The 56495-nt window shown below is 65.1% G+C and carries 48 protein-coding genes (2 of these 48 cut by a window edge); 24 read left to right on the top strand and 24 right to left on the bottom strand.

What is annotated here, in order from left to right:
• Positions 1 to 247, top strand: the end of a protein-coding gene (locus tag FDY95_RS19160) for an FAD/NAD(P)-binding protein (RefSeq protein ID WP_138080132.1). Its footprint begins 1187 nt before the window's first position; 247 of the gene's 1434 nt are visible here — the last part of the coding sequence; its start codon lies off the left edge, out of view; it ends in the stop codon at positions 245 to 247.
• A gap of 85 nt (positions 248 to 332) precedes the next feature.
• Here the strand turns inward: FDY95_RS19160 and FDY95_RS19155 are convergent, their stop codons facing one another.
• Positions 333 to 593: a hypothetical protein gene (locus FDY95_RS19155; protein ID WP_138080131.1), complete on the bottom strand. Its 261-nt coding sequence runs from the start codon at positions 591 to 593 to the stop codon at positions 333 to 335.
• A gap of 116 nt (positions 594 to 709) precedes the next feature.
• The gene (locus FDY95_RS19150) at positions 710 to 1711 is read right to left on the bottom strand and encodes a zinc-binding dehydrogenase (RefSeq protein WP_138080130.1); all 1002 of its coding nucleotides are present in this window, start codon (positions 1709 to 1711) and stop codon (positions 710 to 712) included.
• A 148-nt stretch (positions 1712 to 1859) separates the two neighbouring features.
• Between FDY95_RS19150 and FDY95_RS19145 the strand changes: the two genes are divergently transcribed.
• Positions 1860 to 2345 (top strand): MarR family winged helix-turn-helix transcriptional regulator, encoded by a 486-nt coding sequence (locus tag FDY95_RS19145; RefSeq protein WP_138080129.1) that lies wholly within the window; start codon positions 1860 to 1862, stop codon positions 2343 to 2345.
• Between the two features lie 88 nt (positions 2346 to 2433).
• Here the strand turns inward: FDY95_RS19145 and FDY95_RS19140 are convergent, their stop codons facing one another.
• A complete protein-coding gene (locus tag FDY95_RS19140) occupies positions 2434 to 2838 on the bottom strand; it encodes a thiol-disulfide oxidoreductase DCC family protein (RefSeq protein WP_138080128.1) in 405 nt (134 codons plus the stop codon).
• 245 nt (positions 2839 to 3083) lie between these two features.
• Between FDY95_RS19140 and FDY95_RS26410 the strand changes: the two genes are divergently transcribed.
• The 3 genes from FDY95_RS26410 (at position 3084) to FDY95_RS19125 (ending at position 5713) form a co-directional block, all read left to right on the top strand.
• Positions 3084 to 3383, top strand: coding sequence for a hypothetical protein (locus FDY95_RS26410; protein ID WP_171025751.1), 300 nt, complete (start codon positions 3084 to 3086; stop codon positions 3381 to 3383).
• A 246-nt stretch (positions 3384 to 3629) separates the two neighbouring features.
• Positions 3630 to 4079: a hypothetical protein gene (locus FDY95_RS26405; protein WP_171025750.1), complete on the top strand. Its 450-nt coding sequence runs from the start codon at positions 3630 to 3632 to the stop codon at positions 4077 to 4079.
• A gap of 161 nt (positions 4080 to 4240) precedes the next feature.
• A complete protein-coding gene (locus FDY95_RS19125) occupies positions 4241 to 5713 on the top strand; it encodes an HTTM domain-containing protein (protein WP_246074082.1) in 1473 nt (490 codons plus the stop codon).
• Here the strand turns inward: FDY95_RS19125 and FDY95_RS27150 are convergent.
• The gene (locus FDY95_RS27150) at positions 5679 to 6035 is read right to left on the bottom strand and encodes a hypothetical protein (RefSeq protein ID WP_394348398.1); all 357 of its coding nucleotides are present in this window, start codon (positions 6033 to 6035) and stop codon (positions 5679 to 5681) included. The two genes, FDY95_RS19125 and FDY95_RS27150, sit on opposite strands and share 35 nt — an antisense overlap.
• Between FDY95_RS27150 and FDY95_RS19120 the strand changes: the two genes are divergently transcribed.
• On the top strand, positions 5919 to 6953 hold the full coding sequence (locus FDY95_RS19120; protein ID WP_394348397.1) for an MBL fold metallo-hydrolase: 1035 nt from the start codon (positions 5919 to 5921) through the stop codon (positions 6951 to 6953). The genes FDY95_RS27150 and FDY95_RS19120 overlap by 117 nt on opposite strands.
• A gap of 448 nt (positions 6954 to 7401) precedes the next feature.
• Here the strand turns inward: FDY95_RS19120 and FDY95_RS19115 are convergent, their stop codons facing one another.
• Positions 7402 to 8178 carry a Dph6-related ATP pyrophosphatase gene (locus FDY95_RS19115; protein WP_212744926.1) on the bottom strand — a complete coding sequence of 259 codons (777 nt, stop codon included), beginning with the start codon at positions 8176 to 8178 and terminating at the stop codon, positions 7402 to 7404.
• Positions 8179 to 8356: 178 nt separating this feature from the next.
• Between FDY95_RS19115 and FDY95_RS19110 the strand changes: the two genes are divergently transcribed.
• Positions 8357 to 8788 carry a hypothetical protein gene (locus FDY95_RS19110; RefSeq protein WP_138080125.1) on the top strand — a complete coding sequence of 144 codons (432 nt, stop codon included), beginning with the start codon at positions 8357 to 8359 and terminating at the stop codon, positions 8786 to 8788.
• Positions 8789 to 8870: 82 nt separating this feature from the next.
• Here FDY95_RS19110 and FDY95_RS19105 read toward each other — a convergent pair whose 3' ends face one another.
• Positions 8871 to 10676 (bottom strand): DUF885 domain-containing protein, encoded by a 1806-nt coding sequence (locus FDY95_RS19105; RefSeq protein ID WP_138080124.1) that lies wholly within the window; start codon positions 10674 to 10676, stop codon positions 8871 to 8873.
• 208 nt (positions 10677 to 10884) lie between these two features.
• Positions 10885 to 12171 carry a fibronectin type III domain-containing protein gene (locus tag FDY95_RS19100; RefSeq protein WP_138080123.1) on the bottom strand — a complete coding sequence of 429 codons (1287 nt, stop codon included), beginning with the start codon at positions 12169 to 12171 and terminating at the stop codon, positions 10885 to 10887.
• A 363-nt stretch (positions 12172 to 12534) separates the two neighbouring features.
• On the opposite strand from FDY95_RS19100, the gene FDY95_RS19095 reads away from it, so the two are divergent.
• Complete coding sequence (locus tag FDY95_RS19095) at positions 12535 to 12957, top strand: hypothetical protein (RefSeq protein ID WP_138080122.1); 423 nt, start codon at positions 12535 to 12537, stop codon at positions 12955 to 12957.
• A 3-nt stretch (positions 12958 to 12960) separates the two neighbouring features.
• Here FDY95_RS19095 and FDY95_RS19090 read toward each other — a convergent pair whose 3' ends face one another.
• A complete protein-coding gene (locus FDY95_RS19090) occupies positions 12961 to 14223 on the bottom strand; it encodes a tol-pal system protein YbgF (RefSeq protein ID WP_246074081.1) in 1263 nt (420 codons plus the stop codon).
• A 199-nt stretch (positions 14224 to 14422) separates the two neighbouring features.
• Here FDY95_RS19090 and FDY95_RS19085 point away from each other — a divergent pair, with 199 nt between their 5' ends.
• Positions 14423 to 15139, top strand: a complete 717-nt coding sequence (locus FDY95_RS19085) for a 3-ketoacyl-ACP reductase (protein WP_138080121.1) — start codon at positions 14423 to 14425, stop codon at positions 15137 to 15139.
• A gap of 80 nt (positions 15140 to 15219) precedes the next feature.
• Here FDY95_RS19085 and FDY95_RS19080 read toward each other — a convergent pair whose 3' ends face one another.
• Positions 15220 to 15621 carry a DoxX family membrane protein gene (locus FDY95_RS19080; protein WP_138080120.1) on the bottom strand — a complete coding sequence of 134 codons (402 nt, stop codon included), beginning with the start codon at positions 15619 to 15621 and terminating at the stop codon, positions 15220 to 15222.
• 26 nt (positions 15622 to 15647) lie between these two features.
• Positions 15648 to 16286: a flavin reductase family protein gene (locus FDY95_RS19075; RefSeq protein WP_138080119.1), complete on the bottom strand. Its 639-nt coding sequence runs from the start codon at positions 16284 to 16286 to the stop codon at positions 15648 to 15650.
• Between the two features lie 307 nt (positions 16287 to 16593).
• Between FDY95_RS19075 and FDY95_RS26400 the strand changes: the two genes are divergently transcribed.
• The 4 genes from FDY95_RS26400 to FDY95_RS19060 all read left to right on the top strand — a co-directional run bounded on the left by FDY95_RS26400 (position 16594) and on the right by FDY95_RS19060 (position 20656).
• A complete protein-coding gene (locus FDY95_RS26400; protein ID WP_171025749.1) occupies positions 16594 to 16764 on the top strand; it encodes a hypothetical protein in 171 nt (56 codons plus the stop codon).
• Between the two features lie 421 nt (positions 16765 to 17185).
• Positions 17186 to 18025, top strand: a complete 840-nt coding sequence (locus FDY95_RS19070; protein WP_138080118.1) for an alpha/beta hydrolase — start codon at positions 17186 to 17188, stop codon at positions 18023 to 18025.
• A 205-nt stretch (positions 18026 to 18230) separates the two neighbouring features.
• Complete coding sequence (locus tag FDY95_RS19065) at positions 18231 to 18674, top strand: BLUF domain-containing protein (RefSeq protein WP_171025748.1); 444 nt, start codon at positions 18231 to 18233, stop codon at positions 18672 to 18674.
• Positions 18675 to 18853: 179 nt separating this feature from the next.
• Positions 18854 to 20656, top strand: coding sequence for a glycoside hydrolase family 10 protein (locus tag FDY95_RS19060; protein ID WP_246074080.1), 1803 nt, complete (start codon positions 18854 to 18856; stop codon positions 20654 to 20656).
• Here the strand turns inward: FDY95_RS19060 and FDY95_RS19055 are convergent.
• From FDY95_RS19055 to FDY95_RS19040, 4 genes are all read right to left on the bottom strand, one after another.
• Positions 20642 to 21364 (bottom strand): hypothetical protein, encoded by a 723-nt coding sequence (locus FDY95_RS19055; protein ID WP_138080115.1) that lies wholly within the window; start codon positions 21362 to 21364, stop codon positions 20642 to 20644. The two genes, FDY95_RS19060 and FDY95_RS19055, sit on opposite strands and share 15 nt — an antisense overlap.
• Before the next feature lie 210 nt (positions 21365 to 21574).
• Entirely contained in the window at positions 21575 to 22834 is a 1260-nt protein-coding gene (locus tag FDY95_RS19050) for a hypothetical protein (protein WP_138080114.1), read from the bottom strand.
• Between the two features lie 36 nt (positions 22835 to 22870).
• Entirely contained in the window at positions 22871 to 24430 is a 1560-nt protein-coding gene (locus FDY95_RS19045) for a SusD/RagB family nutrient-binding outer membrane lipoprotein (RefSeq protein ID WP_138080113.1), read from the bottom strand.
• A 120-nt stretch (positions 24431 to 24550) separates the two neighbouring features.
• A complete protein-coding gene (locus tag FDY95_RS19040; protein WP_138080112.1) occupies positions 24551 to 27721 on the bottom strand; it encodes a SusC/RagA family TonB-linked outer membrane protein in 3171 nt (1056 codons plus the stop codon).
• A gap of 354 nt (positions 27722 to 28075) precedes the next feature.
• Between FDY95_RS19040 and nagB the strand changes: the two genes are divergently transcribed.
• The 5 genes from nagB to FDY95_RS19015 all read left to right on the top strand — a co-directional run bounded on the left by nagB (position 28076) and on the right by FDY95_RS19015 (position 37732).
• Complete coding sequence (gene nagB / locus FDY95_RS19035; protein ID WP_138080111.1) at positions 28076 to 29998, top strand: glucosamine-6-phosphate deaminase; 1923 nt, start codon at positions 28076 to 28078, stop codon at positions 29996 to 29998.
• 410 nt (positions 29999 to 30408) lie between these two features.
• Complete coding sequence (locus FDY95_RS19030) at positions 30409 to 33615, top strand: SusC/RagA family TonB-linked outer membrane protein (RefSeq protein WP_138080110.1); 3207 nt, start codon at positions 30409 to 30411, stop codon at positions 33613 to 33615.
• A 30-nt stretch (positions 33616 to 33645) separates the two neighbouring features.
• Positions 33646 to 34965: a RagB/SusD family nutrient uptake outer membrane protein gene (locus tag FDY95_RS19025; RefSeq protein WP_138080109.1), complete on the top strand. Its 1320-nt coding sequence runs from the start codon at positions 33646 to 33648 to the stop codon at positions 34963 to 34965.
• 243 nt (positions 34966 to 35208) lie between these two features.
• Positions 35209 to 36396, top strand: a complete 1188-nt coding sequence (locus tag FDY95_RS19020; RefSeq protein WP_138080108.1) for an acyltransferase family protein — start codon at positions 35209 to 35211, stop codon at positions 36394 to 36396.
• A 157-nt stretch (positions 36397 to 36553) separates the two neighbouring features.
• A complete protein-coding gene (locus FDY95_RS19015; RefSeq protein ID WP_138080107.1) occupies positions 36554 to 37732 on the top strand; it encodes an acyltransferase family protein in 1179 nt (392 codons plus the stop codon).
• Between the two features lie 291 nt (positions 37733 to 38023).
• Here the strand turns inward: FDY95_RS19015 and FDY95_RS19010 are convergent, their stop codons facing one another.
• The 4 genes from FDY95_RS19010 to FDY95_RS18995 form a co-directional block, all read right to left on the bottom strand.
• Positions 38024 to 39649 carry a 3-(methylthio)propionyl-CoA ligase gene (locus tag FDY95_RS19010; protein WP_212744925.1) on the bottom strand — a complete coding sequence of 542 codons (1626 nt, stop codon included), beginning with the start codon at positions 39647 to 39649 and terminating at the stop codon, positions 38024 to 38026.
• Between the two features lie 96 nt (positions 39650 to 39745).
• Positions 39746 to 39964 (bottom strand): hypothetical protein, encoded by a 219-nt coding sequence (locus tag FDY95_RS19005; RefSeq protein WP_138080106.1) that lies wholly within the window; start codon positions 39962 to 39964, stop codon positions 39746 to 39748.
• A gap of 70 nt (positions 39965 to 40034) precedes the next feature.
• On the bottom strand, positions 40035 to 40271 hold the full coding sequence (locus tag FDY95_RS19000) for a hypothetical protein (RefSeq protein ID WP_138080105.1): 237 nt from the start codon (positions 40269 to 40271) through the stop codon (positions 40035 to 40037).
• A 154-nt stretch (positions 40272 to 40425) separates the two neighbouring features.
• A complete protein-coding gene (locus FDY95_RS18995) occupies positions 40426 to 41097 on the bottom strand; it encodes a hypothetical protein (protein WP_138080104.1) in 672 nt (223 codons plus the stop codon).
• Between the two features lie 259 nt (positions 41098 to 41356).
• Between FDY95_RS18995 and FDY95_RS18990 the strand changes: the two genes are divergently transcribed.
• Positions 41357 to 41851 (top strand): DUF2059 domain-containing protein, encoded by a 495-nt coding sequence (locus FDY95_RS18990; protein ID WP_138080103.1) that lies wholly within the window; start codon positions 41357 to 41359, stop codon positions 41849 to 41851.
• A gap of 251 nt (positions 41852 to 42102) precedes the next feature.
• On the opposite strand, the gene FDY95_RS18985 is transcribed toward FDY95_RS18990, so the two are convergent.
• Complete coding sequence (locus FDY95_RS18985) at positions 42103 to 45303, bottom strand: glycoside hydrolase family 3 N-terminal domain-containing protein (RefSeq protein ID WP_246074079.1); 3201 nt, start codon at positions 45301 to 45303, stop codon at positions 42103 to 42105.
• A 145-nt stretch (positions 45304 to 45448) separates the two neighbouring features.
• Here FDY95_RS18985 and FDY95_RS18975 point away from each other — a divergent pair, with 145 nt between their 5' ends.
• Positions 45449 to 46495 carry a hypothetical protein gene (locus FDY95_RS18975; RefSeq protein WP_138080100.1) on the top strand — a complete coding sequence of 349 codons (1047 nt, stop codon included), beginning with the start codon at positions 45449 to 45451 and terminating at the stop codon, positions 46493 to 46495.
• Between the two features lie 95 nt (positions 46496 to 46590).
• Here FDY95_RS18975 and FDY95_RS18970 read toward each other — a convergent pair whose 3' ends face one another.
• From FDY95_RS18970 to FDY95_RS18955, 4 genes are all read right to left on the bottom strand, one after another.
• Positions 46591 to 47298 carry a hypothetical protein gene (locus tag FDY95_RS18970; protein WP_138080099.1) on the bottom strand — a complete coding sequence of 236 codons (708 nt, stop codon included), beginning with the start codon at positions 47296 to 47298 and terminating at the stop codon, positions 46591 to 46593.
• Between the two features lie 287 nt (positions 47299 to 47585).
• The gene (locus FDY95_RS18965; RefSeq protein WP_138080098.1) at positions 47586 to 48242 is read right to left on the bottom strand and encodes a M15 family metallopeptidase; all 657 of its coding nucleotides are present in this window, start codon (positions 48240 to 48242) and stop codon (positions 47586 to 47588) included.
• 23 nt (positions 48243 to 48265) lie between these two features.
• Positions 48266 to 49567, bottom strand: a complete 1302-nt coding sequence (locus FDY95_RS18960; RefSeq protein WP_138080097.1) for a serine hydrolase — start codon at positions 49565 to 49567, stop codon at positions 48266 to 48268.
• 189 nt (positions 49568 to 49756) lie between these two features.
• Positions 49757 to 50116, bottom strand: coding sequence for a hypothetical protein (locus FDY95_RS18955; protein WP_138080096.1), 360 nt, complete (start codon positions 50114 to 50116; stop codon positions 49757 to 49759).
• 130 nt (positions 50117 to 50246) lie between these two features.
• On the opposite strand from FDY95_RS18955, the gene FDY95_RS18950 reads away from it, so the two are divergent.
• The 4 genes from FDY95_RS18950 (at position 50247) to FDY95_RS18935 (ending at position 54200) form a co-directional block, all read left to right on the top strand.
• Positions 50247 to 51032 (top strand): rhomboid family intramembrane serine protease, encoded by a 786-nt coding sequence (locus FDY95_RS18950; protein WP_171025747.1) that lies wholly within the window; start codon positions 50247 to 50249, stop codon positions 51030 to 51032.
• 333 nt (positions 51033 to 51365) lie between these two features.
• Positions 51366 to 52316 carry a T9SS type A sorting domain-containing protein gene (locus FDY95_RS18945; RefSeq protein WP_138080094.1) on the top strand — a complete coding sequence of 317 codons (951 nt, stop codon included), beginning with the start codon at positions 51366 to 51368 and terminating at the stop codon, positions 52314 to 52316.
• Positions 52317 to 52720: 404 nt separating this feature from the next.
• On the top strand, positions 52721 to 53815 hold the full coding sequence (locus FDY95_RS18940; protein WP_171025746.1) for an esterase/lipase family protein: 1095 nt from the start codon (positions 52721 to 52723) through the stop codon (positions 53813 to 53815).
• 37 nt (positions 53816 to 53852) lie between these two features.
• Positions 53853 to 54200, top strand: a complete 348-nt coding sequence (locus tag FDY95_RS18935) for a hypothetical protein (RefSeq protein ID WP_138080092.1) — start codon at positions 53853 to 53855, stop codon at positions 54198 to 54200.
• A gap of 50 nt (positions 54201 to 54250) precedes the next feature.
• Here the strand turns inward: FDY95_RS18935 and FDY95_RS18930 are convergent, their stop codons facing one another.
• On the bottom strand, positions 54251 to 56495 hold the 3' portion of the coding sequence (locus tag FDY95_RS18930) for a glycoside hydrolase family 31 protein (RefSeq protein WP_246074078.1). The gene runs 248 nt beyond the window's last position; only the last 2245 of its 2493 coding nucleotides appear in the window; its start codon lies beyond the right edge, outside the window — the gene reads right to left on this strand; its stop codon occupies positions 54251 to 54253.

Below are 56495 nucleotides of genomic sequence, written 5' to 3'. Positions count from 1 at the left end.
GGCCGGCCTGCTGCTGTCCGATGCCCTGCACCTGGGCCTGGCCACCTCCCCCGAAGGCGCCCTGCTCGACGCGGCGGGCGCGGCCTCGGAGTGCCTGTTCACCCTTGGCCCCAGCCTGCGGCCCCAGTGGTACGAATCGACGGCGGTGCCGGAGCTGCGGCAGCAGGCCGCGCACCTGGCCGCGGTGCTGGCGCAGCGGCACGGAGCCGCCATCGGCCACCCCGGGGCGCTGCAGCTCGCGCCGTGAGTTCATCCGCTGGGCCGGTCGGCCGCGGGGATAAACAAAAAGCGGCTCCAACTGGAGCCGCTTCGGGATAGTCGCCGGTAGCCGCTTAAGCCGCCAGATCGGTTTCGGGGTAGAGCGGGCGTACGGCGGCTTCGGGGGAAAGAACCAGGTCGGCCGCTTCGGGCTCCTGGGAGCGGCGCAGGGCGCGCATCAGCAGGTAGCGGTATTTCTCGGCGTCGGCCAGGGCGGATTCCACGGCGCGCAGGGCGTCGTCGTAGGTTACCACGGGCACCATTTCCGCGTCTTCGCCGGTGGGGTAAGTCAGGTGAAACGTGGGGACGTTGAGGTATTGATCAGGCGTTTTCATGGGTGCTTATCGGCTGGTTATCAGAGTCAGATTCAAAACACCAAACCCACCCGCAGCATTCCCGAAATGAAGCTAAAAGCCAATATTTTTAGCAATGATTTTCAGGTGGTTAACAACTAATTTATCCGCAGTACGATCTTCCCAAACTGTTGCCCTTCAGCCATAAGGCGCATGGCCTGCTCGCCCTCGGCTAAGTCGAAAACCTGGTCGGTGACGGGCACCAGCCGGGCCGCGTTGACCAGGTCCAGTAGGCCGGCAAAATCCTCGGCGGTGCCCATGGTGGAGCCCAGCACGTCGAGCTGCTTCCAGAAGATGTGGCGCGGCGGCACGTTGGTCATGGTGCCGGTGGTGCCGCCGTAGAACACGATCCGGCCGCCGGGCGCGGCGGCTTCCAGCAGCTCGGCCACGCCGGGCCCGGCCGCGCTGTCCACGATGAGGTCGAACTGCCCGCCGGCCTGCTGCATCAGGGCCTTGCCCCAGCCCGGCTGCCGGTAGCTGATGCCGCCGCGTGCCCCCAAAGCCTGTGCCCGCTCGATTTTGTCAGGCGAGCCGGAGGTTACCCACACCGCGGCGCCGCGGGCCACGGCCAGCTGCAGGGCCAGCAGGGCCACGCCCCCGCCGATGCCCGTGATGAGCACCCGCTCGCCCGCCCGCAGCCGGCCGCGGGTGAACAGGGCCCGGTAGGCCGTGACGCCGCCCAGGGGCAGCGCGGCGGCCTGCTCGGCCGAAAGGTGCGCGGGCCGTGGGTAAACATTGGTGGCGGGCACGGCCACGTATTCAGCGAAGGTGCCGTCCTGCGGCAGGCCGAGGATGCTGAACGAGCGAGCCTGCGCCCGCGGGTTGTCGCCCCAGTTCTGGCCGGGGTCGATGATGACGGCCTGGTCGCGCAGGCTTTCGTCGATGCCTTCGCCGAGCTCGACCACGGTGCCGGCACCGTCGGAGCCGAGGATGATGGGGAAGCGCAGGCCGGCGTACTGGCCCTGCTGAATCCACACGTCGCGGTGGTTGAGGGCCGCGGCGTCGAGGCGCACCAGCACTTCGCCGGGCTGGGGCTGGGGCGTGGGCACTTCGCGCAGCTGCAGCGGCTGGCCGACGCCGTCGAGAACAAGAGCTTTCATGGGTGGAAAATAAAAAAGCCGCTGGCAGCGGCTAAATGAGCATTTTTGCAGCAGTAAACCAACTTACAGTAAACTTGGTTACGGTGAATGCGTTTACGGGAAGGCTGCGGCCGAACCCCGTCGGCCTCCGCAACCTAGTAAAAATCCGATGGCCTCCCCAACCGATCCGCTGTTCACTTTCGAAGGCGCCGACGAAAACCCCGGCTACCTGTTGGCCCAGGCCACCGCGCACTGGCAGCGCAGCCTGGCCCAGGTGCTCGTGCCGATGAACCTCACGCCCAGCCAGTTTCTGCTACTGGCGGCGGTGCAGCGGCTCTCGGGCCAGCAAACCGAGCCGGTAACCCAGGCCCACGTGGCCCAGCACGCGCACTACGACAAAATGACCACCAGCAAGATTGTGCGGGCGCTGGAGGAAAAGGGTCTGCTGCAACGCCCCACCAGCGAGCAGGACGCCCGCGCCCGCAGCCTGCAGTTGACGCCGGCCGGACTGAAAGCCGTGGTGCGCGCGGCCTGGGCCCTGGAGGAGTTTGACCAGCAGTTTTTCGGCAGCAAGGCAGCGCCCCTGATTCAGACGCTGCAGAACCTGCTGCCGCCCCGCGACACGGCCGCAGCTGCGCCGGAACAGGCGGCGTAAACGGTTTTGTCAGAATACGCACGGCCGGCGCGGAGCAGGTGCTCCGCGCCGGCCGTGCGTTTGCTTATGCCAGGGCCCTCGTTGATGACTACAGGAAGCGCGCCTTCAGCTCGGGCGTGGGCAGCCAGCATTCCGTCTGCTTGCCGAACCAGCGGTAGCGGTTGCGGGCCACGAAGCGGTACGCGGCGTCGCGCAGGGAGCGGGGCAGCAGGCCGGCCACCGCGAGCAGGGCCCAGCCGCCGCCCAGGCGGCGCAGGATGCGCAGAATGGCGGTGGAATGCGTGTACGCCCGCCCGTCCTCGATGAGCACCACGGAGTCGGGGTTGTCGGGGTCGGGGTTGACGCCGCCGGGCATCAGGCGCTGGCCTTCGGCCGACTGCAGGGAGGCGAAGCGAAAGCGGGCGTGCGGGTCGCGCTGGATGATGAACTGCACCAGCCCGTGGCAGAGGTTGCACACGCCATCGAAGAGAATTACGGGAGAACCTGCCTGCATCGCACAAAGAAGAAATGGGTAGCAGGTACGCAACCGGCCGGCCGGGGTTTGGTTGGCCTAAGCTCGACGGGCGGAGGCCAAAGCAGCGCCCAGCCAGCGAAAAAGACTCCTTGTAGTTGCAAAAAATGTGCGCAAAAATTTCCGGCTTAAATTCAGCTTTCGGGCTTTGCCGGGCGTATAAGCCTCCTGTATCTGCCGCCGCAACTCATTCATAATCACCCACACTGCCCCATTTCACTTCCCCAATGAACCGCACACGCAAGCTTTGCATGTCGGGCGCATTTTGGGCATTGCTAGCCCTAAGCGGCTGCGGCAACGACCACAACGCCACCACCGATTCGAGTACGGAAAGCAGCTCCACCACGACCGACATGAGCACGACCACGGATTCGACTGCCGTCAACCCGGATGCCAGCTCCTCGGGCTCGACCACCTCCGCGGGCATGGAAGGCGGCACCAACACCACCTCCGGCTCGACGGGTAGCGGCGCCACCACCAACGAAGCCACCACCGCCGCTTCGACCGGCGGCTCGACTACGCAATAATTTTCAACTACTTATTTACGCTTGCACTATTTGGAAAGAGGAGGGAGAAAAAGGACGTCACGCTGTGGCTGTCCTTTTTTTCTACCCCTGGCGCTACTTATCTGACGCCCGGCAACGGCCCCAAAGCCAACCTCGGCCTTATCCATCTGGCCGCTGAACCGTACTACCCAGCACAAGCGGCGCATCGTTAGTTGCTCTTACGCTCTTTTTCACCTTTTCATTACCCAACACCCAAACACCTTTCTCATGAAAAAGCAATTTGTTGCCCCGCTGTTTGCCCTGCTGCTGAGCGCTGCCTTCTCGACTGCCAGCTTCGCCCAAACGACCGGCACAATGGGTACTACTGGCACCACCGGCACCACCGGTACAACTACCATGGGCACGACTACTATGGGCACGACCGGCACGACCACCATGGGCACCACTTCCGGTACTACGTCGGGCACCACCTCGGGCTCGACCACGATGAGCACCTCGGGTACTACTTCCGGTACGACCATGGGCTCGACCACGATGAGCACCTCGGGTACTACCTCCGGTACGACCATGGGTACCACCTCGGGCACGACGTCGGGCCGCAGCACCTCGGGCCGCCGCTCGGGTACCAAAGGCGGCCGTACCCGTTCCACCACGTCCGGCTCGACGACCTCCGGCTCCACCACGTCCCGCTCGACGTCCGGCTCTTCCACCTACTAAGCTGACCACCATTGCACACCTCGGCCGATCTGTCTGACCGGGCGCAAGGGCAACTTTCCCCCGGGGAAGTTGCCCTTTCTGCGCCTAGCCCCGCCCCCGGCAGTCATCCTCCGTCCAGCGGCCGGGGTGTTCGGGTATGGGCGGTACTGCGCCGGCCCTTCGTGCTCGATTTGCGGGCCCTGGCCCTGATGCGCATGGCCGTGGCGGCGGTGCTGCTGCTCGACCTAGGCATCCGCAGCACCGACCTGGAGGCGCACTACACCAACATGGGCGTGCTGCCGCTTTACGTGCTGTTTGAGCGCGCCTGGAACCCCTACGAATTCTCGCTGCACACCATGAGCGGGCTGTGGGTGGTGCAGGCGGCGCTGTTTGGGCTGGCCGCCGCCGTGGCCCTGGGGCTGCTGCTGGGCTGGCGCACCCGGCTGCTGACGGTCGTGTCGTGGGTGCTGCTGGTGTCGGTGCAGAACCGCAACCCGATGATTGTGCAGGGCGGCGACGATTTGCTGCGGATGCTGCTGTTCTGGGCCATTTTCCTGCCCTGGGGCCGGGTGTGGTCGATGGATGCGCAGGCCCGGCCGGCGCCCCCGCACTACAGCTACTTCAGCGCGGCCACGGCGGCCTACGTGGTGCAGATTGCCCTGGTGTACGTGTGCACGGCCCTGCTCAAAAGCGGCCCGGAATGGCGCTCCGAAGGCACGGCCATCTATTACGCCCTCAGCCTCGACCAGGTGCTGATGCCCGGCGGCCGGCTGCTCTACCCGCACTACGAGCTGCTGAAGGCCCTCACTCACCTCACGTTCTACCTTGAGCTACTGCTGCCGGTGCTGCTGTTTATTCCGGTGGCCACGCCCGTGTGGCGCACGGTGTTCGTGGTGGTTATCTGGGGATTTCACCTCGGCATCAGCCTGACGCTGTTCGTCGGGCTGTTCTTTATCATCAGCGCGGCCTCGGTGCTGGGGCTGCTGCCCACGCCGGTGCTCGGCTGGCTGGAGCGCCGCCTCGGGCCCGGGGTGCAGCGCGGCGCCGGCCACCTGGGCCGCTGGCGGCAGAGCCTGACGCGCTGGCAGTGGCCGCTGACGGTGGAGCTGCGCGCCAACTGGCAGCCGCAGGTGCGCCGGCACTTCTGCCTGCTGCCCGCCCTGCGCGACACGGTGCTGCTGGTGCTGCTGGGCTACACCATCTGGTGGAACCTCGACGGCATTGCCCGGCCCGGCTATACCATGCGCGAGCCGCTGCGCTGGTTCGGCTACGTATTTCGCACCGACCAGCACTGGGGCATGTTTGCGCCCACCGTGTTCAAGGACGACGGCTGGTACATCCTCGAAGGCCAGACCAAGGACGGCCGCCGGCTCGACCTGAACCGTGGCGGCCAGCCGGTGACGTACCGGAAGCCGTATTCAGTGGTGGCGCTGCATAAAAACGACCGGTGGCGCAAGTACTCCGAGAATTACCTCTTCGTCAGCAACGACTGGATGCGGCCCTACTACTGCCACTACCTGCTGCGCCGCTGGCACGAAAACCCGCGCAACCCGCCGCTGCGGCAGCTCGACGTGGTGTACATGAAGGAAGTGTCCTTGCCCCACTACAAAGTGCGCGGCCCTACCCGCGAAGTGCTCTGCAGCTGCCAGCCGTGATTAAGGCGTCCTGACTGGCCGCGAAACCGTTGCGGGCCGCGCGGGTTCTATTGGCAGCTGCGCTTCGTGCCGGCCGGGTTCGTATACGGGCTTCGGCGCTTCTCCCTGACTTTTCAACCTGCCTGCCATGAGCAACCAACCGGCCCACCTCCCCGCGCGCCCCAACCGCGCCACCACGCCCGAGCTGCAGTTCGTGGCGCCCGGCGTGTGGGCTCTGCGGAACGTCTTCGTCAACCTGTTTTTCGTGCGCCAGGCGCCGAGCACCGGCCCCTGGGTACTGGTAGATGCCGGCCTGCCGGGTGCGGCCGGCAAAATCCGCCAAACGGCCGAGGCCCTGTTCGGGCCCGCTGCGCGGCCCGCCGCCATTCTGATGACCCACGGCCACTTCGACCACGCCGGCGCCCTCGAAACCCTGGCCGCGCACTGGGACGTGCCCGTGTACGCGCACCCGCTGGAGCTGCCCTACCTCACCGGCCGCTCGGCCTATCCCCCGCCCGACCCCACCGTGGGCGGCGGGGCCCTGGCCTGGCTGTCGGGCCTCTACCCCAAGCACCCCTACAATGTGGGCAACCGCGCCCATGAGCTGCCCGCCGATGGCACGGTGCCCGAGCTGCCCGACTGGCGCTGGATTTTCACCCCCGGCCACACGCCCGGTCACGTGGCCTTCTTCCGCGAATCGGACGGGGTGCTGCTGGCCGGTGATGCCTTCGTGACAACCCAGCAGGAATCGTCGCTGGCGGTGTGGGAGCAGCGGCAGGAAGTGCACGGCCCGCCCAAATACTTCACCTGCGACTGGGACGCCGCCCGCCGCTCCGTGGAACGGCTGGCGCGGCTGCAGCCCCGGGTGGCCGCCACCGGCCACGGCATCCCGATGCGCGGCCAGGCGCTGCTGCAGGAGCTGACCGAGTTGGCCCAGCACTTCCAGGAGCTGGCCGTGCCCGCCCAGGGCCGTTACCTGCCCGACCCCGCCATTGCCGACGAAACCGGCGTGCGGGCCGTGCCGCCCCCGGTGCGCAACCCGCGCACGCCCTGGCTGCTCGGCGGCCTGGCCGCCACCATCGGCCTGGGCATCGGCATCTGGCTGAAGCAGCGCGACGGGGCCCGCAAACGCTACAAGCACCGCGGCCGCAACCGCCGCCACCACTTCGACCAGCCCGCCACCGGCTACGCGGCCGATATCGACCCGTTCACGCCGGTCGATGAGACAGGCGACTGGTTCCCGGGTCCGCAGCACCTGTAGCCCATACCGGCGCGCTGCTTCAGCCCAAGTCCCGGCGGCCATTTGCGGCGGGGGAAGGCTGGCAGGACAAGTCCCGGAGCCTTTTCGCACCACGTCAAAGCCCGTCGTGAGTACTCGCGACGGGCTTTGTGGATTCATGCAGCCGTTGCCGCCTAGGCGGGAGGGACTTTGTGGGTTCACGCAGCCGTCCCCGCCTAGGCGGGAGGGCCTTTTGCATCTCATGCAGCCGTCGCCGCCTAGGCGGGAGGGGCTTTTGTAGTTCATGCAGGCTTGCCCGCCTGGGCGGGAGGGGCTTTCATTCAGTACGGAAGCTCCTCCCGCCTAGGCGGAGCGAACTTTATAGCTTCGTGTAGCCCTTCCTGACTTGTCGGAGCAGGCATTCGCATCGAGTGGAAGCCCTGCCCGTCTGGGCGGCAAGGGCTTTCCGCGGCTGGTGCGCCCGCGCCGCCTACGCGGCGGGCCCTGCTGGTGGCGCCCCAGCCGGGGCGGGCAGCAGGTCGCAGTACCAGAAGGCGGCGCTGAACGGGTCGGGCTGGGCGCGGTAGCAGTCGGTGGCCTCCTCTTCGGCGGCTGGCGGGCTGGGCTGGTAGGTGCGGCGCACCCGCTCACCGCGCTGCACGGCAATGGGCTGGCGGAAGTAAGGCGCGTCGTACACGAAGCTGTGGTACTCGCCGTTTTCGCCGCAGGGGTCGACGCCCGGGGGCAGGTCGCGCAGGAAGTCGCGGTCCAGCTCGCGGCCGCAGAAGCTCGCGTCGAGGTGCTGCTCATTGATGCACACCACCACGGCGCGGAAGCCCAGGTCGAAAAACTCGGCCCACAGCTCGGCGGCGGGCTTGTGCCAGATGGGGAACCGCGCCTGCCAGCCCACGCGGGCCAGCTGCTGCTCGCGGTACTGGCGCAGGTCGGCCAGGTGCAGGTCGCCGAAGAGGCTGGTGCGCACGCCCTGAGCGGCCAGCGCGTCGAGGGCCGCGCTCATGCGCTGCTCGTACACCTCCATCGAGGGCATTTCGGGCAGCCAGACTTCGTGCAGCGGCAGGCCGATGCGCTGGGCCTGGGCCCGCAGCAGCTCGGCGCGCACGCCGTGCATGGCCACGCGCTGGTAGTGCTCGTTGAGGGTGGTGAGCAGGTGCGCGGGGCGCAGATCGGGGCTTTGCAGGGCATGGTGCAGGCACAGGGCCGAGTCCTTGCCCCCGCTCCAGCTCATGACGGCGGCGGGTGAAGTCACAGCAACAAAACGATTGGTGGCGGAGCGCAAAGATGCACGGCGGCGCGGCAGTTGCGCGGCATTCGGGGCGCCGCGCAACTGCCGCGCCGCGGGTACGTAGCCATAGGCACGGGGCGCCGCGTATACGGCAGCACTCGTTCCCCATCCGTACCTCTCCCATTCCAAACTCTTTCGCGTTATGCTGACCTCCTCCCGCGTGCTGAGCGCCGCCCTGCTTCTGCTGCCCCTGGCCGCCTGCGACAATTCCTGGAGCCCCGGCGTCGACCACACCAACAACGACTCCTTTGCCCGCGCCCCGCGCGCCACCCGCGTCGATACCGAGCGCGACAGCGTATCGGGCGGCGGCAAGGCGTACCGGCCCATCGGCACCGGCTCCATGGCCCGCTCCACGGCCGAGGCCATCAGCTCCCAGCCCGGCGGCGACCCGAACACCTCCAAATACACCGAAAGCGGCACCGGCGACGGTACGCCCGGCAGCACCCCCACGCCCAGCACCCGCAACACCGACGCCCCGCGCCAGACCAAATCCGACGCGGCCAAGCAGCCGGAGCAGGGCACCGCACCCCAGCCGACCAACCAGCCGCGCCGCGCCAACAGCGCCCAGAACTAAGGAAGCGCGCCGGCCCCAAGCCAAAACGCCCCGCAACCAACCGGTCGAGGGGCGTTTTTTTGTTGCCCGTGGTGGCAGCAGTTTACTGCTGCTTGGCCGCCCAGGCGTCCATTTTCTGCTCCAGCACGGCCAGGGGCATCACGCCGTCCTTGAGCAGTTCGTCGTGGAAGTCCTGGATCTTGAACTTCGCCCCGAGCTGGTTGGCGTACTTGTCGCGCAGCTCGCGGATTTTGAGCGCGCCGATTTTGTAGGACAGCGCCTGGCCCGGAATGGCCATGTACCGCTCGATTTCGGCCGTGGCGCCCTGCTCATCGATGGCCTCGTTGTCCATCATGTACTTGATGGCCTGCTCGCGCGTCATGCCCTTGGTGTGCATCCCCACGTCGACGACGAGGCGGATGGCGCGGTGAATTTCGTCGCCCAGGGCGCCCATGTACTGGTAGGGGTCGGTGTAAAGGCCCAGCTCCTTGCCCAGGCTTTCGGTGTAGAGGGCCCAGCCTTCGCCCATGGCCCCGTACCAGGCAAAGCGACGGAACTTGGGCAGGCTGGTATTCTCCTGCTGCAGCGAAATCTGGTAGTGGTGGCCCGGAATGGCCTCGTGCAGAAACAGCGACTCCATGCCCGAGGTGGTGCGGAAGGTCTTCGCGTCGATAATCGGCACGTAGAAAATACCGGGGCGCGAACCGTCGGGCGTGCCCTGCTGGTACTCAGCCGAAGCCGAGGCCTCGCGGAACTCCTCGGTCTGGCGGATTTCAAACGGGGTCTTGGGCGTGCGGCCGAACAGCTTGGGCAGATTCGGCGTGATGCGCGCCTGAATGGCCCGGAACGCGTTCAGCACCTCCGCGTCGGACTTGTAGGGCGTGAAGCGCTTGTCCGAGCGCATGTAGTTGAAGAAGGCGTTCAGGTCGCCCTTGAAGCCCACCTGCTGGCGCACGCGCTCCATCTCGCCGCGGATGCGCTTGACCTCGCCTAGACCCGTCTGGTAGATTTCCTCCTCCGACTTGTCGGTGGTCGTCCAGTAGCGCACGTCGTAGCGGTAGATGGCCCGCCCATCGGGCACGGCCGCAATGCCGGTGCTGGTACGGGCCTTGGGCAGGTATTCGGTCTTCAGAAACTCGCCCAGGCGGCGGTACGTCGGCACCAGCTCGTTCATGATGGCCGTGCGGTAAGCGGCCGTGATGCGCTGCTTGTCGGCGGCGGAGAAGCTGGCCGGCAATGTTTTGATGGGACCGTAGAAGTCGCTCTTGGTAGGGTCCGTCACCACCATCTGCTGCATCTGCGGAATCATTTTCTGCACCAGGGGCTTGGGTAGCACCACCCCGGCGCGCATGCCGCGGCGGAAGTTGCTGATGGCCGTATCGGCCCACACCGAGAAGCCGCGCACCCGGCCCAGCCAGTTGTCGTAGTCCTCGGGCGTCTTGAAAGGCTGCACGCTGCCGCCGGCCCCGTACTGGCCCATGCTCAGCGGCAGGCCCCAGAACTGCTGAAACGGAATCATCCAGGTGTTCAGCTTCAGCCCGTCGAGGTTCATCTGCAAGTCGTAGCGGAAGATGTCGTAGCTGATCTTATCGTTATCCGACAGCTTTTCCCGGTCGAAGTTCTGCAGCTGGTCGAGGTACTTCTGGTAGTACTGGCGCAGCTGCTCGCGGAAGGCCTGGGTCTGGTCGTTGGGCAGTTGGTCGTTGTAGCGGTTGTCGCCGTTGGTGGTGGCGTTCAGCGGGAAGAGCTTGGCGTTTTCTTCCCAGTATTGGTCGAGTACGGAGCCCAGGTCTTTCACGTCAGTAGCCGTTTGGGGAGCAGCGGAGGAGTTTTCGGTGGCCGTCTGCTGGGAGCAGCCCAGCAGCAGGGTGCCGGCCAGCAAGCTGGCGGCGAAGTAGCGGTTCTTCATGCAGGAGAGAAAGTGGGAGTGCAAATGCGCGCACTAAAACTAGCCGGTTTCGGAGGATTTGCACTACTCCATGCCCCGCTAGTCGGCAGCGCCGCAAAAACGCCCGCCCGGCCCGTTGGTTGCGCCGCGCTGGGCGGGTAGCCCACAAAAAAAAGCCCACCGGCGCGAGGCCGGCGGGCTAACCCAGGGTGGACGCTGGGGGGTGGTATTATTCCTGCACGAAAAACTTCTTGCTCAGCGTGCCGGTGCTGGTCACGGCCTGCACGATGTAGACCCCGCCGCCGCTGTTGCCGCGCAGCGGAATCTGCCGCGTCACGAGGCCGGTAGCGCCCTCGGGCAGGGTTTCGGTGTACACCAGGCGGCCCATGCTATCCATCACACGGAAGGCGCGGCACTGGGCGTCGGTGCGCATTTCCACGGTCAGGGCGCCGCCGTTGCCGTAGGCCTGCAGGCTCTGCTCGGCCGCGCCAGCTTGCACCGGCACAATCTGCGAGTAGGTGAAGGTGCCGTCGTGGTCGGTCTGCTTGAGGCGGTAGTAGTTCAGGCCAGCGCGCATGGTCGCGTCGAGGAAGCGGTAGTCGCGGCGAGTGGTGGAGTTGCCGGCGGCGCGCACCGTCGTCACGGCGTCAAAGCGTTTGCCGTCGATGGAGCGCTCCACCGTGAACGAGTCGGCGTCTTTCTCCTGGGCCGTTACCCAGTCGAGCTGCACCTGCCGGCCGATGTACTGGCCCGTGAAGCTGGTAAGCTGCACCGGCAGCGGCGTGCTGCGACAGGCATCGATGGTGATGTAGTCGGCTACCCGGGTGCTGCAGCTCAGGCCTTCGGTGGCGCAGCTGTTGGGCGTGCCCTGCACGCACACCCGCAGGTTGGCGCCAAACAGGCCGTTGAGGGAGCCGTTGTTGTTAGTCAGCACACAACCGCTGATCATCAGCGTGCCCGAGCCCGAAATGGTGGGGTTGCCCTGGCGCACCACCAGGTTGCCGTCGATATCGACCGTGGCGCCGGGGGCAATAACCAGGTCCGATTGGTTGGCCAGCGCGATGTTGCAGTTGGTGGTCAGCTCGGCGGTGGCGGCAATGTCAGCGTCGGCCTTGTAGAAGCTGACGCTGTTGAGGTCGAGGCGGCCGTCGAGGTCGAGGCGCACCATGTCGGCGCCCTGCTGCTGCCCGAAGTTGAGGGCGTTGGGGCTGGCCCCGTCGGTCAGCGCGCCGCTGGCCGTGATGATCAGCTTGGCGTGGTCGCCGCTGACGTTGTAATCCTGATCAAGAACAACGTTGGAGTTGATGACGATAACGTTGTCGCTGGTTTCGTTGCCGTTGCGGCTCGTCACGTTGGTGGGCACCTGGGGCCCGGAGCCGCCGCTGACGGTCCAGGTATTCGGGTCGCTCCAGTTACCCCCACCCGCACGGGAAGTGTAGGTGGTCTGGGCCTGCGCGGAGACAACAGCGGCCATGGTCAGGGCCGAAAAAGCAAAGCGGAGTATGGTCGGGTTCATGGAAGTACATGGTTAAAGGGAAATGAGGGTTGAGGTGTTGCATAATGGCGAGAGTGTGTTGATTCATTCTGGGCTTAGTACGCAGCCGCCGGCTAACAGGGTTTAGTTATTTTAACAGAATATTTCAATTTGAATATTTTAAAAATAAAATACATCATTACATTAAAACCCTGTTTATCAATACAGAGTATAAGAAACTTTGCTTTCACCCTTGGACCATATATCATCGCAATAGTTCAATTTTCATATCAATCCACAAACAGGATCAAACCGGGACAAGTGTAGCCGTAATGTGGCCTCGACCAGCCGGGACTTTAGCCAGCCTCGTTGCGTCGGCCCGGACCTGACGTGTATCTTTCCGCCATGCCCCCTCTCTCCGGTCCCGTTTCCCGCTACTACCACAACGCCGCGGCCGTTATCAGTCACCCGCTCAGCTCCGATTACCTGCACCTGGCCTGGAGCGCCGCCAAAACCAGTCCCGACGAACTGCGGGCCGTGTACGAGCAGACGCTGCGCGCCTTGCAGCACTTCGGCCTGCACAAGCTGCTCAGCGACCATAGCCAGCGCCCGCCGCTGCCGGCCGATATCGGTACCTGGATGGTGCAGGAGTGGATTCCGCGGGCGGTGCGCGAGGCAGGCTACTCGCACTGCGCGGTGGTGGAAAACCACGCGCCGCTGGGCCGGCTGGCGGCGCAGTCCATCGGTGCCCAGCTGCCGCCGGGGCTGATTACGTTCCGGTATTTCAGCACCGTGGCCGAGGCGGCCACCTGGCTGGGCGCGCAGTAGGCGCTACTTCTTGTGCTGCTTGAGGTATTCCTTGGCCTCGCGGGCTTCGCTTGATTTGCGGTCGGCCTTATCGGCTACCACGGCGAAGTAGCGGCGGGCCGTGGCCACGTCGCGGCGGTCGGCGGCGAGGCGGGCCAGGTGCAGGTTGGCCAGCAGGTAGAAGCCGGGGCCGGTTTCGCCGGTGCTTTCGGCAAAGACGATGCAGCGCTGGTAGTAATCCTGGGCCTTGGCCAGGTCGTCGTAGCGGTTTTCGTGCAGCCAGCCGAGGAAGAAAGTGGCGTAGCGCCCGCTCACGGCCTCGTAGCCGGGCAGGCCGCGGTTGAGCTTGTCGAGGATGTCGCGGCTGAGTTTTTCGCACTCGTCGTACTCGCCGCGGTTGTAGGTCACCAGGGCACAAAACCGCTCGAAATAGGCATTATCGGGGTAAGTCGCCACGAGGCTACGCGCCACCGGCAACGACGCGGCCGGGTCGTTTTCGTCGTTGTAGAGAATCTTCATCAGGAAGAACTTCGCCTCCGGCGCGGTGTAGAAGCCGTTGGCGGCCACGTTGCGCAGCTGCTGCAGGCCCAGCTGCTTGTTGCCGCGGGGGAAGAACAGCAGCACCGGGCGTAGCAGCTTGTAGTTTTCCGAAATCCAGGGCGCGTAGTAGTTCATCAGGGCCTGCCCGAAGAGAAATTCCGGGCTCAGGCCATTGGCTTCCTGGCTTTTGGCGAGGTAGTTCAGCGCCTCCTTGCTGTAGACGGTGGCCTTGCCCCAGTTGCTGCGCTCGGCGTGCAGGCGGGCCGCGAAGCCGTAGGCGGCGGAGAGGAAAAAGCAGGCTTCGTAGTTCTGGTTATCGGCCTTGTAGAGGGTTTCGGCGCGGGTAATGGCCGAGTCCATGTAGGCGAAGAACGGTCGGTCGTAGAGCTTGGTCTGCACGTTGCTGGGCACGATTTTCCACCACTGGCTCAGGCCCAGCAGAAAATACGGCATGGGGTGCTGGGGGTAGCGGCGACGCAGGGAGCGGAACTGCTTTTCGGCCCGGTCGAACTTGAAGTCGTAGAGGTTGTGCACGGCCCCGTCGAGCTCCAGCTGGATGTCCTTGTTGAGCAGCAGCCAGTTTTTGGAGTTGAGCGCGTCGGGCAGCACTTCCACGCCTTCGAGCTGGATGTTGCGCACCGGCTGCTGGCGGGTGGTATCCACCTGCGCCCGCGCGCCGCCGGCCAGTACTAGTAAGCCCAGAGTAAAGAACAACCAGAGCCCCGCGGGGCGCAGCATCGAGAGCATAGAGGAAGGGACAACGGCCGGCCGCGGAATAACGCAGCGGGAAAGCCAGCCGGTTCAGCGCAGCTAACATACGGGGCCGACGGGCTTCCGGCTGCATTATGGTCGGGCTTACGGCGAAAAGCGAGCCACGCTGGCTGAAACCCGCCGGGCCCGATTCAGTTATACAAGCTCCAACTTTTTTCATCTTCTCCCTTTTTACATGGAAAATCTGCGCGGTAAAACTGCCCTGGTAACGGGCGCCGGCCAGGGTATCGGCCGGGCCGTGGCCGTGGCGCTGGCCCAGGAAGGCGTCAACGTGGGCCTGCTGGCCCGTAGCGAGGCCCCGCTGCGCGAGCTGGCGCAGGAGCTGACGGCCCTGGGCGTGCAAACCGCCGTGGTGACGGCCGACGTGGCCGATCTGGCCGCCGTGGAAGCGGCCGTGGCGCAGGTGCAGCAGCAGCTCGGCCCCCTCGACATTCTCATCAACAACGCCGGCACGGCCGCGTTCGGCAAGTTTCTGGAGCTGACGCCCGAGGCCTGGGAAAACATCCTGCGGGTAAACGTGCTCGGCACCTACTTCACCACCCGCGCCGTGCTGCCGCAGATGATCGAGCGGCAGACGGGCGACATCGTCAACATCAGCAGCACGGCCGGGCAGCGCGGTGCGGCGGTTACCAGTGCCTACAGCGCCTCCAAGGCAGCCGTACTGGCCTTGTCGGAGTCGTTGATGCAGGAGGTGCGCAAGCACAACATCCGCGTGACGGCCCTCACGCCGAGCACCGTGGCCACCCCGCTGGCCGCCGAGCTGAAGCTCACCGACGGCAACCCCGATAAGGTGATGCAGCCCGAAGACCTGGCCGAGCTGATTGTGTCGCAGCTGAAGCTGAACCGGCGCGTGTTCGTGAAGGAAGCCGGCTTGTGGAGCACCAATCCGTAAGCGCAGCGAAGCTCCTCAAACAACGAATGCCCGGCTCTCAACCGGGCATTTGGTGTTTAAAGGGCTTCATTGACCTGGCATTACTGCGCTCTGCGGTCCAGACAAAGGCGGTTTTGGTCGGCGTGGAGCAGCAGCAGGTAGAAAAACAGTCCGTGCACGAGTTGGGTGCCGAGCGTGTCCCACTGCTCCTGCAGGCTGGTGCCAAACACCAAAGCCAGCAAAATGAGCAGCCCACCGACCAGGGCCCAGCGCGTGAGCAGCCCCAGCACGAGCAGCAGGCCCACGCTGAACTCCAGCACCGGCAGCGCGGTGGCAAAGGCGCCCACCAGCGGCCCCGGCAGCCAGGTATCGGCGAAGCTTTTCACCATGCCGGCCCGAAAAGCCGCCAGCTTGGGCAGGCGCACCAGTCCGTGCATCAGAAAATTGACGCCCATCAGCAGGCGGCCCAGAACGAAGGCGAGTTGCGCGTTGGTCAGGTTCATGGCAGAGACGTGAGCGTTCCAATCAGTTATGACGGCAGCGGCTGCGGCCCCTGCCCGGCGCGGGCATAGGCAAACCGGGCCAGCGGCTCGACGCGGTAGTAGCTGTCGAGGCCGGAGATGCACACGTCGCGGAGGGCGGCCAGGTCCAGGGTGCCGTCGGGGCGCAGGCCGGCGGGGGCCACGTACACGTGCTCGACGGCCCCGATCAGCAGCACCGTGCCGTTGAGCCGGATGGGCAGCTCTTCGACCAGCCGCAGACCGATGCTGAGCTGACTTTCGGCCACATAGGGAGCCGCAAATTCGTCGCGCCATACGGTCGTCAGGCCCACGGCGTCAAACTCCGATTCTTCCCGCGGAAAATTGGCGGAGGTGTAGTGAGCCGGGCCCACGAAATCGGCGTGCACGTGATTGAGAGTGTAGCAGCCGGTGGCCTGGATGTTCTCGTAGGTGTGGCGCGGCACGGTGGCGGGGCGCGTGACCAGGCCCAGCAGCGGCGGATCGGAGCCCAGGTGCAGGGCCGAGCTGAAAATGGCCAGATTGGTGGCGCCCGCCGCGTCGGCCGTGCCCACGAGGTTGGCCGGCTTGAAGCCGGTGACGGCGTTGACGAGATTAAGGCGGTAGAGCTTGTCGAAGCTGCGAATGTCGGCGGCGGTGAAGTGGTGCATGGAGGTGGGCTGGGGAGGTAACTGGCAGCACTACCGCCGGGCCCCGCGCAATGTTTCTACGCCAGCCGCTGAAGCAGCGCCATTTTGTTTATTGCCGGCGCCGGGTTGCCGCCGCTCCAGGTTCAACCCGTCTTCGCAAGCGAAGCAGCCGGCGTGGGCAGTTGGGGCGGCTCGTCGTGGGCAATGGGGGCTGCGGTCAAACTTCTATAAGTCTCTCGCCAACTTTCTGTATACCAAGCCGCAGCAGCGCCGTATAAGCTAGGCGTCGGCGCGCCGCTGGGGTGCGCTGGCCTCACCACTTACCGCTATGTTTAAGCAAACTGTGCCCATTCCGGCCGCTCATCAGGGTCTGCCCCCCACCCGGCCCTCCGACCCGCTCCGCTCGCCCCGTCCGCGCCGCTCGCAGCAGCCCGGCCAGGAGCCCGAGCCCGACCGCACCCAGCCCGCTTCGCAGCCTCGCTCCGGCCGCTGGTGCTAGTCCCCGCCGCTGATTCTCCGCTGAAATAGCAAGCCCGGCCCTCGTGCCGGGCTTTTTTGCGACCCGCCGGCGCATACTCCAACGCGTGCCGGCCGTCTGCGGCATCCGTCGGCGTGTTTAGCCCTGATTGCTTTCCGTTGATTGCCAGAAGCTTATTCTGCTAGCGAGTTGCACGTAAGGTCCTGATCCTGTATCTTGTAGTTTGTGCTTTTGCGCTGAAAGCCTGGTCGCTTCCGGCCCGTTACGCTTCTGCCCACGCCGGCCCACTGCGGCGCGTGTCGGCTGCCCTTCTTCTCCCCTGCCTTTTCCCACCCGCCTCTTCTGCCGGCTATCGGCGGACCGGGCTGCCATTGCGCTTTCGGCTATGGGCCGCTGAATCAAGACTCCGCTTCTTTTTTCACCCTTTACCCACGTACGCATTATGGAAAACCGCAGCACCCGCACCATCGTGTTCCTTACCGGGGCCTTCGTCAGCCACCACTGCTGGGATGAGTGGCAAGCTTACTTCGAGGCCCGCGGCTACACCTGCCTGGTCCCGCCCTGGCTCTACAAAGACGCCTCCGTGGAGGAGCTGCGCCGCCGTCACCCCGATCCGCAGCTGGCCTCGCTGCGCCTGCCGCAGCTCATCGACCACTTCGCGGGCATCATCCGCGAGCTGCCCGAGAAGCCCATTCTCATCGGCCACTCCTACGGCGGGCTGCTCACCCAGCTGCTGGTGCAGCGCGACCTGGCCGCCGCGGGCGTCGCCATCGACTCGGTGGCCCCGCAGGGCGTATTCACGTTCCGCTGGTCGTTTTACCGCGCCACTTGGGGGCCGCTGGGCTTTCTTACCGACGTGAACAAGCCCTTTATGATGTCGTTTCGGCAGTGGCAGTACGCCTTCGTCAACGGGATGCCGCTGGACGAGCAGCGCGCGGCCTACGAGCAGATTACCATTCCCGAATCCAAGCGCATCTCGCGCGACGGGCTGACCCGGGCCGCCCGCGTGGATTTCCGGCGGCCCCACGTGCCGCTGCTGCTGGTGGCCGGCGCGGCCGACCACATCATGCCCGCCTCGCTGAACTACTCCAACTACCGCCGCTACGCCCAGCACGCCGGCAGCGTCACCAATTTCAAGGAATTTGCGGGCCGCAACCACTTTACCCTGGGCCAGCCCGGCTGGCAGGAAGTGGCCGATTTCGTGCTGAGCTGGCTGCAACGGCAGGAACAGGCGCCAGCCGCCGCCGAGGCCGCTGTGACGGAGCTGGCCGGCGTCTATTGAACAAGCAGTGAAGAAGTTGCCGGGCGGCGCAAGCCGGCCATGCTCCACACGCCGGTCGGGTTGGCACAAGCTGACCGGCCGGCGCGGAAGCAGCGGGCTGCGCCGCCCAATGGCTTCTTCCGGCTCCGCCTTAGCGGTGGGCAGAGGGTCCGGCAATCAAACCCCGGCCGCTGGCAGCCGTATTCAGGGGCGGTTTTACCCGCTCATGCACCAAATTATTTACGTTAGCACCGCTACCCGGCCCTTCACCCTACCCGAGCTGCGGGAGCTGCTGCGGCACTCGCGGCTGCGCAATGCCCGGCACCACGTCACCGGCATTCTGCTCTACGACGGCGGGCGCATCACCCAGATTCTGGAAGGCGAAGAAGCGGCCGTACGCTACCTCTACGGCCAGATTGCCAAGGACCCGCGCCACCACGGCGTCATCACCCTGGCCGACGAAGCCATTCCGCACCGGCGCTTCGCGCAGTGGCACATGGCTTTTTGGGAGGAAGAAACCGACGAGCTGGCCTACGCGGCCGGCTACATTCCGCTGCAGCAGTGGGAGCTGCCGCCCGGCCGCTTCAGCGAGGAAGACGTGCTGCGCCTGGAAGCTCTGCGCTACTTCGTGCGCCCCTGGGACGATGAGGCCCCGGCCCAGGCCAGTTAGCCCGCTGCCGGTGGCGTGAGCACCGTATTTCGGCCGGGCGCTGCCGACCAAACGTCGGCGCCGGGTTGATGCCTCGGCCGCTAAGTCCGTACTTTGCAGCGGGGCCGCGCGCGGCCGGTCAGCTCGGGCCGGCGGTTGGGGCGGTTCGCGGAGTTTTGTTGATGCGTTGTCGTTTGCTTTTGAGTGCCGGATCGGCGCTGCTTGTTTCGGGTTCGGTGGGGGCGCAGCCTTCGGCCGTGGCGCCGCCGGTGAAGTCGCTTAAGGGGGCGGTCATAACCACGCCCATTCCCTCGCCTCCGCCCAAGCGCGAGCTGCGCGGGGTGTGGGTGGCCACCGTCGAGAACATCGACTGGCCCAGCCGGCGCGACCTGACGCCCGAGCAGCAGCGCCGCGAGTACCAAAAGATGCTCGACGGCCACCAGCGGGCCGGCATCAACGCCATTTTCCTGCAGGTGCGGCCCGCTTCGGATGCCTTTTACCGCAGCGCCCTGGAGCCGTGGAGCAAGTTTCTGAGTGGCCGCCAGGGCAAGGACCCGGGCTGGGACCCGCTGCCCTTCCTCGTCGACGAGGCCCACAAGCGCGGCATGGAGTTCCACGCGTGGTTCAATCCCTACCGCGCCAGCACCGACACCACCACGGCCCGCCTGGCGCCCAATCACCCCTACCGCCGCCACCCGGAGTGGTTTCTGCGCTACTCGGGCAAGCTGCTCTACAACCCCGGCCTGCCCGCCGTGCGCGCCTACATCACCGAGGTCATCGTGGACGTGGTGCACCGCTACGACATCGACGGGGTGCACTTCGACGACTACTTCTACCCCTACCCCGAGGCCCGGCAGGTCATTCACGACGAGGCCGCCTTCGCCCAGTACAACCCCGACGGGCTGAGCCTGCCCGACTGGCGCCGCCGCAACGTGAACCAGCTGGTGGAGCAGGTGCACGATGCCATCGAAGCCGAAAAGCGCTGGGTAAAGTTCGGCATTTCGCCCTTCGGGGTGTGGATGAACAGCAACGAGGACCCCGAGGGCTCCGACACGCGCGCCTTCCAGGGCCACACCGGCCTTTACGCCGACGCCCGCGAGTGGCTGCGCCAGGGCTGGGTCGACTACGTGCTGCCGCAGCTGTACTGGAGCACCAACTTCCGCGCCGCCTCCTACGCCACCCTGCTGGAGTGGTGGAGCCGCAACCGCTACGACCGGCACCTCTACATCGGGCAGGGCGCCTACCGGATGCTGGAAAGCACCAAGTCGGACACAACCTGGCGCAACCCGCGGGAGCTGCCGCGGCAGGTGCGCCTGAACCGCTCCTACCCGCAGGACATCAGCGGTAGTGTGTTCTTTTCGGGCAAGTCGGTGCTGAGCAACCCGCTCAAAACCACCGACTCGCTGCGCCAGAACCTGTTTCAGTACCCGGCCCTGCTGCCCACCATGCCTTGGAAAGACGCCGTGCCCCCGCGCTCGGTGCAGCAGCTCACGCTCACGCGCGGCGGCGGGCCCGTCACGCTGCTGTGGCAGCCCGGCCCGGCGGCCGCCGACGGTGACTCGGCGGCTGCCTACGTCATCTACCGCTTCGCCCGCGGCGAGCAGCCCACGCCCGACGACCCGCGCCACATCCTCGCCATCCGGCCCAGCAGCCGGCGCGGCAACGAGGCGTTCGTGGACACGGCCGCCCGCTACGGCACCGAGTACGCCTACTACGTGACGGCGCTGGACCGCCTGCACAACGAAAGTGGCCCCTTGCGCGTGACGACCATCGGCTCGGTGGCCGGCCCCGTCATTGCCCGCGCCGAACCGCCCGCTACGCCCCTGCCGACCACGCCCGACCCCAACGCCACGCCCGCCGTGACCTTGCCCGCGACGGTAACCAAGGAGCGGCCCGGCATGACCAAAACCACGACGGAAGGCAACAACATCAGCATCAAGACCAAAACCAAGCAGCCGGCGAAGAAGAAAAAGGGCTTCTTTCGGCGGCTATTTGGCCGTTGAGCCACCTACACGGCTGCTTTGGCGCAGCAGCCAGCCGGCCAGCCCGTGGGTGCGGTTGGCTTCGCGGTGGAGCCAGAAGCGGTACTGGTCCGGCGCCTGCGCTTCGAGCAGCCAAACAGCGCCATCGAAGCCGTCGTTGATATCGGCTGACACCCCGGAACGACTCGGTAACGCGCCGATCAGCAACGGGCGTAGCTGCCGCCATTCGGTATCGGTCAGTGAGAAGGTGGTGTCGCAGGCCAAGCGCGGCGGCTGCCGAATCCAAGCTCCGTAGGCGCGCTGTTCAGCCGTGGTAGAAGTGTCGCGGCGAATGACGCGCCCGTTGGCGTCGCGCATGACGGGCGGCGGAGGCGGGGCGGCGTTAGGCCCACCGATGCGGCTGTGCCGGTCGAGTTGCTGAATCCGCAACCAAACCCGGCCCGGCGGCAGTTCGCGCACGGTGAAGAGCGTGGTGTAGTCGAACCCACTGTCGCGCAACGCCCGCCAGGTACGCCCCGGCTGGGGAACATTGGCTAGCACTGGCGCGCGGAAATAGTACAGTTCACCTCCCAAATGATTCAGCGGCCAGGGCCGGGCATCCCGCCGGCCGTTGCTTTCGTCGGTGTAGTAGTAGAGCGAATCAGCCGCGGGCAGGTAGAACGTGAGCGAGTCGCGGGGCCGGCCCTGCGCATCCGACACAGCGGGGTTGCGGGGGAAAATATAAGCCACCGCAGGCGTAGTCGTACGCCACCAGGCAGGCGGCGGGACAGGTTCGGCGGCCCCGCCACAACTGGAAGCAGCGAGGTATAAGCAGGCGTAGAGCATAAAGCCGAAGAAACGAGAAGAGCAGCTTTTCCATTGCCGAGCCCGAAGCCTAAACACAAAACCGCCGCCCGGAATAGCTTCCGGGCGGCGGTTGAGACAGACAAGCGGGTGCGGCTACAGCAGCTTGTACTCGAATTTCAGGCGTGAGATGGCGCCGTTGGTGCCGGGTCGCACGCCGGTCACGCGCAGCAACATAAACTCCGCCCCGCGCACCCGAATCAGGAACACGTCGTTCACGGCTACGTCCGAGATGGAAGTGACCTGGGAAGTAGTACCCGCCTGGTAGTAGCGACGCGCCACGGCGTTTACCGTGGCGGTGTTGTAAAACTGCACGGAGTTTTCGGCGGCCGGCAGGCGGAAGATGCGCGTGGTGTTGGCCGTGCCGTTGCCCGCGTTCAGCGTCACCGAAGTACCGCTAAAGCTCAGGTACAGGTCCTTGTTGGCCGCGGCCGCAGCGGCCGTTTCGTTCAGGCCGGTGCGCAGGTTGAAGGCCAGCGAATCTGTGTTGGCACCCAGGCCGGCGCTGATGCTGCGGTTGGTGCGCGTCTGGCTGAACACCGAAGGCGCTACCACCGTCACGGTTCCCGTCACCGAAGCCGTTTGCTGAATGGCGTAGCTGACAAAGCGGAACGCGACCTGCTGGCCCGGGGTAGCCGTGTTCGGCACCGTCACGTCGACGGTGCGGGTGGCGGCGGCGCCGGTGCTCAAGCGCACCGAACCAATACGCGTCTCGGGGCCGTTGCCCACCTTCACGAAATAGGCGAGGCTGTCGAGCGTCTTGAACAGCGGGGCGCTGCTGCCGGCGGCGGGAATGACGTTAATCCCGTTCTCGTTCAGAATCAACGAGTAGGTGATAATGTCGCCGGGGGCCTGCCGGGTCGCGTCCAGGCCGTTGCGGTACGTGGCAGGCGTGGCCGAAAACTTGATAGCCGGTGCGTTAGCCACGTTGTAGGACACGCGGCGCACGCGGCGGTTGCCGTCCTTGAAGTTCACGATGACGTCCAGACGCATGGCGCGCTGGTTGGGCAGGCCCGTCGGCACGGTGTACGTGACCACCTGCGACTGCGCCCGCGTCGTTTCGTTATAGGTGAAGCTCGGCGCGATGGTCGCTACCACACCGGAATCAAGGCGGGCATTCACCTGGTATAGCTGAATGTTGTCGACCTGCTCGGGGCTCGAGGTCGATACTTCCAGGTTCACCACCTCGCCCGAGGCGTACTTCGCCACCACCGGGATGGTATTGGTGATGAAGGCCAGCCCGTTGTTGTCCACCGCCGCCTGCGGGGTGGTATCGTCTTCTTTTTCGCAGGCCGTCAGCAGGGCCAAGGCCCCCAGGCCCGGCAGCAGCAGCCTCAACATAGAGTTCTTATTCATACAGCAGAAGTCAAAAAGGGAAGAAAAGGGCGCCGCTTAGGGCTGGTCCCACCACATGGGTTTGATGATGTAGTCGGGGGCGTTGCCACCCACTTTATTGATTTCCACCGGGTTGTACTGCACTTCCGTGGCCCCCGGCAACAGGCGGCGCGGCCAGCGCAGCTTGGCGTCGGTCTGGCCGGCCAGCACTTGGTTTACCGCCGTGCCAAAGGGGTACGCCAGGTTCACGTAGATGTCGGAACGGAAATCGTAGCGGCGCATGTCCGACCACGTTTCCGGGTTCAGGAACATGGCAATGTACTTCTGCTCCATGATGCGGCGCTCCGTCAACTCGCCTTCGTTCTGAGCCACGGCGCTGCTGGCCAGGTACTGATCGATCTGCACCGGGGTGATGACGGGGAAGGTCACGGCCGGCGAGGCGTTGGAGCCACCTACCCCAATCTTGTTCATGTGCGCCCGGATGCCTTCGCGGTAGGCCGCCAGCGCCCGGCTTTTGTTGCCGGCTTTGAAGGCGGCTTCGGCCTCGATAAACTTCAGCTCGTGGTAGGTAATGACCTCGAAGTAGCCCAGGTCGCGGGCGTACCAGCTGCTGTAGAAGTCGGTCACGTTGCCGGTGAGCGTGGTGGCTGGCCCGCCGCCGCGGCCCGGGTCGATGCCGGTGCTGCTGGCCGCGCTGGTCATGATGACGTAGCGCGGGTCAATCACCCCAGGGTACGTGGTGCCGTTGAGGTACTTCACGATGTTGGCCGAGAAGGTGGCCGTCCCGAAGTTGGCGCGGGTGGTACCGAAGATGTTGGTGGTGCCGGTGAGCGGGGCCACCGCCACTTGGTACTGCAGCTGCGCGTCGTCGGCGGTGCCCGTAAAGGCCTTATCCACGTGGCTCAGCGTCACGCTGGGGTCGTAGTTGGCTTTCTTGGTGAGGTGGTTGTACTGGCGCGCCTTCAGGGCGTAGGCCAGCCGGATCCACTTCTGCACGTCGCCGCGGTAGAGAATGTCGCCGCTGGGCGTGGGCGCGGCCGAGTAGAGGGGGCGCAGGTTGGCCGAGGCCGGCTTCTGCATTTCCACCACGCCCTCGTCGATCAGCTGGAAAATGGTGGCGTAGATCTGCTCCTGCGAATCGTACTTGGGCGTGTAGTTCTCGGCCCCTTTGAAGGCCTCCGAGTACGGAATGTCGCCCAGCATGTCGGTGGCATGGCTCAGAATCAGGGCCATCATGATCTTGCCGGCGCCCACGTAGTAGGGCGAGCCTTCCTCCTGCGCCTGCCGAATCATCGGGTTGATGTTGCTCCCCGAGTAGAAGTAGGTGTAGTTGAAGGTATTGGTGCTCTGCGCATTGGTGAAGTTAAACTGGTCGTTGCCGCCCGAATTGGCGGTACGGCTCACCACGTACTGCGTGATGTAGGGCACACGCAGGGCCGTGAACATCTGCGTCTGAAAGCCCTGGGCAATGATGTTGGGCAGCAGGTAGTTCGGCGTGGCCTCGCTGGGCGTGTTCGGGTCGGTGTTCACGTCGAGAAACTTCTCACAAGACGTGAGCGTCCCGGTGAGCGTTCCGCCGCCGATGAGCAGCCCGAGAAAGAGAAGGTATTTTTTCATCAGTTGGATTGCTTGTTGGAATGAGAGGGGTAGCTGAGGAGCAAATGAGTTGACCGGCTCTAAAAGTTCAGGACATCGGGCCCCGCAGGTCCGGCTACTCAGCCATCAGCCGCTCATCAATTAAAAATTCACCCGCAGGCTCATGTCCACCCCGCGGGTAGCGGGCACGCTGCCGTAGTCGAAGCCGCCCGAACCGCCGCCGCGCACGCCGGCTCCGGCCGACGCCGTTTCCGGGTCGACGCCGGAATAGTTGGTGAACAGCAGCAGGTTGCGGCCGGTCACGCCCAGCTCCACGCCCTTCACAAAGGTGCCCTGCAGCCAGGCCGACGGCACGCTGTACGTGAGGGTCGCGTAGCGCAGGCGCGCCCAGGAGCCGTCCTCGATGAAGGCTTCGCCTACCACGCCCAGGATGTTGCGGTAGTAGTTCTGGCTTTTCTCCACCTGCCGCGAGTTGGTCGTTTCGGTGGCCACGATGCTGCCGTCGGCGTTGGTTTTGATGGAGCCGTTAGGGTTCAGGTCGGCCAGCACCCCGTCGAACACCACCAGGGCGCCCCGGTCGGAGGTGCGAGCGGCCAGGCCGCTGCGCGTGGCGAACCAGTCGTTGCCATTGACCACCTTACCGCCCTTGCGGAAGTCCCACATAAAGTTGAAGGACAGCCCTTTGTAGCTGAGCGTATTGGTAATCTGGGTGGTGAATTTCGGGGCCCGGTCACCGGCGTAGGTAAACAGCGCGTTTGGAATGGGGTAGCCCGTGTTCGGGTTGATGATGAGCTTGCCGTCGGCGTTGCGCTGCCAGGTGCTGGCCCCGATGGACTGCAGCGAGCGGCCCGGGAAGGCCCCGCCCTCGGCGTAATCAATCACAAACGCGTCGGACTGGTACACCACCGTCAGCACCGAAGGCAGTTCCACGGTGCGGCTGCGGTTGTGGAAGAAGTTGGCCAGGATATCCCAGCTGAAGCCGCCGGCATTCTTGATCGGCGAACCGGTCAGGGCCACTTCGATGCCCTTGTTCTCCACCGTGCCGCCGTTGATGTACTGCAGGATAAAGTTGGAGGCCTGGCTGACGCGCGGGGCAATCAGCTGGTCGCGGGTGCGCGAGATGTAGTAGGCCGCGTCGACGCCCAGGCGGTTCTGGAAGAACTGCAGGTCCACGCCGAACTCGGTGGAGCGGGTGCGCTCGGGCTTGAGCAGGCGGTTCGATCCAAAGAAGCCGTTGCGGTAGCCCCCGCCGATGTAGGTGGCCGTAGCCAGGGGCGAGTCCACGCGGTAGGGGCCGGTGTCCTTGCCCACCTCGGCCACCGAGGCGCGCAGCTTGCCGTAGCTCAGCACCGGGTTCTGGCCGAGCCCGAGGACCCGGGTAAACTCCCAGCCCGCGGCGGCCGAGCCGTAGCCGAAGCCCTTGCCGAAGTTCTTGTTCTTATCCGGCCGCGGCAGCGTCGACGACATGTCGTAGCGTCCCTGCAACTCCAGGCTCACCTGGTCGAGCACCATCACGTTCAGGCGGGCGAAGTTGCCCACCAGGCGGCGCGTGGTGTAGCGCTGCAGGGCGTTGCGGGTAGCCGTGTTGTTGATGCTCACGAAGTTGGGCGTCAAGAACGTGGTACCGAGCACGTCCAGGGCCTCGGCCTTGTTCTGCTCCACCGTGTTGCCGAGCACCAGCGAGCCGCTCAGGTTTTCGCCGAAGTTGTGGCGCAGCGTGGCCAGGAAGTTGGAGGTCAGCACCCGCACCGACGTCGTGGTTTCCGACACGGCTCCGTTCTGGTTGTCGCGCTGCGAGGTGCCCACGGCGCGCACCGACCGGTCGCGCTGGGTGTAGAAGTCGTTGCCGAGGTTGTAGCTGATGGTGGCCCACTTCGTCGGGTCGTAGCTCAGCTGCGCGTTGCCGATGATGCGGTTGGTGCGGCTGGTCTGCGGGTTGAACTTGGCGGCCCAGTACGGGTTGTCCGCGTCCGCGTCGGAGCCCGAGCCGTTGAAGGCGGCCAGCAGGCGGCGGCGCGAGCCGTCCGGGTTCAGGTACACCGTGGCGTCGTCGTTGAGGGGCCAGTTCAGCAGGCTGAGCAGGAAACCGCCCGAGCTGCCGCCCGAGGTGGTGAGCAGGCCCGGGCCCTGAATCGGCACGGTGCTGCCCGAGTTGATGTAGTTGGCCGAGCCGGTGGCCGTGAACTTGGGCGAGAGCTGCATGTTGCCCGAGATGCGCACCGAGCTCTTGTCGTACTTGCTTTCGGGCACCACGCCGGTGCTGCGCTGGTGTGCCGCCGACACGAAGAACGACGCCTTGTCGGACCCGCCCTGCATGGTCAGGTAGTTTTGCCAGGACTTGCCCTTCCGGAAGAAGTTGCCCAGGTTGTCGTAGACGGGCTGATCGGCCGCGAAGCGCGGCCCCCACGACATGCGCGTGGTGTTGTCGTACACGCCGTCGGTGCCCTGCTGAAACTCGCGCTGCAGCTTGGGCAGGCGGTTCACCTCGTCCACCGAAAACTGCGTGCGGTAGTTGATGCTGGTGCGCCCGGCGGTGCCTTTCTTGGTAGTGATGACCACGGCCCCGTTGGCGGCGCGCAGGCCGTAGAGGGCCGCGGCGGCCGGGCCTTTCAGCACCGAAATGGTGGCAATGTCCTCGGGGTTGATGTCGGCGGCGCGGTTGGTAGAGGCCGCCGAGCGGCCCAGCAGGCCGTTGAACTGCGAACCGCCGCCCGGGGCCGTCGACTCCACGAAGGACGAGTTGTCCATGATGATGCCGTCGATGACGAACAGCGGCTGGTTGTCGCCGTCGAGCGAGTTGCCGCCGCGGATGACGATGCTGGCGCCCTCGCCCGGGGCCCCGCCCGAGCTGTTGATCTGCACGCCGGCGACTTTGCCCTGCAGGGCATTGACGATGTTGGTCTGGCGCGAGTCGATGATGTCTTTAGCCGACACCTGCTGCACGGCGTAGTTCAGCTCGCGGCGCTCCTGCTTGATGCCGAAGGCCGTTACCACCACTTCGTCGATGCTCTTGGTATCGGCCGCCAGCGCCACGTCGAGGCTGCTGCTGCTGCCCACGGCCCGCTCCACCGAGGTGTAGCCGATAAAGCTGAAGACCAGCGTCGCACCCTCGGGCACCTGCAGCGAAAAGCGGCCGTCGGAGCCGGTTTGCGCGCCGGTGGTGCCACCTTTCACCACCACGTTCACCCCGGGCAGGGGCGAGCGGTCGGCGGCGGCCGTCACCGTGCCGGTGACGGTGCGCGTTTGCTGGGCCAGGGCCGGCTGCGCCAGCGCGAGGCCGGGCAGGGCTAAGGTCCATAGAAGTTTTGTCATTGAAATAGGGAAAAGTGTGGGAGAAAAAGGGCCAAAACAGAACGCGCGCCGCTATATAGCGGCGCGCGGATGCAAATTCAGGCTGGGAGGGAACAAAGTGCAGACCAAGAGGCAAAAGACTGACATATAGGAGAAATCAGCGGTGAAAGAAGCTGCTGTTGCCGTCTAAATTGCCCCAGATGGTGCTAAAAATAGCATCTTTTGGCTGTAAAGCGGGATTAAAGTTAACCGCAGCACCCGCACAAGTCAAGGTCCGGGCCGGGGGCAAACTTTGCAGGGTGCAAGTTGACAGCCGCTGGCAAAAGCCATTACCTTGGCGCCTCCCTCCCACGTTCTTAAAACCCCGCCCCGCCTATGCACCCCGTCGCCAGCGCCGAGCGCGTCCCCGTCCAGGTTTACCCCGATTCCGAGCTGGCCTCCGTGGCCGTGGCCCGGCAGATTGCCGACCTCATCCGCGACCGGGCCGCCGCGGGCCGCCCCGCCGTGCTCGGGCTGGCCACCGGCTCCACGCCCACCCGCGTGTACGAGGAGCTGGTGCGCCTGCACCAGCAGGAAGGCTTGAGCTTTGCCAACGTCGTCACCTTCAACCTCGACGAGTACTTTCCCATGCAGCCCGATTCGCTGCAGAGCTACGTGCGCTTCATGCACGAGTACCTCTTCGACCACATCGACATCCCGGCCCAGAATGTGCACATCCCGGACGGCACCGTGCGGCCCGAGGACGTGAACGAGTACTGCCGCCGCTACGAGGAGCAGATCGAGCAGGCCGGCGGCATCGATCTGCAGCTGCTCGGCATCGGGCGCACCGGCCACATCGGCTTCAACGAGCCCGGCTCCGGCGCCCAGTCGCGCACCCGCCTCATCACCCTCGACCACATCACCCGCACCGACGCGGCCTCCGACTTCTACGGCGAGGAAAACGTGCCGCGCCGGGCCCTCACGATGGGCGTGGGCACCATTCTCGACGCCCGCCAGATCATCATGATGGCCTGGGGCGAGGGCAAGGCCGCCGTGGTGAAGCGCACGGTGGAGGGCGAGCCGACCGACTCGGTGCCCGCCACTTACCTGCAGCGCCACCCCGCCGTGCAGGTGGTGCTCGATGAGGCCGCCGCCGCCGAGCTGACGCGCCGCAAAACGCCCTGGCTGGCCGGGTTGCCCAGCAACTGGCAGGACGCGGCCACCGTGCGCAAGGCCGTGACCTGGCTGGCCCGCACCCTGCCCAAGCCCATTCTCAAGCTCACCGACGCGGACTACAACGAAAACGGCCTCTCCGACCTGCTGGCCACCTCCGAGTCGCAGGCCTACGGGCTGAACATTCGCGTGTTCAACGAGCTGCAGCACACCATCACCGGCTGGCCCGGCGGCAAGCCCAACGCCGACGACACCTACCGCCCCGAGCGCGCCGCGCCCTTTCCCAAGCGCGTGCTCCTCTTCTCGCCCCACCCCGACGACGACGTCATTTCGATGGGCGGCACCCTGCTGCGCCTTGTCGACCAGGGCCACGAGGTGCACGTGGCCTACCAGACCTCCGGCAACATTGCCGTGTTCGACGACGAGGCCATCCGCTTCGCCGATTTTGTGGCCGACTACGACCAGGCCCTGCGCCTGCCGGGCGAGCAGCCCGCCGAGCAGATGTACCAGCGCGTGTCGGAGTTTCTGACCAACAAGGCCCCCGGGCAGGTCGATTCGGCGGAGGTGCAGCAGATCAAGGGATTGATCCGGCGCGGCGAGGCCAAAAGCGCCCTGCGCCTGGCTGGCCTCGACCCCGAAACCCGCGCCCACTTCCTCGACCTGCCCTTCTACGAAACCGGCCGGGTGCGCAAGAAGCCCCTGGGCGAGGAAGACATCCAGATTACCATCGACCTGCTGAACCGCATCCGGCCCCAGCAGATCTACGCCGCCGGCGACCTGTCGGACCCGCACGGCACGCACCGGGTGTGTTTGGCGGCCATCATGCAGGCCGTGCAGCGCCTGAAGGCCCAGGGCACCGACTGGCTGCAGGACTGCTGGGTGTGGCTGTACCGCGGCGCCTGGCAGGAGTGGGACATCGACCAGATCGAAATGGCCGTGCCCCTCTCGCCCCAGGAGCTGACACGCAAGCGCCGGGCCATTTTCAAGCACCAGTCGCAGAAGGACCGGCCGCTGTTTCCCGGGGCCGACCAGCGCGAGTTCTGGCAGCGGGCCGAGGAGCGCAACCGCACCACGGCCAAGATTTACGACCAACTGGGCCTGCCCGAATACGAGGGCATCGAGGCCTTCGTGCGCTGGCAGTACTAGGCCTTGAATGAGCGTCCTGCTGAGCCCCGCGAAGCATCTCTACCGCTTCGTTGCTCGGTAGAGATGCTTCGCGGGGCTCAGCAGGACGCTCTAGTTTTCTGACCTGACCAGGCAATTCCTGAGCTTGCCGCCACTGTTTCGCGGCCGTCAACACCTCGTTGGCGGCCGCGAAATGTTTTTGGCGAGTTTGTCGGGTGGAACATGCCAAATTCCATTTTGGCGTGGCCTTACGTGCTTTTCCGCGGCCTACGGGCCTTTTTCGGGCGGAAGCAAACGCTCATGCGTCGGGGCCGCTGCTGTGTAGTAGCACCCTGGAAAGGACCAAGGCGGCTGATTGCATTTTCATAGACGAAAAAATTGCATATTAACCTAACGTTCCCCGATTTCCCACCTTCCATTCCCTATCTACCATGCAGCACACCTACTCGCTGCCAAAGCACTGGTTGCTTTGGGGTTGTTTATTGCCCTGCGCGCTACCGATTCGGCCTGCCGTGGCCCAGGTCAGCACCCAGCAGGCCTACACCCTACAGGGGCGCGTCGTGGACGAGCGCGGGCAAGGGCTGCCCGGCACGACGGTCGTTATCGGCGGCACCTCGCAGGGCGCCAGCACCGACGCCGAGGGCAACTACTCGTTCACGGCCCAGGTGGCGCCGGGCACCTACACCCTGCGGTTTTCGACCGTGGGCTACCAGGGCCAGAGCCGCAGCGTGACGCTGGGCAGCGCTACCGCGGTAAGCACCAACGTGACGCTGAGCGAGTCGCGCCAGACGCTGAACGACGTGGTGGTGGTCGGCTCCACCATCACGGCCACCCGGCGCGAGCTGGGCAACACCATCAACACCGTCTCGGGGCGGGAGCTGGAACTGAGCGGCACTGGCGGCACGCTCAACTCGCTGCAGGGCAAGCTGCCCGGGGCGCAGGTGGTGCAAAACTCCGGCGACCCGGCCGGTTCGGTATCGGTGCGCCTGCGCGGCATTAAGTCGCTGTCGGGCCCGTCGGACCCGCTCTACGTCATCGACGGGGTCATCGTGAGCAACAACAGCACCAACGTGTCGCAGCTGGCGGCGGCCAACGACATCGGCTCGGCCAACCCGGGCCAGAACCGCCTGGCCGACATCAACCCCAACGACATCGAGAGCATCAACGTGATTCCGGGCGCGGCGGCGGCGGCGCAGTACGGCTCGCGGGCTTCCAACGGGGTGGTGCTCATCACTACCAAGCGCGGCAAATCCGGGCAGACGCGCGTATCGGCCTACACCAGCTTCTCCATCAACGAGCTGCGCAAGTCGGTGCCGGTGAACACCTACGGCAGCCAGTTCGGCTTTGAGTCTTTGCGACTCTATACCATCGGCGGATTGACGCCGGCGCAGGTGGCCGCCAATCCCGGCACTACCACCATCGGCATCGTGCGGGCGGGTAGCACCACGCAGCTGGCCTCCAACCAGGTGCCGGTGACGCGCTACAACTACTTCGACGAGATTTTCCGGCGCGGCTACGGCACCGACAACGGCGTGTCGATATCGGGCGGCTCGGAGCGCACGCAGGGGCTGGTGTCGCTGGGCTACTTCAAGAACCAGGGCATCATCAAGGGCACCGACTTCACCCGCTACAACCTGCGCGCCCGCGTCGACCACCGCCTGAGCGACTGGGCGAAGATTTCGGCCGGGGTGGCGTACAGCAACTCCGGGGCCAACGAAAAGGCCAACGGCAACGTGTTCTACAGCCCGATCAACTCGGTCAACATCACCAACAACATCTACGACATCCGGCGCCGCGACGCCAACGGCGACCTGCTGGCCGTGGAGCCCACCCGCGTCAACCCGCTCTCGACCATCGAGGACATGAAGTTCACCCAGCGCATCAACCGCGCCATCAGCGACGTGCAGGTAAACCTGACGCCGCTGAAGAACTTCTCCATCGACTACGTGTTCGGGGCCGACACCTACGGCCAGGCCGGGCAAAACTACATCCGCCCCTACCCCTACCAGGCCGTGGCCGGCCTGCCGCTGGCCCGCTACCCGCAGGGCTTCGCGGCCGACGCCAACAACAACTTCCTGCAGCTCAACTCCGACCTCAACCTGGGTTACAACCGGCAGCTTACGGAGGCGCTGAAGGTGACGCTGCTGGCGGGTTATAGCTACCAGTACCAACGGTCGGAAATATCGCGCACCCAGGGGCAGCAGTTGTCACCATTTATTTCCACCATTTCGGGCGCGCAAACCTCGATCGGGTCCCGCTACGAGCTAAGCCAGTACAACCTGAGCGGCGTGTATTTGCAGGGCAACGTGGGCTTCCAGAACCTGCTCTTCGTGACGGCGGCCATCCGCCGCGACCGGTCGTCCCTGTTTGCCCCCTCGCAAACCAACCAGTACTATCCCAAGGTCAGCGGCTCCTTGGTGTTGTCGGACCTGAGCACCTGGCAGAACGCGGCCTTCGCCAAAACCTTTAACAGCCTGAAGCTGCGGGCCAGCTACGGCGCCTCGGGCAACCTGACCGGCATCGGGCCCTACGACCGGTTTGGCCTGCTGAACCCGATACCGTACCAGGGGCGCGCCACCTTCTCGCCCAGCACCACGCTGCCCAACCGCGACGTGCGCCCCGAGCGCATGAAGGAGCTGGAAGGCGGGGTGGATCTGGGCTTCTTCGACGACCGGATTACGCTGAGCGCCACCGCCTACCGCCAGCGCATCACCGACCTGGTGCTGCGCCGGCTGATTGCTACCTCGCGCGGGGGTTCGGACATCTTCGAGAACATCGGCAGCATGCAGAACCGCGGCCTGGAGCTGCAGCTGACCACCGTGCCGGTGCGCAACAACAACTTCACGTGGAGCATCACCGCCATTTACAGCCGCAACCGTAACAAGGTGGTGAACCTGGTTGGCTCCTCGGCCATCGAAATTCTCAACGTGGCCGGGGCGCCCTCCTACCTGCTCAACGGGCAGCCGGCCAGCGTGTTCTACGGCTCGGGCTACGCCCGCAACCCCGACGGCTCCCTGCTGCTCACGCCCGTCGTGAACGGGGTGGGCGGCTTCCCGCAGGACGAGCGCACCGTGGGCACCCAGGGCACCGGCTCGCTGGCCTTCACGCCCGACCGCTCCGGGGCCGACGGCCAGCCCAACCCCAACAGCCCGGTGGCCAACCTGCTCATCGGGGACCCCAACCCCGACTGGACCGGCTCCTTGTCGACCAGTTTTTCCTACAAGAAGCTGAGTTTGCGGGTGCTGCTGGACGCGGTGCAGGGCGTGGACGTGTTCAACGCCGACTACCGCACCCGGCAGGGCGTGGGCCTGGGCGAAGTGGCCGAGCAGGAGCTGCGCGGCGAGCTGCCCCGCGGCTACATCTTCGCCGTGTACAACACCCAGGAATTCCGCATCGACAACGGCTCGTTCGTGAAGCTGCGCGAAACGGCCCTGACCTACACCCTGCCTTCGTTTAGCAAGCACGTGCAGGACGTGAACGTGTCCTTGGTGGGGCGCAACCTCTACTCCTGGGACGACTACAAGGGCTTCGACCCCGAAACCAGCGCCGGCGGGGCCTCCGACCTGCTGCGCGGCATCGATTTCGGCAACGTGCCCATTCCGCGCACTTACCAGCTGCGTTTGTCGGCTAATTTCTAAGGCCGCGGCCACCCTTCATCCGGTATTCCCATGAAAAAGATATTTCTGCTGCTCGCCGCTGCCGCGCTCACGCTGGGCAGCTGCGACAAAGAATTCACCAACCCCAGCGCCGCAACCGAAGCGCAGGTGCTGACTTCTTCCGACGGCCTCATTGCCGTGTGCAACTCGCTGGCGGCGCGCTACAGCACCGGCGGCGCGCTGAGCCTGCTCTACAACACGGTGGCGGCCGGCGGCCTGACCACCCGCGAGCAACTCGTGCTCAACGTGGGCAACATCGACGAGTTCAACGTGAGCCAGGGCGCCGGCAACGTGACCAACTCCAACGCCGTGGTGCGCAACCTCTGGAACCAGGCGCAGCTGATTCGGGCCAACGCCGACCTGGTGCTGCAAAACGCCAACAACGCCCCCGACGCCGCCACGCGCAGCGGCATTATCGGCTTTGCCTCGGTGTTCCGGGCCCTGGCCTTGGGCAACCTGGCCCAGTTCTTCGAGCAGGCCCCGCTCACCACGCAGATCAACGCGCCGTTTGTGCCCCGCCTGCAGCTGCTGCAATCGGCCGTCAGTCAGCTGGAAACCGCCGAAGCCGCGCTGCTGGCCAACCCGCCCTCGGCCGACTTCAACGGCAAGATCGTGCCCGGCGTGGATTTGCTTAACACGGTGCGGGCGCTCATTGCCCGCTACAGCCTGCTTGCCGGCGACTACGACAAGGCCCTGGCCGCCGCCGGCCGCGTAGACCTGACGCGCCGCTCGGTGCTCAACTTCGACGAGGTGACGCGCAACGCCGTGTTTGAGTGGGCCTACGGCAACCGCAACGTCATCGAGCCGACCGACGCCAACCTGGGCCTGCCCGCGGCGCTGGCGCCCGAGGCCGGCGACCGGCGCATTCCCTTCTACGTGCGCCTGACGCCTACCAGCACCCAAAACCGCGGCCTGGGCTTCTACTCGGCTTCCGCGGCGCCCGTGCCGCTGTACGTGCCCGGCGAGATGCTGCTGATTCGGGCCGAAGCCTACGCCCGCAAGAACGACCTGCCCAACGCCGTGACCGAGCTGAACCGCGTGCGCACCAGCAACGCTGCCGCTACCGTCAACTCCAGCAACCTGCCCACCGCGCCTCCCGGCGCGGGCCTGGCAGCTTACGCCGGCGCGCAAACCCAGGACGCCATCCTGCTCGACATCTACCGGCAGCGGCAAGTGGAACTGGCCTTCCAGGGCTTCCGCCTCGAAGACAGCCGCCGCTTTGGCCGCCCTGGCCCTGGTATCACCGGTGCCGAGCGCAACCGCAACTTCCTGCCCTACCCGCGGGGCGAACGGGAAAACAACTCCTCCACGCCCGCCGACCCGGCCATTTAGCGCGGTTCGCGCGGCCGTATACCAGCCCGATTAAGCTGGCGCGAGCCGCCCGACCAAGCGCCACCAGAACCACACGCGCCTGCTTACTTAAGCGCAGCTGTCGGCCGGCGCAATGGTGCCACGGCTTTTCGGTCGTGGCACCACTATTTTTAGGCCGCTGCTTCCGCAAAGCACCGTTACCGGCCGCCCCGGCGTCGCGGTGCCGCGGCCCGAAGCGGCCCCGTCCCTTTCCCGCTCCCGCCCATGCAATCCACCACCCAGGCCGCCGAAGCCACCACCCACACCCAGCCGCTGGCCGAAGCCTCGCAGCCGGGCCGCCTCGTCTCGCTCGACGTGTTCCGCGGCCTCACCGTCATGGCCATGATTCTGGTGAACAACCCCGGCGACTGGGGCCATATCTACGAGCCGCTGGAGCACGCGCCCTGGAACGGCTGCACCCCGACCGACCTGATTTTCCCCTTTTTCCTCTTCATCGTGGGCGTGTCGTTGGTCTACGCGCTGGATGGGGTGAAACAGCGCCAGGAGCCGCTGGGCCCCACGCTGCTGCGGGTGGCGCGGCGGGCGGCGCTGCTATTTGGGCTGGGCCTCATTCTCTCGCTCTACCCGAAGTTCGACTTCGCGACGGTGCGCGTTCTGGGCGTGCTGCAGCGCATCGGGCTGGTGTTTTTCGCCTGCTCGGCCTTGTTTCTGACCACCTCGCGCCGCACCCAGCTCTGGGCGCTGGCCGGCCTGCTCATCGGCTACAACGTGCTGCTGCAGCTGGTGCCCGCGCCCGGTTACGCCAGCGCCGAGCTGCTGCCCGGCCACGACCTCGGCGCCTGGCTCGACCGCACTCTGCTCACCTCAGCCCACCTCTGGAAAGTCAGCAAAACCTGGGACCCCGAAGGCCTGCTGAGCACCCTGCCCGCCGTGGGCACCGGGCTGCTGGGCGTCGTCACGGCGCAATGGCTGCGGCGCCGCGACGTGCAGCCGGCCGAGAAAGTGGTGTGGCTGTTCATCGACGGCACCCTGCTCATCGTGCTGGGCCTGATCTGGAACAGCTGGTTTCCCGTCAACAAAAGCCTCTGGACCAGCTCCTACGTGCTCTACACCGGTGGCATGGCCGTGAGCGGGCTGGCCCTGCTCTACTGGATTTGCGACGTGCAGGGCTGGCGCGGCTGGATCAAGCCCTTCCTCGTCTACGGCGTCAACGCCATTACCGTGTTTTTCCTCTCGGGCCTGATTCCGCGCACGCTCAACCTCATCCGCATGCCCGACCCCACGGGCAAAGCCGCCGACACCGGCCTGAAAGAGTGGCTGTACCAGACCCTGTTCGTGCCCGTGTTTGCCGATCCGCGCAATGCTTCCCTGGCCGGGGCCCTGGTCCTGGTGCTGATCTGGCTGGGCATTTTGTGGTGGATGTACAGCCGCCGCATCATCATCAAGGTCTGACCACGGATTGGCTACACCGAACTTCGTTTCGACGGATTTTTCGGATTGCACGGATTTGGGGGACGATGTTCCCTGCTGCGTGCCGTGCGCCGTATAGTTGCCCCTACCGATATTTTTGCCGGTGGCTCCCTGCTGGGCCGTATTGCCATTGCCACTTATGCAAGCTCTTGACGAGGCCGCCCGCGCCACCACCCACACCACGCCCGTGGCCGAAGCTTCCGGCCCCGGTCGCCTGGTTTCCCTCGACGCCTTCCGTGGCCTGACGGTCATCGTGATGCTGCTGGTGAATTTCCCCGGCGCCTTTCCCTATTACGTCCCGCTGAGCCACATCGAATGGCACGGCTGCCGCCCGGCCGACCTGGTGTTTCCCTTCTTCCTCTTCATCGTGGGCGTGTCCCTCGCCTTTGCCCTCGACCGGGCCCGCCACGACCCGGCCCAACAGCGGCGGGTGCTGCTCACGGTGCTGCGCCGCACCCTCATCCTGATTGCCCTGGGCATGCTCATCGACCTGACGCCGAAGTTCTACTTCACGTCCTTTCGCATCATGGGCGTGCTGCAGCGCATCGGCCTGGTGTTTCTGGCCTGCTCGCTGCTCTTCCTGAAAACGCGCTGGCGTACCCAGCTGGGCCTTTTCGCCCTCATCCTGATTGGCTACAACCTGGTGCTGCAGCTGGTGCCGGTGCCCGGCGTGGGGCCTGCCAACCTGGAGCGCCTCAGCAACCTCGGCACCTGGCTCGACCGCCTCGTGCTCACCCAGCGCCACCTCTACGACGAGTTTTACTCCTTCGAGCCGGAGGGCATTCTGAGCACGTTCCCGTCCATCTGCACCGGGCTGCTGGGCGTGTTTGCCGGCCGCTGGTTGCGTCGGACGGACCTCGACGCTGCCACCCGGGTAGCTTGGCTGTTCGCCGCCAGCCTGCTCTGCCTCGTGCTGGGCATCGTCTGGAACGGCTGGTTTCCCATCAACAAGCAACTCTGGACCAGCTCCTTCGTGCTCTACTCGGGCGGCATTGCCGGCGCCCTGCTGGCCACCCTGTACTGGCTGCTCGACGTGCAGCAGTGGCGCCGCGGCCTTACCCCGTTGCTGGTGTTCGGCACCAACGCCATTACCATCTACTTCCTTTCCGAGCTGGTCGACAAGCTGCTCAGCTCCTACGATGTGGCCATGCCCGGCGGGGGCACCGACACGGTACGCAACTGGCTGTTCCAGACCCAGGTGTTGCCCCATTTCGCCAATCCCCAGCACGCCGCCCTCTTCTACGCCCTCGATTATACCGCCGTCTGGGGCCTGCTGGCCTGGGAGCTGTACCGCCGCCGCATCTTCATCAAAATCTGACCACGGATTCGACGGATTGAGGCGGATTTCACGGATTTTGTGGACGGCCGCACCCGGTAGTCATTGCGAGCGAAGCGCGGCAATCATTCCTCCAGCAGCACTGCCGAATCAATACCTACTGACCGAACACGGTACTGCCCGAACCTGTAGATGCTAGGTCCGGGCGGTGCTGTTTGTCGCGTTGTGCCGCGAGAGGAACGATTGCCGCGCTTCGCTCGCAATGACTGCAGGGTGCTACCGCAGCCGTCCACAAAATCCGCGAAATCCGAATCAATCCGCACGAATCCGTGATTAGAATTCGTACCCCGCGAAATCCTTGCGGAGCTGGGTTTTGAGCAGCTTGCCGGTGGCCGTGTGCGGCAGTTGCTCCACAAATTCTACCGCGCTGGGTACCCACCACGGTGCCACTTTGCCCTCGTAGAAGCGCAGCAATTCCTCGGCTGAAACGTCCTGGCCGGGCTTGCGCACCACCACCAGCAGCGGCCGTTCGCTCCACTTCGGGTGGGGCAGGCCGATGACGGCAGCTTCGGCTACGGCGGGATGGGCCACGGCCAGGTTTTCCAGCGCGATGCTCGAAATCCACTCCCCGCCCGACTTGATGACGTCCTTGGAGCGGTCGGTGAGCTGCATGAAGCCGTCCGCGTCGATAGTGGCTACGTCGCCGGTGCGGAACCAGCCGTCGGCGGTGAGTTGGCCGGGCGGGGTGGCGTGGTAATAGTCGCCCACGATGAAGGGGCCGCGCACCAGCAAGTCGCCGAAGGCCACGCCGTCGTGGGGCAGCTCCCGGCCCGCGTCGTCCACGATTTTCATGTCGACGCCGAAAATGACGCGGCCCTGCTTGTTCTTGAGCTGCTGCTGCTCTTCGGCCGGCAGCGCGAGGTTCTTGGTCTTGAGCGTGCTGACGGTGCCCAGCGGGGAGGTTTCCGTCATGCCCCAGGCGTGGCGGATTTCCACGCCCAGCTCCTCATCAAACGCCCGCAGCAAAGCCGGCGGGCAGGCCGCCCCGCCCACGATCATGCGGCGCAGGGTGCTGAACTGCCGCTTCCCTTCACGCATGAACTGCAAGAGCCCGAACCAAATGGTGGGCACGCCGGCCGAAAACGTGACGCCTTCGCTTTCAAACAGCTCGAACAGGCTGGCCGCGTCGAGGCCGGGGCCGGGCAGCACCAGCTTGCAGCCGTTGAGCGGGGTCATGTACGGAATGCCCCAGGCGTTGACGTGGAACATGGGCACCACGGGCAGCACCACGTCGCGAGCGGAGCAATTAAAGCAATCGGGCAGGGAAGCGGCGTAGCTGTGCAGCAAGGTGGAGCGGTGCGAGTACAGCACGCCCTTGGGCTGGTCGGTGGTGCCGGAGGTGTAGCACAGCGAGGAGGCCGTGTTTTCATCGAACACCGGCCACTCAAAATCGGCCGCTTCGCGGTCCAGCAGCTCGTCGTAGCACAGCAGCTCGCCGGGCAGGTTGTGCGTGGCTGGCATGTGCATTCGGTCGGTCAGCAGCACCCAATACTCCACCGAGGGGCAGTGCGGGGCCAGCTTCTCGACCAGGGGCAGGAAGGTCGCGTCGAAGAACAGCAGGCGGTCCTGGGCGTCGTTGATGATGTAGATGAGCTGCTCGGCGAACAGGCGCGGGTTGATGGTGTGGCACACCGCTCCCAGGCCCGACACGGCGTAGTACAGCTCGAAGTGGCGGTGGTTGTTCCAGGCCAGCGTGCCCACCCGGTCGCCCGGCCGGATGCCCAGCGCCAGCAGGGCCTTGGCCAGCTGCTTGGCGCGCAGGTGCGCGGCGTGGTAGGTGTAGCGGTGCAGCCCGCCCTCGGTGTTGCGCGACACGATTTCGGTATCGGCGTGCCACTTGGCGGCGTGTTCGAGCAGGGCCGCAATGCGCAGCGGCGTCTGCATCATCAGTCCTAGCATGATGATTCGGCAGGAAAAAGTGGGAAGCTGGAGCGTTTGGGGTAAGCTACGGATTTTGCCCACGCCGCACCAGCCGCATCCTGCCGAGGCGGGCGCCTACCGATACTGGTAAATCAGCCGCCGCCCGTCGGCGGCCAGACTGGCGGTCTGCTTGGCCAGCAACAGCTTTTCCCGCGGAAAGCGCCGTTCAATCAGCAGCGTGTCGGGGCCGTCGACCACGGCGCGGGCGTCGTCGAGCACGCCGACGTGGAAGTTGTTCAGGCCGTTGTAGCGCATACTGGTGGTGTCCCGGCGCAGTTCCTCAATGGAAAACACATCCGGTCCTTCCGGCAAATACACCCACATGGCCCGCAGGCCGCCTTTCCCATCCAGTTCGTACTTCCGCTCAATATCGAATTCCAGCCCCCCGCACCGTGAAGGAGCAGTCGTGCGCGTCGGCGGCCAGGAAGCTTTTGACTTTCTGGGCGCACTTGGTATGCTGAGGGCTCAGGCGTTCGTCCAGCACCCGGTATTTGGCCACCAGTTGAAGCGGAACGGCCGTGTTGGCTGGTTTCGGTGATTCGCAGGCGGCAAGCAGCCCCAGCAGCAACAGTAAGCTTGAAAAGCGGCAGTGCGGAGTCATGGGGTGGAAATCAAAAACGCGAAGCTACTGGCCACCACAATTTACGGCAAGTTGCTTGAACTGCCACCCCTACCCCCTAAACGCAAAGCGGGCGGGCCCAAAGGACGCCGCCTGCTTCACCATTTTCACTCACCAATTTGTGGGGCCGCAGGGGTCACTGTCGGTCCCACACGGTGCCGTCGGCTTCCACGAAGCGGACGACGCCGTTTTCCTTCGAGTAGTACAGCTGCCGGAGCTGCCCGGCCGCCGGGCGGCTGGCCGAGGTGAGCAGGCTGGTGTACTCCCAGATATTCTGATAAACGCGGCTGCCGAGGCTGGCCGTGGGCAGCAGGCGCACGTCGGCGGGCAACTCCTGGGCCGCGGCCGCGGCGGGCAGCCGCAGTTGCGCGGGGCCCCAGGTCAGCTCGGCCGTCAGCGGCTCGGCGGCCTTGGGCACGGCGGCTTTTAGGCTGAACGATGCCAGGTACTGCCCGCGCCGGTCCAGGGCCACGTAGCCCGAGTCGACGCGCTCCAGGCGGGCGCTCAGGCCCTGCCGGTAATAGGCCACGCGCTGCGAGCCGGCCGCCATGCCCGAGAGCTGCTGATCGGCCAAGCCCTTCACCTGGTAGCGCCGCTCGTAGCCGGCCGCGTCGCGGAAGCGCCACTCCTCGCCGAGGCGGTAGGGCGTAGCCCAGGCCTGCTCGGCCTGACTGATCTGGTATTCGGGTATTTCCGAACTTTCGGGCTCGGGGAACAGCCCGCTGCCGCAGCCGGGCAGCAGCAGTACGGCGGCCAGCGCGGTCGGCAGCACGGGGCGGCGCAGCCAGGTGAGTATCGTTGGTTTCATAGCGGGCAGGGGCGTAGTCGGGGGCGAAGCGGGGCGGCTGGTAGCGCCAGCCAACGATGCAAAGATGGGGCGGATGGCGGCGTTTGTAAATAGCATAAGTATGTGGTAGTCAGCAAAGCGACGGGCGGATAAATACGACGGCAGCGGCCTGGTCATGAGTACCCCGCCGCTGCCGCCTTCCCTACTACAGATAGCCGGCGGGGGCAAATGGTTGCTTGCGGGCGTGGCCGCCGGGCGGAAAATCCCGTACCGACTTGCTATGAAATACTTACTCGCTCTTGCCGCGGGCCTGCTGCTGGCCGCGCCGGCCGCCTCGGCCCAGACCACGGCCGCCGCGACTCCCGGCGCCGCCCCCGTACCCGCCAGCCAGCGCAAAGCCGCCGAGGAATTGCTCGTGGCCATGCAGATGGAGCAAACCGCCACCAACGCCCTCGACCAGATGGTGACGGCCCAGCTGATTCAGCGGCCCGAGCTGAAGGCCGTGGAGCCCGAAATGCGCGGCTTCCTGCACAAGTACATGAGCTGGGCCGCGCTCAAGGACGACATGGTTGACCTTTACGCCCGCGAGTTCAGCGAAAAGGAGCTGAAGGAGCTGCGCAAGTTCTACGCCTCCCCCATCGGGCAGAAATTCACCGGCAAGCAAAGCCAGCTGATGGCCGCCGGCATGGCCTTGGGCCAGCGCCGGATGCAGGAGCACTTGCCCGAGCTGCAGAAGAGCATCGAAGACAAGATGTCGAGCACGATGAAGGAGTAGTGCGGGTAGGAAATTGCCTGTCGTGAAATAGAACGTCATCCTGAGGCGCAGCCGAAGGACCTTCCTCGCACCCTGCACCAACTGAGAAGCGCAGCCACCAACGCCCAATTGCAAGGGCTCGGTGGCTGCGCTTCGGCGTTAGTAAAAGAGCGTTGGCACTTCGTCGGCAGCGGCGGTGCAGGGTGCGAGGAAGGTCCTTCGTCCTCGCTTGATGCGCGACATGCTCAGGATGACGGGCTGATTTTCATTCCTTACTCCTCCTTCTCCACCGTCGACTCCACCTGGGGCCGCTCGGACTTCACCGCGTCGATGGCCAGCTGCAGCAGTTTGCTGCGCACGCTCAGCTCGGTGATTTTGTTGTTGCGGCGCATGGGGTTTACGCGGTTGGTGAGCAGGATGACCATTAGATCATACTGCGGGTCCACCCAGAAGTAGGTGCCGGTGAAGCCGGTGTGGCCGTAGCTGCGCACGGAGGCGTCCTTGGCCGTGTTGACTTTGGGGTCGTTGGCGGGGCGGTCGAAGCCCAGGGCGCGGCGGTTGTCGGGGCAGAACTGGCACTTGGTGTACTCGCGCACCGTCTCGGCCTTGAGCAATTGCTGGCCGCCGTACTGGCCTTCCCAGGCGTAAAGCTGCACCAGCTTGGCCAGGTCGTTGGCCGAGCCGAACAGGCCCGCGTGGCCCGAGAGGCCGCCCTGCAGGGCCGCGCCTTCGTCGTGCACGGTGCCGTGCAGCAGCTGCTGGCGGAACAGCGAATCGTACTCCGTCGGCACGATGCGGGCCTGCGGAAAGCGCCACTGCGGGTGCAGACCCAGGGTGCCGGCACCCAGCGGGCGGTACAGCTCCTCGCTCAGAAACTGCTCGAAGGACTTGCCGGTCTGCTGCTGCACCAGCTGCGGGTAGAGGTAGAAGGAAAGGTCGGAGTACACGTAGCCGGGCTTGTCGTTGAGCGGCGACTCGGCAATGGCCTTGCGCAGGCGCTCGGGCAGGTCCTGGCGGCCCCACATGCCGTTGGCCACTTTCAGCGGGAAGCGGGCCGAGGAGTCGGCTTTGAAGAACTTCGGGCTCATGGGCAGCACCTCGCCCGGCGCGGTCTTGATGGGGTCGTGCGGGTACTTGCCGAACAGGCGGGCGAAGAAGCCCTTGGGCCGGGTGTACTGCTGCCAGAACGGAATCCAGGCTTTCAGGCGGGCCTGGTGGGTGAGCACGTCGCGCAGCTTGAGGTCCTGCTTGTTGGAGCCTTTGAGGAAGTCGAAGTACGAGCCCATGGTCTGGTCGGGGCTGAACTTGCCCAGGTCCTGCAGCTTCATCAGCGCGGGCGTGGAGGCGGCCACTTTCGTCACCGAGGCCAGGTCGTAGAGGTCGGTGGGGCGCACGGGGCGGGCGCCGGCGTCGTAGGTCTGCCGGCCGAAGCTCTTGCGCAGCACCACCGTGCCGCGGCGGGCAATGAGCACTTCGCCGCCGGGAAAGGCCCGGGCCGCCAGCGCCCCGCTCAGCAGCGAGTCGACGCGGGCTTCGAGCTGGTTGCTCATGCCCACGGCTTCGGGCTGGGCGTAGCGCAGGCGCAGGCCGCCTTGGGTCGTCAGGCCCGCGCCGAAGTTATAGGGGCTGCCCGGCACTGATACCGACAGCTTGCCGGTAGCTCCTACCCCGCCGAAGATGACCTGCGCGGCCAGCTCCTGGGCGTTTTTGCTTTCCTGGTAGGCCAGCACCACCGCGTCGGCCGCGTTCAGGTCGCGCAGCTTGGCCACGGCGTAAGCGTTGCCGAACACCGACACGACCATCTTTTTCTTCAGCGCGGCCAGCTCGCGCAGCAGCACGTTTTCCTCGGGCGAGATGCCGAAGCTGGTAGCCGGGTTGCGGCCCAGGTTCTGCAGGCCCACCAGCAGCAGGTTGTAGCCTTTCAGCTGCTCGCGCAGCCGGCTCAGCTCATCGAGCGTAGGCGTGGCCGAGATATTGAAGTGCCGGGCCGGGGCGTAGTCGGCCACCATGCGCTGGAAGTCGGTGGTGTCCTTGTAGCCCATGAGCACGGTGGCAATGCGCAGGGTATCGAGGCGCTGCAGCGGGAGCAGCTGCTTCTGGTTGCGCAGCACCGTCATGCTCAGCTCCTGCAGGCGCTGGGCAATGTGCTGGGCGTGGGGGTTGTTGAGGTCGGCCGTGAGGTTTTTCAGCTCGATGGGGCGGTAGTGGTTCAGGCCCGACCACTGCTTGAGGGCCAGCACCCGGCGGCAGCGCATATCGATATCGGCCTGCTTGATGCGGCCCGAGTCGATGGCGGCGCGCACGGCGCGCAGGGCCTTGGGCACGTCCTTGGAGAATTCCAGGATGTCGTTGCCGGCCAGGATGGCGCGCACGTCGGCCTCGCCGGGCGGGTACTTGCTCGTCACGCCCTTCATGTTCATGGCGTCGGTGAAGAGCATGCCCTGGTAGCCCATCTGCCGCTGCACCATGTCCGTCACGATGCGCTTGGAGAGGGTCGAGGGCGTGCCGGTGCTGTCGAGCACCGGAATGTTCAGGTGGGCAATCATCACCCCGCCCAGGCCCTGGCGCATCAGGGCGCGGAAGGGCACCAACTCCAGGGAATCGAGGCGGCGGCGGTCGGCGCGGATGATGGGCAGGGCCAGGTGGGAGTCGGCGTCGGTGTCGCCGTGGCCGGGGAAGTGCTTGGCCACGGCCAGCACCCCGGCGTCCTGCATGCCGCGCATGTATTCCAGGCTTTTCTGGGTCACGCCGCGCTTGTTCTCGCCCCAGGAGCGGAAGCCGATGACGGGGTTGGCGGCGTTGTTGTTCACGTCGACCACCGGGGCGAAGTTGACGTGCATGCCGATGCGGCGCACCTGCCGGCCCAGCTCCTGCCCCATTTCGTAGAGCAGCTGGTTGTCGCGGATGCCGCCCATGGTCATCTGGTAGGGAAAGCGGATGGTGCTATCCAGGCGCATGCCCAGGCCCCACTCCGCATCCATGGCCACCAGCAGGGGCACTTTGCTTTGGGCCTGATAGCGGTTGAGCAGCCGGGCCTGCCGCACGGGCCCGCCCTGGAAGAAGATCAGCCCGCCGATGCCGCTTTGCTGGATCAGGGTCGAAATCGAGTCCTCATCGATGCGCTGGCGGTTGGAGTAGGCGGCCACCATAAACAGCTGGGCCACCCGCTGTTCGGGCGTGAGCGTGCTCATCACCGAATCGACCCAGCGCGAGTGCAGATACTGCAGAAACGCCGGCTGCTGGGCCGCCGGAGCGGCTTTGGCCGCCGCGGCCTTCTGGGCAGCAGTGGTTTTGGCGGCCGGCTGCGGCCGGGCGGGCGCGGCCTGAGCGGCTTGGGGAGCGGGGCGGCGCCGGGCTGCGGCGGAGGCGGCGGGCTTCTTCTTGGCCGCGGCTTGGCGGCGGTGCTGGGCCGGCAGCATCAGCGGCATCAGGCACAGCAGCAACAGGAGGAATGACTTGACGGGGAAACGCAAGGCAGGATGGGAAATGGGTGTGGCGGCGAAGTTACGGAATGATGAAGGTGGGGAGTAAGCTTGCAGTTGTACCTAGCACAAGCTAAGGGGGCGTTAGAGTAACTTTATGAAATTTAAGTTCGACTAAAGACTCACTACAAAGGCAATGGCACATCCGAAACAAATCGAGCACAACAAGTTAATGAGCGTATTCTACAAAGATGCTCGCATTAAAGAATGCTTGCATCCTAATCAAGCTGAATGTAAGGGAGCTATAAAGAAGACTCATAGCATACAGCGCAATGGCAGATTAAGTATAATGGAAGGCGAGGTTGGTGGAGTGAACGGTATTTATTCTTTTTTAACTAATGAGTATGATTGGCGCGGAGGTCTTGCAAACCTAAAACTTCTAGGCAAAGGAGAAGCCTCAACATTTTTTGGATTTTGCGATTATCATGATTCTACTCTTTTCTCCCCAATAGAAAACTTTGAATTTGACGGCAGTGACAAACATCTTTTCTTGCATTCCTACAGAGCCCACGCTCATTCATACTATATGAAAAAAGGCTCCATAAATGCATATGAAAAAAAGTCAGATTACACCAAAATACTCCCAGAAGAAAATCTTGACGCTACGATTTTTTCATCTAAGCTTGGATTAAAAGATATGCAATCATCTAAAGGCATGTTAGACGACATGCTCTTGAGAGAATCTTATTCAGAGCTAGAATATTTTTTTCACATCGTTCCAAGACTACATCCAGTTGCTTGCTCTGCCTCATTCAGCCCTAGATACAGTTACAGTGGCGAGAAATTAAACACTAACCCATTAGCTGAGTACTGGTCTTCTATTATGCTAACTGTTCTGCCCGACATTTCAAATCAAAGCATAATAATAATGGCGTGCTTACCTCATGAAGATTATTCCATCAAGTTTATTGACAGTATTTCTGACTTACCCAATCACAAACTCGAGAAAGCAGTAAGCTCTATAATGATAGATTATTTGGAAAACACTTTTATATCCCCTTTATTATGGAACGCATTTTCAAGAAATGAAAAAAACAAACTACTTCTAGAAATTGAGCAAACGGCACCTCATAGTCTGAGAAGAATTTTCAACAAAGGATTCTTCAACAGTTTTATTAATTTTTTTGATGTAAAGTATCAACAGAATAAACTTTTACAATACAAAAACAGGAACCATAAATAAGACACTGTTTAAATTTAAGAATACGCAAAAAACAGCCCGCCGTGTAGCGCACACCGGCGGGCTGTTTCGTTTGTTGCTGCGGGCAACTGCGGCGGCTAGTATGTCTCTTTCAGGAAGCCGAACTTCCGCTTCTCGGCTTGGTGGGTGTTAGGGTAGTTGGCTTTGAGGAGGTTTTTGAGGGCTTCGAGCACGTCTTCCACCTGCTCGCGCAGGGTGCCTTTGCCGGCTACTTCGGTGGCGCGGAGGCCTTTGCCCTTGGCAGTGCTGCTGGTCAGCTCGGCGTACTCCTTGGCAATGGGCGCCCAGAAGTCGGTGCCGTGCTTTTGCTGGCCCAGGCCGTGCTTGGGCAGGGCAGCCACCAGCTTTTTCAGGGCTTTGGTGCGCTCCACGCGGTCCTTGGGCAGCTGCCAGGTGCCGCTGAATTTGCCGATGCCAAACTCCGGGTAGTAGGGCCGACCATCGTCTTCTTCGTCATACTGATTGGCCAGCGCATTCTTCACGTAGCGCAGCTTGTCGTTGATAAGCGCATCGAGCACGGCGAGGCGGTTGCTTTGCGGGGCCAGGGCGTCGCCCGCGTCGTCCGTATCCTGGATGCTGCCCCGGAAGTCGGAGGCCAGCTGCTTGAAGTCGGCGCTGCTGGTCCAGAGCAGGGTGAGCTGGGGGCGCAGCAGCCACTCGTCGGCGGCGAGCAGGGCCAGCTCGGCCAGGGCCAGTTCGGTTTGGGGCAGGCTGGGCGCGGAGGCCTTGGATTGGGAAGGGGCCGGGTCCGGCGCGTGGCCATCGGCGGCGGGTTGGGAAAGCATAAACGGGAAGTAATCGACGGAAACACAATGCGCTACCCCGGTAAATAGCAAAAAGAAACGCGGCCACACAAGACCCGGCGCGCGGGCCCGGGCCGGGAGGGGCCCTCCCGGCATGTTCCCGGCTGCGGATGGCCCGGGAAGGCCCCTCCGAGGCCGTTCCCGGTTGAGAACAAGCCGGGAGGGCCCCTCCCGGGGCTTTCCCGGTTGCGGATGGCTCGGGAGGGCGCCTCCCGGGGCGTTGCGGGTTGGGAACAGCCGGGGGGGGGTGGCCGGGCGGATTGCCGGCCTCAGCGCAGGGCGCTGAAGGGCAGATCGAGCAGCGGGTACTGCTCCCAGCCCTGGTGGTCGAAGTGCCACCACTCGGCGGGGTAGTTGCGGAAGCCATGCTGCTGCATGGCCTGGTGCAGAATGGCGCGGTGCCGCAGGGCGGCGGCGGGCAGCTGCTGGTAGTCTGAGTGGGCGGCGGGCGTCATGGCGTCGAAGTCGGTGGGCAGGGCCACGTCGCGGCCGGTTTTCAGGTCGATGAGGCCCAGGTCGACGGAGCAGCCGCGGTTGTGCTTGGAGCCGCGGGTGGGCGGGGCAGCGTAGGTCTGGTCGGGCAGGGCTTCGTAAAGCCGCACGGTGGCGGCGTAGGGGCGGTAGGCGTCGTAGATTTTCAGCGCGTAGCCCTGCCGGGCCAGGGTCTGCTGCACGCGGCGCAGGTCCTCGGCCACCGGGCGGCGCAGAAAGGCGGCGGCTTCGGGGTAGATGCGCTGGCCGGTGAGGTTGTGGGGGGTAGCGTAGCGGATATCGAGCCGCAGGCCGGGAATGAACTGCGCTAAGTCCACCAGTTCCTGGCGCGCGTCCTGGCGCACCTGCTGGCGGTACTGGGCGGCCTCGCTCACGCGAGCCGGGCCGGTTTGCGGAAGAGTGGTCAAGACGCAGAGCAGGATGGGGCGGAACATGGCGGCAAGTTACTGCGGGCGGCTTAGGGCGCGGCCCGCTCGTGCTGCGCCGACCAGTAGGCCCGCACCTGCTGGCGGCGCCGCTCATCGGTGCGCGTCAGCTCGTGCTGGTACACCAGCTGGCCGAGGCGGCGCAGGAAGGGCAGCCCCACGGTGTCGTAGTCGTACTTATCGTCGTTGAGCACTTCGTCCTGGTTGCAGTAGATGACGGCCGAGAGCATAAACTCCACCCCGCGCAGCGAGTCGACGATGCAGGCGTTGTCGATGAGGAAGCCGTAGGCCTGCCCGATTTTATTGTAGATGCGCACGCCCTCGGGCAGGGCCGCCGGCGGCCCACCCACCAGCAGGAACTTGGCGCAGTTGTCGGGGTAGTGCGGCGCGTCGTAGCGCGGGAAGCGGCTCCGGCGCGGCGACAGGCTCAGGTAGCGGCGCAGGAAGGCGTAGTCATCGGCGGCGAGGTCCGGCCGTTTCCGGGCCCACGCGCTGGTATCCGCTGCGAGGTTGAAGCGGATGGCTTCACGGAACGTCGCCGGAAAGAGCAGGGCGCGCAGCAATGCTTGCTGCTCGGCGAGCGGGAAGAAGTTCTTGTCGCTGAAATCCAGCGGCTGCTCGATGCGCTGCTCCCCGCGCACGTACGCCCGGCCTACTTTCGGCGCCGCCATCGGCAGGGCGGGTAGCGGGGCGTCGTTGAAGGCGGCGGGCTGCCGGTAGCGCACCGCGGTAGCGGCCGAATCGGCAAAGAAGGCAAACGGGTTGGTGTGGCGCGAGCCCGGCTCTTTGTCGCCCACCGAGAGGCGGTGAACGATGCGGGTACGCGGCAGCCCCCAAAGCCCCAAAGCCTGGTTCAACTCCGCCTGTCCCACAAACTCGTAGAGCCGGTTGAAGGCATCGTTGTCGCTGACGAGCAACACCTTGCGCACGTACTGCCCAATGGTGGGGCGCCGGCCAGGCGCGGTGCTGTCGACCAACACGCGGGTTTGATCGGCAAAGGCCGAGTCGATACGCAGCGGCGTTTCCCGTTCAAGGTGTAGCCGATGCAGCTTTTGCAGTGCCGCCGCGGCCGCGGGCAGCTTCACGGTGCTGGCCGGGTAGAAGTATTCGTCGGGCCGAAGCCGGTACGCGTGCGACTTAAAGGTGGGCTTCCCGTGCTCGTCGCGCCGAATCTGGGTGTAGATAATCTGCAGGCGGTAGGCAGCCGGGTGGCGTAGCACCTGCCGCACCACGGCGGCGGTGTCGCGCCGCAGCAGTTGCTTCAGCGGATTGGCCAGTTGGGCCTGCGCTGTCGGGGCGCTTAGCAGCAGTAGAAACGCAAAAAACTGGTTCATCAGGCCGGAAGATAATTCCAGGCGCCGATGAACCGGCGTGCGGGGAGTTAAGAGCCTATCCGGAAAGTCCAGAACGTCATGCTTCGACTGCGCTCAGCATGACGCCCTTTTTTGTTCGAACGACTTTCCGGATAGTCACTGAGAAGGCAACGGTTCAGGGCATCGATGTTCAGGAACGCACTAAATCACCTAGAGGCCGGGCACCTGGCCGGGCTGGCCGGCGGAGGTGCCGGTGCCGGCCGAGGTGGTGCTGCCGCCCACGTCGCCTTCGGCGGCGTTGCCGGGGGCGTCGTAGTGGGTGCCGTGGGCCACGTTGTGGCCGGTGGTGGCGCGGCCGCCCACGTTGCCGCCGCTGCCGGAGTTATCGTCGGCGTTGTTGCCGGTCTGCACGTTCATCCGGTCGCCCATGGCGAAGCGGCCCTGGGGCTGGCGCTCCTGCTCGCTGCTGGGCTGGCCCGAGGCGGTGGCCTCGGCTTCGTAGTCGCGGCCGGCGTGGCGGGGGTTGGTTTCCTGGTTGTAGGGTTCGTCCTGGATGGGGTCGGGTGTCATGGCGGGGGTGGTTAGGTACGAAAAGGGTCTTACTGGCTATACGGCAGGCTGCCAGCGCGGTTCGTATGGCCGGGCTTGCCAAGTTGGCGCACCGGGGCGGCTTGGCAGGCTTGTGGTGGGCCACGCTGGCATGGAATCCCGCTCGCCCCTGGCCGAGGCCTTTGCCCGTAAAACCGACGCGGAGCTGCTCTACCTCACGCAGCACCCGCAGGCCTTCGCGCCCGCGCTGGTGCAGGCCGCCTGGGCCGAGCTGCGCCAGCGCGGGCAGGTACCCGCCCCCGAGCCCCCACCCCCACCCGCCCCGCCAACGCCGGTGCCCGGCCTGGGCAGCGTGGCCGTCACGCTCGGCCTGGCCGGCCTGAATGTGCTGGTGTTTCTGCTGATGGTGGCTGGCGGCGTCGACGCGCTGCACCCGAGCGGGCAGGACCTCATCCGCTGGGGCTCCAACTTCACCCCGCTGGTGGCGCGCGGCGAGTGGTGGCGCCTGCTCACGGCCTGCGTTCTGCACGGCGGCCTGGCCCACCTGCTGCTGAACACCTACGCGTTGCTGGTCATCGGGGCCTTGCTGGAGCCGCTGGTGGGGCGCCCCCGCCTGCTGCTGGCCTACGCGCTCAGCGGCCTGGGCGGCAGCCTCGCCAGCCTGTGGTGGCACCAACCCGGCTGGGTAAACAGCGTGGGCGCCTCGGGAGCCATTTTCGGCCTGTACGGGGCCATGCTGACGCTGACGGCTACCAATGCGGCCCGGCTCAGCCGCCCGGCCCGGGCGGCGCTGTTCGTGCACACGCTCTACATCGTGGGAGCCAACTTCGCCACCGGCCTGATGCCCGGCATCGACCACGCCGCCCACATCGGCGGGCTGCTGGCCGGGGCGCTATTGGCCTGGCCGCTAAGCAAGGGCATGAGGGTAAGAGGGTAGGAGTTTGGGAGGGGGTGAGGGTAAATGTCAGGTAGGGAGAAGAACGTCATGTCGAGCTTGTCGAGACATCTCGCTCGGGGGCTAATCTTTTCGTTGAACGAATGAGAAAAGCCGTCATGTCGAGGTATCTCGCGTGCTGACCGCCGAGGGAAACTTCATCGTCCAACGAGAAGAATACTTGGAGACATCAGCACGCGAGATGCCTCGGCTGCGCTCGACATGACGTTCTATTCCCCCCTTCTCCCCTCTCCCCCGAAGATGTGATTGTGCGCACAGTAGCAGTGGCGGAACTTTGCAGAGCACAAACACCCCGTTCAACCCCACACTACCGCTATGAAACGCTTGCTACTTTCCCTGGCCCTGCTTGCCGGCGCCGCCACCGCCGCCCTAGCCCAATCCGCGCCCGTTCCCAACGGGGGCTTCGAAACCTGGACCGGCGCGGGCGCTACCGAACGGCCCCAGAACTGGCAGAACACCGACGACCTGCTGCAGGCCGCCTTCCCCATCCCGATAACGGTGGGCGCCGTGACCAAAACCACCGACGCGCACGGCGGTAACTTTGCGGCTCGTCTGGAAACCAAGGTCATCAACCTCTTTAGCACCCCGATTCTGTACCCGGGCATGCTGATTCTGGGCAACCGCATCAGCACCAGCACCAGCCCGGGCGGCACCACCGACGGCGCCGGGATGCCCTTCACCAGCCGCCCGCAGGCGCTGCAGTGCCACTACAAGCTCACCGGCAGCAACATTGCCAACGACTCGGCCTCGGTGCTGGTGTTCCTGACGCGCCGCGTCAACGGGCGCTCCACCATCCTGGCCCTGGGCGAGGCCTACCTGCTACAGGAAAAAACCAGCTACACCCAGCTGCAGGTGCCGCTGCAGTACATCAGCAACCAGGCCCCCGACTCCATCCACATCATCGCCTTCTCCGGCGCCCTCGACGACTCCAACCTCACGGCCGGCAACGTGCTGACCATCGACGATTTTACCACCGTCGGCTCGGCCGTCACCGCCGCCCGCGACGCCCAGCGCAGCCCCGAGCTGGCCGCCTTCCCCAATCCTAGCCCCGACGGCATCTTCACCCTCGATGCCCGCCGGGACGCCGCCCTGCTCCGCGCCCCCTTCACCGTGACCGATGCGCTGGGCCGCACCGTGCTCCGCCAGGGTAGCAGCACCAGCACCGCCCCCCGCCGCATCGACCTGAGCGGGCAGCCCGCCGGGGTGTACGTGCTGCGCCTCAGCGGCCCGCAGGGAGCCGTCACGCGCCGCCTGGTGGTGCAGTAACCGACCTTATTCCAATTGCAAAAAACCGCCGCCCGGGTTGCCGGGCGGCGGTTTTTTGCGTTGGTGGCGGGCTACGTAGCTGGATGATTTCGGCATGGAATATTCGCCCGTCATCCTGAGGCGAAGCCAAGAACCTTGCTCGCACCCTGCACTGCCGCCTACCTACGAAGTGCAGACGCTTTTTATAAGAGCACAACAATGCATAAGCGCAGCCACTAGCCCCAAAAAGGGTGTTGGTGGCTGCGCTTCGTGGTTTGTGCGGGGTATGAGGAAGGTCCTTGGCTTCGCCTTTCTTCGGTTCGGCTACGCCTCAGGATGATGAGCAGCTTACACGGCCCCAGCGTCCAATGACTACAACCAAGCAAATTGGGCCAGAAAGCCCCGGCACCTTACCTTCACTGCCGATGACACAGGACTCCTCCGCCCACAAGGTTTCGCGCTGGCAGCGCACCACCGGCGCGCTGCGCCGCGCGGCCACGGCCCCGTTTGCCGGCCTGGAGGCCCTGCGCCAGACCGGCCGCAGTTACCGCCACTTTCTGCTGCCGGCCCTCAACGGCGCCATCGGCGACCAGCTGGCACTGCGCGGCGACCAGCGGGCCATCCGCCTGAGCTTCCGCCGCCACGATGCCGACGTGCCCGCCATCGACCTGGACCTGACCGACGGCCCGCGGCCCACGGTGGTGTTTGTGCACGGGCTGATGGGCGACGAGCACATCTGGCAGACCGGCCCAGCGGGCCTGCTGCGCTACGGCCCGCGCCTGGCCGCCGACCTGCCGCACGTGCGTTGCCTCTACGTGCGCTACAACACCGGCCGGCACATCTCGGAAAACGGCCGCGCCCTGCACCAGCTGCTCACCCAGCTGCTGCAGGCCTGGCCCGACGCCGTGACGGACCTCACCCTCGTCGGGCATTCCATGGGCGGGCTGGTGATTCGCTCGGCGGGCTACTACGCCAGCGAGGAGCTGCACCAGGCGCGCGAAGCGGAAGCCGGCTCGGCCGCTGCGGCGCCGTGGCTGGCCTACCTGCGGCAGGTGTTTCTGCTGGGCGTGCCGAACGAGGGCTCCTTCCTCGAACAAAACAGCTTCCTCACAGCCCTGGCCCTGCGCCGCTTCGACCTGCGCCTGGCCCGCCTGCTGGCCGACACCATCGACCGGCGCAGCAGCGGCATCCGGGACCTGCGCCACGCCCGTCTGGTGGACGAAGACTGGCAGAACCCGCACGCCGACGACCTCGTGCCCCCACGCACCAAGGTACCGCCGCTGCCCGGCGTGCAGTACCACGTGCTGGCCGCCTCGCTGCTGAAAAACGCCGAATCGGCCCTGGCCCAGTACTTCGGCGACGGGCTGGTGGGCGGCCATTCGGCCACCGGCAGCGTGTTTCGCCGCGCCGAGCAGGTGCACGTGCGCATCTTCCCGCGCCAGCACCACGGCACCCTGCTCGCCGACGCGGACGTGTATGAATACATCCGGGAGCGGCTGGCGGCAAACGGAGGTAATTGACCTATTGGTTTTGTTTCTCTTTTCTGAAGTTTCGCTTATGCTCTCCTTTGCTGGACTGCAGACCGCCATTGAAACATTGCCTGCTCATGATCCGCGGGTTGCATTGGCCGAACTGCTGGTCAGCGCCCTCACCGACTGGCCGGAAGCGGGCCTCCAGGAGCTCGAAGCACTGCTCATTGCCTTGCACGCCGAAATTTCCGGGCCGCTTACCTTCGATAGCCTCAGCTGTTACTCGCAACGAACTGATGACCCGTGGAAACGCGAAGCCGTGAATGCTCTGCTGGAACTGTTCGACCTTGACCGCATCAACCGCTTTGATCATGGCACCGAACTGGAAACCGTAATAGCCAGTCTCACCACCACTCTTGGCCAACCAGAAATATAAAAGCCGCCCTGGAATTTTCCAGAGCGGCTTTTTCGTCAACTCGAACCAGCCTACTTCTTCGCCGGGGCCGTGGTCTGTATCATCAGCTCCTGGAAATCGGCGGGCACGGTGAGCTGGGGCAGCTCCTGGCCGCCGGTGGCGGAGGGGGCCAGGCGCACGGGCACGGCGGCGCCGTCCACGGTCACCGTCAGCTGCTCGGCGGTTACGGGCAGGCCGTGAAGCACCACGCGGTAGGTACGCCAGCTCGGGGCCCAGTCGCCTTCGGTGTGCTGCTGCACTTTCAGGCTCATCACGGTGCCGGTGGTGGTGAAGGTGCGCACGGTGGCTTCCCCGTTCTGGTAGCCGTAACCCTCGCCGCCGTCGTCGAAGAGGGTGCTGGTTTCCTGGCCTTCGAGGTGGTAGACGTGCAGGGCCAGCTCGGTGACGGGGTGCTCGTCGGTGTACTGCATCACGGGGCGGGCGGGCACCACGGCCCCGGCGCGCACGTAGACCGGAATGCGCTCCAGACCGGCCGGGGCCCACACTTCGGCGCCGCCGTCCTTCTGCTCGTCGGTCCACCAGTAGTACCATTTGCCGCGGGGCAAATACATCCAACGGCCATCGACGCCGGCCTGGGTGATGGGGCAGACGAGTAGATGGTCGCCCACCCCGAACTCGGCCATGCGCTGGTAGGTCTGCGGGTCCGACTGATCGAGGAAGGCCAGGGGGCGCAGAATGGGCGTGCCGTGCTGCACGTACTGCCAGAAGGCGGTGTACATGACGGGCAGCAGGCGGTAGCGCAGCTCGATGAAGTGGCGCGCCAGGTCGGCAAACTCCTCGCCGAACGACCAGGGCTCTTGGTCGCCGTGGTCACCCGAGGAGTGGGTGCGGAAGAACGGGTGGAAGGCCGCCAGCGCCACCCAGCGCACGTACAGCTCGCCGTCGGGGGTGTTGATGAAGCCACCCACGTCGCTCCCAATGAAGCTGAAACCCGAGATGCTCAGGCGCTGGCACTGGATGTTGGCCAGCCAGAGGTGCTCCCACGAGGCAATGTTGTCGCCCGTCCAGCCCGAGGAGTAGCGCTGCCCGCCGGCGTAGGTGCTGCGGGTGATGGTGAACGGGCGGCGCGGGTAGCTGAAGCGCTTCACGCCCTCGTTGGTGGCGCGGGCCATCTGCATGCCGTACACATTGTGGGCCTTTTTGTGCGAGGCCGGGTGCCCGTCGTAGTTGAAGCGCACGTCGTCGGGGAAGGTGCCCTTCTCGAACACCGCCGGCTCGTTCATGTCGTTCCAGACGCCGCGCACGCCCACGTCCTCGATCAGACCCTGAAACAGCCCGGCCCACCACTCGCGCACCCGGGGGCTGGTGAAGTCGGGGAAGTGGCAGAGGCCGGGCCACACCGAGCCCTTCATCAGCGGCCCGTCGGCGCGGCGGCAGTAGTGGCCCTGCTCGAAGCCTTCCTGCCAGACCGGGTAGTTCGGGTCGATTTTGATGCCCGGGTCGATGATGACGATGGTTTTGAAGCCGTCCTGGGCCAGCTCCTGCACCATCTTTTTCGGCTCGGGGAAGTGCTCCGGGTGCCAGGTAAAGCAGCGGTAGCCGTCCATGTAATCGATGTCGAGGTAGAGCGCGTCGCAGGGAATGCGGCGCTTGCGAAACTCGGCGCCGATGCCCTTGAACAGCTTTTCGGGGTAGTAGCTCCACTTGCACTGGTGGTAGCCCAGGGCCCAGAGTGGGGGCAGCTCGGGCGTGCCCGTGAGGCACTTGGTGTAGTCCTGGGTGACTTCGGTGAGCGTGGGGCCGTAGATGAAGTAGAAGTTCATCTCGCCGCCGTGGGCCCAAAAGCTCGTCACGTCGGCGCGCTCGGCGGCGAAGTCGAAGTAGCTCTTGAAGGAGTTGTCGAAGAACAGCCCGTAGGCCAGCTTCTGGTGCAGGCCCAGGAAGAAGGGAATGTTCTTGTAGAGCGGGTCGGAGCCTTTTTCGTAGCCGTAGGTGTCGGAGCCCCAGTTGCAGAAGCGCTGCCCGCGCAGGTTCATGTTGGCGGGCTTGTCGCCGAGGCCGTAGTAGTGCACGCCGGGCTGCACCTGCTGGCTCATCTTCACGATGTCGTTGCCGGAGTCCCAGTCGTACTCCCAGTGGAAGCCCTTTTCGTACTCCAGCAGCACGATGCCGGAGCGGTTGAGCAGGCGGATGTGCAGGCTTTCCTTGCCCACAATGCAGATGACGCGGCCGGTGGTGAGGCGGTAGTGGTCGTCCTTTTCCACGAACTCCAGCATGCTGGTAGGCTGGCGCAGCGGGGCACCGCCTTCAAAGGCG

The sequence above is a fragment of the Hymenobacter jeollabukensis genome, assembly GCF_005771675.1.
Classification (GTDB): Bacteria; Bacteroidota; Bacteroidia; order Cytophagales; family Hymenobacteraceae; genus Solirubrum; species Solirubrum jeollabukense.
Note: the sequence above shows the minus strand (reverse complement) of the source record. Positions and strands in the feature narration are given on the sequence as shown.

Excerpts from the sequence above, each read along its gene's own strand:
- FDY95_RS18970 (WP_138080099.1), bottom strand. The coding sequence starts at position 47,298 with ATGCTTTCCCAACCCGCCGCCGATGGCCACGCGCCGGACCCGGCCCCT.
- FDY95_RS26410 (WP_171025751.1), top strand. The coding sequence starts at position 3,084 with ATGAACCGCACACGCAAGCTTTGCATGTCGGGCGCATTTTGGGCATTG.
- FDY95_RS19010 (WP_212744925.1), bottom strand. The coding sequence starts at position 39,649 with ATGCTAGGACTGATGATGCAGACGCCGCTGCGCATTGCGGCCCTGCTC.
- FDY95_RS19030 (WP_138080110.1), top strand. The coding sequence starts at position 30,409 with ATGCAGCACACCTACTCGCTGCCAAAGCACTGGTTGCTTTGGGGTTGT.
- FDY95_RS19105 (WP_138080124.1), bottom strand. The coding sequence starts at position 10,676 with ATGAAGAACCGCTACTTCGCCGCCAGCTTGCTGGCCGGCACCCTGCTG.
- FDY95_RS19150 (WP_138080130.1), bottom strand. The coding sequence starts at position 1,711 with ATGAAAGCTCTTGTTCTCGACGGCGTCGGCCAGCCGCTGCAGCTGCGC.
- FDY95_RS19065 (WP_171025748.1), top strand. The coding sequence starts at position 18,231 with ATGCACCAAATTATTTACGTTAGCACCGCTACCCGGCCCTTCACCCTA.
- FDY95_RS18995 (WP_138080104.1), bottom strand. The coding sequence starts at position 41,097 with ATGAAACCAACGATACTCACCTGGCTGCGCCGCCCCGTGCTGCCGACC.
- nagB (WP_138080111.1), top strand. The coding sequence starts at position 28,076 with ATGCACCCCGTCGCCAGCGCCGAGCGCGTCCCCGTCCAGGTTTACCCC.
- FDY95_RS19015 (WP_138080107.1), top strand. The coding sequence starts at position 36,554 with ATGCAAGCTCTTGACGAGGCCGCCCGCGCCACCACCCACACCACGCCC.
- FDY95_RS19085 (WP_138080121.1), top strand. The coding sequence starts at position 14,423 with ATGGAAAATCTGCGCGGTAAAACTGCCCTGGTAACGGGCGCCGGCCAG.
- FDY95_RS19045 (WP_138080113.1), bottom strand. The coding sequence starts at position 24,430 with ATGAAAAAATACCTTCTCTTTCTCGGGCTGCTCATCGGCGGCGGAACG.
- FDY95_RS19145 (WP_138080129.1), top strand. The coding sequence starts at position 1,860 with ATGGCCTCCCCAACCGATCCGCTGTTCACTTTCGAAGGCGCCGACGAA.
- FDY95_RS19090 (WP_246074081.1), bottom strand. The coding sequence starts at position 14,223 with ATGCTCTCGATGCTGCGCCCCGCGGGGCTCTGGTTGTTCTTTACTCTG.
- FDY95_RS26405 (WP_171025750.1), top strand. The coding sequence starts at position 3,630 with ATGAAAAAGCAATTTGTTGCCCCGCTGTTTGCCCTGCTGCTGAGCGCT.
- FDY95_RS19025 (WP_138080109.1), top strand. The coding sequence starts at position 33,646 with ATGAAAAAGATATTTCTGCTGCTCGCCGCTGCCGCGCTCACGCTGGGC.
- FDY95_RS19155 (WP_138080131.1), bottom strand. The coding sequence starts at position 593 with ATGAAAACGCCTGATCAATACCTCAACGTCCCCACGTTTCACCTGACT.
- FDY95_RS18950 (WP_171025747.1), top strand. The coding sequence starts at position 50,247 with ATGGAATCCCGCTCGCCCCTGGCCGAGGCCTTTGCCCGTAAAACCGAC.
- FDY95_RS19070 (WP_138080118.1), top strand. The coding sequence starts at position 17,186 with ATGGAAAACCGCAGCACCCGCACCATCGTGTTCCTTACCGGGGCCTTC.
- FDY95_RS18935 (WP_138080092.1), top strand. The coding sequence starts at position 53,853 with ATGCTCTCCTTTGCTGGACTGCAGACCGCCATTGAAACATTGCCTGCT.
- FDY95_RS18965 (WP_138080098.1), bottom strand. The coding sequence starts at position 48,242 with ATGTTCCGCCCCATCCTGCTCTGCGTCTTGACCACTCTTCCGCAAACC.
- FDY95_RS19080 (WP_138080120.1), bottom strand. The coding sequence starts at position 15,621 with ATGAACCTGACCAACGCGCAACTCGCCTTCGTTCTGGGCCGCCTGCTG.
- FDY95_RS18990 (WP_138080103.1), top strand. The coding sequence starts at position 41,357 with ATGAAATACTTACTCGCTCTTGCCGCGGGCCTGCTGCTGGCCGCGCCG.
- FDY95_RS19095 (WP_138080122.1), top strand. The coding sequence starts at position 12,535 with ATGCCCCCTCTCTCCGGTCCCGTTTCCCGCTACTACCACAACGCCGCG.
- FDY95_RS19050 (WP_138080114.1), bottom strand. The coding sequence starts at position 22,834 with ATGAATAAGAACTCTATGTTGAGGCTGCTGCTGCCGGGCCTGGGGGCC.
- FDY95_RS26400 (WP_171025749.1), top strand. The coding sequence starts at position 16,594 with ATGTTTAAGCAAACTGTGCCCATTCCGGCCGCTCATCAGGGTCTGCCC.
- FDY95_RS18960 (WP_138080097.1), bottom strand. The coding sequence starts at position 49,567 with ATGAACCAGTTTTTTGCGTTTCTACTGCTGCTAAGCGCCCCGACAGCG.
- FDY95_RS19075 (WP_138080119.1), bottom strand. The coding sequence starts at position 16,286 with ATGCACCACTTCACCGCCGCCGACATTCGCAGCTTCGACAAGCTCTAC.
- FDY95_RS18955 (WP_138080096.1), bottom strand. The coding sequence starts at position 50,116 with ATGACACCCGACCCCATCCAGGACGAACCCTACAACCAGGAAACCAAC.
- FDY95_RS18975 (WP_138080100.1), top strand. The coding sequence starts at position 45,449 with ATGGCACATCCGAAACAAATCGAGCACAACAAGTTAATGAGCGTATTC.
- FDY95_RS19110 (WP_138080125.1), top strand. The coding sequence starts at position 8,357 with ATGCTGACCTCCTCCCGCGTGCTGAGCGCCGCCCTGCTTCTGCTGCCC.
- FDY95_RS19020 (WP_138080108.1), top strand. The coding sequence starts at position 35,209 with ATGCAATCCACCACCCAGGCCGCCGAAGCCACCACCCACACCCAGCCG.
- FDY95_RS18945 (WP_138080094.1), top strand. The coding sequence starts at position 51,366 with ATGAAACGCTTGCTACTTTCCCTGGCCCTGCTTGCCGGCGCCGCCACC.
- FDY95_RS19000 (WP_138080105.1), bottom strand. The coding sequence starts at position 40,271 with ATGACTCCGCACTGCCGCTTTTCAAGCTTACTGTTGCTGCTGGGGCTG.
- FDY95_RS18940 (WP_171025746.1), top strand. The coding sequence starts at position 52,721 with ATGACACAGGACTCCTCCGCCCACAAGGTTTCGCGCTGGCAGCGCACC.
- FDY95_RS19140 (WP_138080128.1), bottom strand. The coding sequence starts at position 2,838 with ATGCAGGCAGGTTCTCCCGTAATTCTCTTCGATGGCGTGTGCAACCTC.
- FDY95_RS19040 (WP_138080112.1), bottom strand. The coding sequence starts at position 27,721 with ATGACAAAACTTCTATGGACCTTAGCCCTGCCCGGCCTCGCGCTGGCG.
- FDY95_RS19100 (WP_138080123.1), bottom strand. The coding sequence starts at position 12,171 with ATGAACCCGACCATACTCCGCTTTGCTTTTTCGGCCCTGACCATGGCC.